The 57,154-nt window shown below is 73.4% G+C and carries 47 protein-coding genes; 25 read left to right on the forward strand and 22 right to left on the reverse strand.

Features of this window, described 5'->3' with window-relative positions; translation table 11 throughout:
* From ACFC1X_RS32555 to ptsP, 3 genes are all read left to right on the forward strand, one after another.
* A partial coding sequence (locus ACFC1X_RS32555) for a hypothetical protein (RefSeq protein ID WP_376360700.1) occupies window positions 1–225 on the forward strand: 225 nt, incomplete at its 5' end.
* Window positions 226–467: 242 nt separating this feature from the next.
* Complete coding sequence (locus tag ACFC1X_RS32560) at window positions 468–917, forward strand: PTS glucose transporter subunit IIA (protein WP_125495409.1); 450 nt, start codon at window positions 468–470, stop codon at window positions 915–917.
* Window positions 918–994: 77 nt separating this feature from the next.
* The gene (ptsP, locus tag ACFC1X_RS32565) at window positions 995–2,665 is read left to right on the forward strand and encodes a phosphoenolpyruvate--protein phosphotransferase (protein WP_376360916.1); all 1,671 of its coding nucleotides are present in this window, start codon (window positions 995–997) and stop codon (window positions 2,663–2,665) included.
* Window positions 2,666–2,734: 69 nt separating this feature from the next.
* On the opposite strand, the gene ACFC1X_RS32570 is transcribed toward ptsP, so the two are convergent.
* Together ACFC1X_RS32570 and ACFC1X_RS32575 are read right to left on the reverse strand one after the other, a co-directional pair.
* Window positions 2,735–3,625: a hypothetical protein gene (locus ACFC1X_RS32570; protein ID WP_376360704.1), complete on the reverse strand. Its 891-nt coding sequence runs from the start codon at window positions 3,623–3,625 to the stop codon at window positions 2,735–2,737.
* A gap of 122 nt (window positions 3,626–3,747) precedes the next feature.
* Complete coding sequence (locus ACFC1X_RS32575; RefSeq protein ID WP_376360707.1) at window positions 3,748–5,724, reverse strand: acetoacetate--CoA ligase; 1,977 nt, start codon at window positions 5,722–5,724, stop codon at window positions 3,748–3,750.
* Between the two features lie 212 nt (window positions 5,725–5,936).
* On the opposite strand from ACFC1X_RS32575, the gene ACFC1X_RS32580 reads away from it, so the two are divergent.
* Window positions 5,937–8,315, forward strand: a complete 2,379-nt coding sequence (locus tag ACFC1X_RS32580; RefSeq protein WP_376360710.1) for a glycoside hydrolase family 31 protein — start codon at window positions 5,937–5,939, stop codon at window positions 8,313–8,315.
* Here the strand turns inward: ACFC1X_RS32580 and ACFC1X_RS32585 are convergent.
* Both ACFC1X_RS32585 and ACFC1X_RS32590 read right to left on the reverse strand, forming a co-directional pair.
* The gene (locus ACFC1X_RS32585) at window positions 8,306–8,842 is read right to left on the reverse strand and encodes an NUDIX domain-containing protein (protein ID WP_376360713.1); all 537 of its coding nucleotides are present in this window, start codon (window positions 8,840–8,842) and stop codon (window positions 8,306–8,308) included. The two genes, ACFC1X_RS32580 and ACFC1X_RS32585, sit on opposite strands and share 10 nt — an antisense overlap.
* Window positions 8,843–8,890: 48 nt before the next feature.
* Complete coding sequence (locus ACFC1X_RS32590; RefSeq protein WP_376360715.1) at window positions 8,891–9,700, reverse strand: M15 family metallopeptidase; 810 nt, start codon at window positions 9,698–9,700, stop codon at window positions 8,891–8,893.
* Window positions 9,701–9,849: 149 nt separating this feature from the next.
* Between ACFC1X_RS32590 and ACFC1X_RS32595 the strand changes: the two genes are divergently transcribed.
* The 4 genes from ACFC1X_RS32595 to ACFC1X_RS32610 all read left to right on the forward strand — a co-directional run bounded on the left by ACFC1X_RS32595 (window position 9,850) and on the right by ACFC1X_RS32610 (window position 15,542).
* On the forward strand, window positions 9,850–11,475 hold the full coding sequence (locus ACFC1X_RS32595; protein WP_376360718.1) for an EAL domain-containing protein: 1,626 nt from the start codon (window positions 9,850–9,852) through the stop codon (window positions 11,473–11,475).
* 329 nt (window positions 11,476–11,804) lie between these two features.
* A complete protein-coding gene (locus ACFC1X_RS32600) occupies window positions 11,805–12,554 on the forward strand; it encodes an MIP/aquaporin family protein (RefSeq protein WP_376360721.1) in 750 nt (249 codons plus the stop codon).
* A gap of 51 nt (window positions 12,555–12,605) precedes the next feature.
* On the forward strand, window positions 12,606–14,141 hold the full coding sequence (glpK, locus tag ACFC1X_RS32605) for a glycerol kinase GlpK (protein ID WP_376360724.1): 1,536 nt from the start codon (window positions 12,606–12,608) through the stop codon (window positions 14,139–14,141).
* A 123-nt stretch (window positions 14,142–14,264) separates the two neighbouring features.
* Complete coding sequence (locus ACFC1X_RS32610) at window positions 14,265–15,542, forward strand: serine hydrolase domain-containing protein (RefSeq protein ID WP_376360727.1); 1,278 nt, start codon at window positions 14,265–14,267, stop codon at window positions 15,540–15,542.
* Window positions 15,543–15,552: 10 nt separating this feature from the next.
* Here ACFC1X_RS32610 and ACFC1X_RS32615 read toward each other — a convergent pair whose 3' ends face one another.
* From ACFC1X_RS32615 to ACFC1X_RS32630, 4 genes are read right to left on the reverse strand one after another with little or no spacing between them, the layout of a single operon-like run.
* Complete coding sequence (locus ACFC1X_RS32615) at window positions 15,553–16,158, reverse strand: ATP/GTP-binding protein (RefSeq protein ID WP_365635707.1); 606 nt, start codon at window positions 16,156–16,158, stop codon at window positions 15,553–15,555.
* A gap of 46 nt (window positions 16,159–16,204) precedes the next feature.
* Window positions 16,205–16,600 (reverse strand): DUF742 domain-containing protein, encoded by a 396-nt coding sequence (locus tag ACFC1X_RS32620; protein WP_161329009.1) that lies wholly within the window; start codon window positions 16,598–16,600, stop codon window positions 16,205–16,207.
* Window positions 16,601–16,610: 10 nt separating this feature from the next.
* Complete coding sequence (locus tag ACFC1X_RS32625) at window positions 16,611–17,045, reverse strand: roadblock/LC7 domain-containing protein (RefSeq protein WP_376360730.1); 435 nt, start codon at window positions 17,043–17,045, stop codon at window positions 16,611–16,613.
* Window positions 17,042–19,756 carry a nitrate- and nitrite sensing domain-containing protein gene (locus tag ACFC1X_RS32630; protein WP_376360733.1) on the reverse strand — a complete coding sequence of 905 codons (2,715 nt, stop codon included), beginning with the start codon at window positions 19,754–19,756 and terminating at the stop codon, window positions 17,042–17,044. Before ACFC1X_RS32630 ends, ACFC1X_RS32625 begins: the two co-directional genes overlap by 4 nt.
* Window positions 19,757–20,182: 426 nt before the next feature.
* Here ACFC1X_RS32630 and ACFC1X_RS32635 point away from each other — a divergent pair, with 426 nt between their 5' ends.
* Window positions 20,183–20,749: a hypothetical protein gene (locus ACFC1X_RS32635; RefSeq protein ID WP_376360919.1), complete on the forward strand. Its 567-nt coding sequence runs from the start codon at window positions 20,183–20,185 to the stop codon at window positions 20,747–20,749.
* Between the two features lie 109 nt (window positions 20,750–20,858).
* On the opposite strand, the gene ACFC1X_RS32640 is transcribed toward ACFC1X_RS32635, so the two are convergent.
* Window positions 20,859–22,064, reverse strand: a complete 1,206-nt coding sequence (locus ACFC1X_RS32640; protein ID WP_376360736.1) for an NAD(P)/FAD-dependent oxidoreductase — start codon at window positions 22,062–22,064, stop codon at window positions 20,859–20,861.
* Window positions 22,061–22,384 (reverse strand): bifunctional 3-phenylpropionate/cinnamic acid dioxygenase ferredoxin subunit, encoded by a 324-nt coding sequence (locus ACFC1X_RS32645; protein WP_376360739.1) that lies wholly within the window; start codon window positions 22,382–22,384, stop codon window positions 22,061–22,063. The genes ACFC1X_RS32640 and ACFC1X_RS32645 overlap by 4 nt, the downstream gene beginning before the upstream one ends.
* A 285-nt stretch (window positions 22,385–22,669) precedes the next feature.
* On the opposite strand from ACFC1X_RS32645, the gene ACFC1X_RS32650 reads away from it, so the two are divergent.
* The 5 genes from ACFC1X_RS32650 to ACFC1X_RS32670 all read left to right on the forward strand — a co-directional run bounded on the left by ACFC1X_RS32650 (window position 22,670) and on the right by ACFC1X_RS32670 (window position 29,514).
* Window positions 22,670–23,413 carry an IclR family transcriptional regulator gene (locus tag ACFC1X_RS32650; protein ID WP_122617453.1) on the forward strand — a complete coding sequence of 248 codons (744 nt, stop codon included), beginning with the start codon at window positions 22,670–22,672 and terminating at the stop codon, window positions 23,411–23,413.
* A 241-nt stretch (window positions 23,414–23,654) separates the two neighbouring features.
* Complete coding sequence (locus ACFC1X_RS32655) at window positions 23,655–24,740, forward strand: S-(hydroxymethyl)mycothiol dehydrogenase (protein WP_307010389.1); 1,086 nt, start codon at window positions 23,655–23,657, stop codon at window positions 24,738–24,740.
* Window positions 24,737–27,193, forward strand: coding sequence for an FAD-dependent oxidoreductase (locus ACFC1X_RS32660; RefSeq protein WP_376360742.1), 2,457 nt, complete (start codon window positions 24,737–24,739; stop codon window positions 27,191–27,193). Before ACFC1X_RS32655 ends, ACFC1X_RS32660 begins: the two co-directional genes overlap by 4 nt.
* 18 nt (window positions 27,194–27,211) lie before the next feature.
* A complete protein-coding gene (solA, locus tag ACFC1X_RS32665; protein WP_376360745.1) occupies window positions 27,212–28,381 on the forward strand; it encodes an N-methyl-L-tryptophan oxidase in 1,170 nt (389 codons plus the stop codon).
* Window positions 28,378–29,514: an aromatic ring-hydroxylating dioxygenase subunit alpha gene (locus tag ACFC1X_RS32670; protein ID WP_376360748.1), complete on the forward strand. Its 1,137-nt coding sequence runs from the start codon at window positions 28,378–28,380 to the stop codon at window positions 29,512–29,514. The genes solA and ACFC1X_RS32670 overlap by 4 nt, the downstream gene beginning before the upstream one ends.
* On the opposite strand, the gene ACFC1X_RS32675 is transcribed toward ACFC1X_RS32670, so the two are convergent.
* From ACFC1X_RS32675 to ACFC1X_RS32690, 4 genes are all read right to left on the reverse strand, one after another.
* A complete protein-coding gene (locus tag ACFC1X_RS32675) occupies window positions 29,511–34,175 on the reverse strand; it encodes a hypothetical protein (protein ID WP_376360751.1) in 4,665 nt (1,554 codons plus the stop codon). The genes ACFC1X_RS32670 and ACFC1X_RS32675 overlap by 4 nt on opposite strands.
* Before the next feature lie 58 nt (window positions 34,176–34,233).
* Entirely contained in the window at window positions 34,234–35,115 is an 882-nt protein-coding gene (locus ACFC1X_RS32680) for a hypothetical protein (protein WP_376360754.1), read from the reverse strand.
* A 103-nt stretch (window positions 35,116–35,218) separates the two neighbouring features.
* On the reverse strand, window positions 35,219–36,745 hold the full coding sequence (locus ACFC1X_RS32685; RefSeq protein WP_234958217.1) for a hypothetical protein: 1,527 nt from the start codon (window positions 36,743–36,745) through the stop codon (window positions 35,219–35,221).
* A gap of 148 nt (window positions 36,746–36,893) precedes the next feature.
* Window positions 36,894–37,592, reverse strand: coding sequence for a GntR family transcriptional regulator (locus ACFC1X_RS32690; protein WP_376360758.1), 699 nt, complete (start codon window positions 37,590–37,592; stop codon window positions 36,894–36,896).
* 119 nt (window positions 37,593–37,711) lie between these two features.
* Here ACFC1X_RS32690 and ACFC1X_RS32695 point away from each other — a divergent pair, with 119 nt between their 5' ends.
* From ACFC1X_RS32695 to ACFC1X_RS32715, 5 genes are read left to right on the forward strand one after another with little or no spacing between them, the layout of a single operon-like run.
* The gene (locus tag ACFC1X_RS32695; RefSeq protein WP_376360761.1) at window positions 37,712–39,031 is read left to right on the forward strand and encodes an MFS transporter; all 1,320 of its coding nucleotides are present in this window, start codon (window positions 37,712–37,714) and stop codon (window positions 39,029–39,031) included.
* Entirely contained in the window at window positions 39,028–39,861 is an 834-nt protein-coding gene (locus ACFC1X_RS32700) for a putative hydro-lyase (RefSeq protein ID WP_376360764.1), read from the forward strand. Before ACFC1X_RS32695 ends, ACFC1X_RS32700 begins: the two co-directional genes overlap by 4 nt.
* 45 nt (window positions 39,862–39,906) lie before the next feature.
* The gene (locus ACFC1X_RS32705; protein ID WP_376360767.1) at window positions 39,907–40,665 is read left to right on the forward strand and encodes a LamB/YcsF family protein; all 759 of its coding nucleotides are present in this window, start codon (window positions 39,907–39,909) and stop codon (window positions 40,663–40,665) included.
* Window positions 40,662–41,297 (forward strand): allophanate hydrolase subunit 1, encoded by a 636-nt coding sequence (locus ACFC1X_RS32710; RefSeq protein ID WP_376360770.1) that lies wholly within the window; start codon window positions 40,662–40,664, stop codon window positions 41,295–41,297. Before ACFC1X_RS32705 ends, ACFC1X_RS32710 begins: the two co-directional genes overlap by 4 nt.
* Window positions 41,294–42,163 (forward strand): biotin-dependent carboxyltransferase family protein, encoded by an 870-nt coding sequence (locus tag ACFC1X_RS32715; RefSeq protein ID WP_376360772.1) that lies wholly within the window; start codon window positions 41,294–41,296, stop codon window positions 42,161–42,163. Before ACFC1X_RS32710 ends, ACFC1X_RS32715 begins: the two co-directional genes overlap by 4 nt.
* Window positions 42,164–42,220: 57 nt before the next feature.
* Here the strand turns inward: ACFC1X_RS32715 and ACFC1X_RS32720 are convergent, their stop codons facing one another.
* From ACFC1X_RS32720 to ACFC1X_RS32740, 5 genes are all read right to left on the reverse strand, one after another.
* A complete protein-coding gene (locus ACFC1X_RS32720) occupies window positions 42,221–43,075 on the reverse strand; it encodes an SGNH/GDSL hydrolase family protein (RefSeq protein WP_376360775.1) in 855 nt (284 codons plus the stop codon).
* Window positions 43,072–44,229 carry a glycosyltransferase gene (locus tag ACFC1X_RS32725; protein WP_376360777.1) on the reverse strand — a complete coding sequence of 386 codons (1,158 nt, stop codon included), beginning with the start codon at window positions 44,227–44,229 and terminating at the stop codon, window positions 43,072–43,074. Before ACFC1X_RS32725 ends, ACFC1X_RS32720 begins: the two co-directional genes overlap by 4 nt.
* Window positions 44,226–45,353, reverse strand: coding sequence for a glycosyltransferase family 4 protein (locus ACFC1X_RS32730; protein ID WP_376360780.1), 1,128 nt, complete (start codon window positions 45,351–45,353; stop codon window positions 44,226–44,228). Before ACFC1X_RS32730 ends, ACFC1X_RS32725 begins: the two co-directional genes overlap by 4 nt.
* A gap of 198 nt (window positions 45,354–45,551) precedes the next feature.
* A complete protein-coding gene (locus ACFC1X_RS32735) occupies window positions 45,552–46,970 on the reverse strand; it encodes a HEAT repeat domain-containing protein (RefSeq protein ID WP_376360783.1) in 1,419 nt (472 codons plus the stop codon).
* A 332-nt stretch (window positions 46,971–47,302) separates the two neighbouring features.
* Window positions 47,303–47,695 (reverse strand): ankyrin repeat domain-containing protein, encoded by a 393-nt coding sequence (locus ACFC1X_RS32740; protein ID WP_234958228.1) that lies wholly within the window; start codon window positions 47,693–47,695, stop codon window positions 47,303–47,305.
* A gap of 271 nt (window positions 47,696–47,966) precedes the next feature.
* Here ACFC1X_RS32740 and ACFC1X_RS32745 point away from each other — a divergent pair, with 271 nt between their 5' ends.
* Window positions 47,967–48,161 (forward strand): hypothetical protein, encoded by a 195-nt coding sequence (locus tag ACFC1X_RS32745; RefSeq protein WP_003977410.1) that lies wholly within the window; start codon window positions 47,967–47,969, stop codon window positions 48,159–48,161.
* Window positions 48,162–48,213: 52 nt separating this feature from the next.
* On the forward strand, window positions 48,214–49,995 hold the full coding sequence (locus tag ACFC1X_RS32750; protein ID WP_376360788.1) for a hypothetical protein: 1,782 nt from the start codon (window positions 48,214–48,216) through the stop codon (window positions 49,993–49,995).
* A gap of 176 nt (window positions 49,996–50,171) precedes the next feature.
* Here the strand turns inward: ACFC1X_RS32750 and ACFC1X_RS32755 are convergent, their stop codons facing one another.
* Window positions 50,172–51,674 (reverse strand): PLP-dependent aminotransferase family protein, encoded by a 1,503-nt coding sequence (locus ACFC1X_RS32755; protein ID WP_376360791.1) that lies wholly within the window; start codon window positions 51,672–51,674, stop codon window positions 50,172–50,174.
* Between the two features lie 101 nt (window positions 51,675–51,775).
* On the opposite strand from ACFC1X_RS32755, the gene ACFC1X_RS32760 reads away from it, so the two are divergent.
* The 4 genes from ACFC1X_RS32760 (at window position 51,776) to ACFC1X_RS32775 (ending at window position 55,260) form a co-directional block, all read left to right on the forward strand.
* Entirely contained in the window at window positions 51,776–52,444 is a 669-nt protein-coding gene (locus ACFC1X_RS32760; protein ID WP_376360794.1) for a YitT family protein, read from the forward strand.
* Window positions 52,441–53,208: a glycerophosphodiester phosphodiesterase gene (locus tag ACFC1X_RS32765; protein ID WP_376360797.1), complete on the forward strand. Its 768-nt coding sequence runs from the start codon at window positions 52,441–52,443 to the stop codon at window positions 53,206–53,208. Before ACFC1X_RS32760 ends, ACFC1X_RS32765 begins: the two co-directional genes overlap by 4 nt.
* Before the next feature lie 53 nt (window positions 53,209–53,261).
* Window positions 53,262–54,608: an MFS transporter gene (locus ACFC1X_RS32770; RefSeq protein ID WP_376360799.1), complete on the forward strand. Its 1,347-nt coding sequence runs from the start codon at window positions 53,262–53,264 to the stop codon at window positions 54,606–54,608.
* A 277-nt stretch (window positions 54,609–54,885) separates the two neighbouring features.
* Entirely contained in the window at window positions 54,886–55,260 is a 375-nt protein-coding gene (locus tag ACFC1X_RS32775) for an RNA polymerase-binding protein RbpA (protein WP_003977404.1), read from the forward strand.
* A 118-nt stretch (window positions 55,261–55,378) separates the two neighbouring features.
* On the opposite strand, the gene fxsA is transcribed toward ACFC1X_RS32775, so the two are convergent.
* A complete protein-coding gene (gene fxsA, locus ACFC1X_RS32780; RefSeq protein WP_376360802.1) occupies window positions 55,379–55,951 on the reverse strand; it encodes an FxsA family membrane protein in 573 nt (190 codons plus the stop codon).
* A 46-nt stretch (window positions 55,952–55,997) separates the two neighbouring features.
* Complete coding sequence (locus tag ACFC1X_RS32785; protein ID WP_376360805.1) at window positions 55,998–56,846, reverse strand: polyprenol monophosphomannose synthase; 849 nt, start codon at window positions 56,844–56,846, stop codon at window positions 55,998–56,000.
* Between the last annotated feature and the right edge of the window lie 308 nt (window positions 56,847–57,154).

Consider the following 57,154-nt stretch of genomic DNA (forward strand, 5'->3'; position numbering starts at 1 on the left):
CCCGATCAGACGAAACCGATCAGGCCGGAGGTATCAACATATCTGGCGTTGACTTTTGGCACGCTGTTGAGTTCTCAAGGAACGGACGCTTCCTTCGTACTCACCCGAGATACTCTCTCGCGGCTTTCCTCCGGGCGCTTCCCTTCGGTGTTTCCAACACTATCAGGCTTTCCCGGTGCTTCTGACCACCGTCCTGCGAGCATGCAGAAGGCGATCCAGCGATAGGATCTGATGAGTTGGTTGCTGCCGGGCGAGGACGTGTTGCTTGGCATCGCTCAACCGCAGGCAGAGTCACAACTGTACACGGGGCCGCGGAACGGGTGCAAATCCATGGCGAGTGTGGTCTAGACCTCTATTCGGAACACTCGTGCGGAACCGGTACTTCCTATGACATACGCTGCTGCACAGTGTGCCGTCCGGGACAGGCAGTGACGGCTCGTACAGATCCCCGCCCTGGGAGGCTTCCCATGACCACCGTCTCGTCCCCGCTCGCAGGACGCGCCATCGGCCTGGCCGCTGTGCCGGATCCCGTCTTCTCCGGGGCCATGGTCGGCCCGGGCACCGCCATCGACCCCGTGCGCGAACCCTCCGAGGCGGTCGCCCCCGTCGACGGTGTCATCGTTTCCCTGCACCCGCACGCCTTCGTCGTCGTCGACGACAGCGGGCACGGTGTGCTGACCCACCTCGGCATCGACACGGTGCAGCTCAATGGCGAGGGGTTCGAGCTCCTGGTGAACAAGGGCGACACCGTGGTCCGCGGTCAGGGCGTGGTGCGCTGGGACCCGGCCGGGGTCGAGGCCGCGGGCAAGTCGCCGATCTGCCCGATCGTGGCCCTGGAGGCCACGGCCGAGGCGCTCGCCGAGCTGCGTGAGGACGGCGACGTGAAGGCCGGCGAGAGTCTCTTCCTCTGGAAGTGACGTCGACGCCGTCGTCCGACGGCCGGCAGGACAACCACCGCGGCGGCGGGACCCGCCGCATGATCGGGACGGGTGAGATGGAGACAACGCTGCGAGGCGTCGGGGTGAGCCACGGAGTGGCGATCGGCGAGGTTCGGCACATGGGAACGGCGGTCCTGGAGCCGCCGGCCAAGCAGATTCCGGCCGAGGACGCGGAGCGCGAGCAGGGGCGTGCCCGCAAGGCCGTGGAAGCTGTGGCCGCCGATCTGATGGCGCGCGGCAACCTGGCCGGGGGCGAGGCCCAGGCGGTTCTCGAGGCGCAGGCCATGATGGCCCAGGACCCGGAGCTGATGGCGGACGTGGAACGGCGGATCACCGTCGGCAGCACGGCCGAGCGGGCGGTCTACGACGCCTTCGCCGCATATCGCGCCCTGCTGGCCGGTGCCGGTGAGTACCTGGCCGGTCGTGTGGCCGACCTCGACGACGTGCGGAATCGTATCGTCGCCCGGCTGCTCGGGGTGCCGATGCCGGGTGTCCCGGACAGCGACGAGCCGTACGTCCTCATCGCGCGGGATCTCGCGCCGGCCGACACCGCGCTGCTGGACCCGACGCTGGTCCTCGGCTTCGTCACCGAGGAGGGCGGGCCGACCAGTCACAGCGCGATCCTCGCGCGGGCGCTCGGTGTGCCGGCCGTGGTCGCGCTTCCCGGGGCGGGCGAGATTCCCGAGGGCACGGTCGTGGCCGTCGACGGGAGCACCGGTGAGGTCTTCGTGAACCCCGACGCCGAGAAGAAGGCGCGGCTGGCGGCGGAGGCGGCCGAGCGCAAGGCGGCGCTGGCCGCCGCGACCGGCCCGGGTGCGACGTCGGACGGGCACAAGGTGCCGCTGCTCGCGAACATCGGTGGTCCCGCCGACGTACCGGCGGCGGTGGAGGCCGGGGCGGAGGGCGTCGGTCTGTTCCGTACCGAGTTCCTCTTCCTCGACGACAGCAAGAAGGCGCCGTCGGAGGAGAAGCAGGTCTCCGCCTACCGGCAGGTGCTGGAGGCGTTCCCCGAGGGCCGGGTCGTCGTGCGCGTGCTGGACGCCGGCGCGGACAAGCCGCTGGACTTCCTGACCCCGGGCGACGAACCGAACCCGGCGCTGGGTGTGCGGGGGCTGCGGACACTGCTGGACCACCCGGACGTGCTGCGGACGCAGCTGACGGCGCTGGCGAAGGCGGCGGAGGGTCTGCCGGTCTACCTCGAGGTCATGGCGCCGATGGTGGCGGACCGGGCGGACGCCAAGGCGTTCGCGGACGCCTGCCGCGAGGCCGGGCTGAGGGCGAAGTTCGGCGCGATGGTGGAGATCCCGTCGGCCGCGCTGCGTGCGCGCTCGGTCCTCCAGGAGGTCGAGTTCCTGTCGCTGGGGACGAACGACCTCGCGCAGTACACCTTCGCCGCCGACCGTCAGGTGGGTGCGGTGTCCCGGCTGCAGGACCCGTGGCAGCCGGCGCTGCTCGACTTGGTCGCGCTGTCCGCCGAGGCGGCGAAGGCCGAGGGCAAGAGCTGCGGCGTGTGCGGTGAGGCCGCGTCGGATCCGCTGCTGGCGTGTGTGCTGACGGGTCTGGGTGTCACCTCCCTGTCCATGGGTGCGGCGTCGCTGCCTTACGTGCGGGCGACGCTGGCGAAGTTCACGCTGGCGCAGTGCGAGCGGGCCGCCGCGGCCGCCCGGGCGGCGGAGAGCGCCGAGGAGGCGCGCAACGCGGCTCAGGCGGTGCTGTCCGGCGAGTAGGGCCGGGCGGGGCCGCGGCTGCCGCTGTGTGCGGGGCGTTCCACCTCCGGGTGGGGCGCCCCGCGGTCGTCAGTGGTGGTGTCCCGGGGGCAGGTGGTCGTCTCCTAGGTCGGGCGGAGCGCAGTAGTCGACGTTGGACTCCGGGGAGATGAGGTCGCCATTCTCGACGTCGGTGCAGTAGGCGTCGAAGACCTCGCCGGCGGTGAGGGGTTCGAGGCCGTATCCGCGCAGTCGCCAGCCGTGGATGCGGTCGGGGCCGCTCGCCGGGCTGATGCGCATGACGAGTCCGCCGGGGCTGTGGGTGGCCAGGCCGAGGGCGAGGACGCTGGTGAATTCGAGGGCCTCGGCCTCGTCGAGGTGCGGGGTGCCGTCGATCTCCTCGTCGGCGTGCAGCACGGAGACGAGGTCTTCCGGGGATCCCGAGACGCTGCACACCAGGTGCCGGTTGCCCGGTGGGGCCGTGCGCAGGACCTGGAGCAGGAGGCGCGAGGCTCGGGTGAAGGCGGCTCGGCCGAGGTCTTCGCCGCAGGTGGAGCAGGTGCCGAGGCGGGCGAGCAGGGTGGACGCGTACTCCCAGGTGGCCTGGCGGACGGCTTCGTCGACCAGGGCCGGCAGGAGGTCGGTGAGGGGCTGGCCCTCGTACGGGACGGTGGGTCCGTTGGTGGCGAGTTCGGCGGTGAACCGGGTCCGGCTGGCGGGGGCGTCGGGGTCGAGGCCCGCAGTGGTGCAGAAGTCGGCGTACTCCTCCGGGTCGAAGAGGGCGATCGTGGTGTGGGTGCCCTCTGCGGCGCGTGCCCTCAGGAGGGCTTCCACCTGGCGGAGATAGGCGGCGTGGTCGTGGAAGGTGAAGCTGCGGTAGCGCCGCATGGCGCGGAAGTCGTGTTCGTCGGTGAGCAGTCCGATGGTGCCCGCGATTTCGCGGCGCAGGACGCGTCGCATGGTCTGGTCGGTGTGCGCCATGTTTCCCCCTGTGCACGGTCGATCAATGCTCACTCACAGTAATCGGCGGCACTGACAACGGCGTCGGGCGGGCGCGGGTGAGCCGGCCGCCGTCGAGGGCGGCCGGCCGGTCGAGGGCCTGGTCAGGAGCGTTTGCGGGCCAGCTCCTCGTAGAAGTGGAGCAGGTCGAGGTTGTCGATGGAGCCGGGGTTGACGGCCTTGTCCAGGGGGGTGCCCTGGAGGAGGCGCTTGACCGGGACCTCGATGCGTTTGCCGGTCAGGGTGTGCGGGATGCCGGGCACCTCGATGACCTCGTCGGGGACGTGGCGCGGGGAGAGTTGTTCGCGGATGGTCCGTTTGATGCGGTCGAGCAGGGGATCGTCGAGGGTGGCTCCTGGGGCGAGGTGCACGAACAGGGGCATCCAGTAGCCGCCGTCCGGTTGTTCGATGCCGATGACGAGGGATTCCCTGATCTCGGGGAGTCGTTCGACGGCTTCGTAGATGTCGGCGGAGCCCATGCGGACGCCCTGCCGGTTGAGGGTGGAGTCGGAGCGGCCGTGGATGACGACGGAGCCGCGTGAGGTGAGGGTGATCCAGTCGCCGTGCCGCCAGACGCCGGGGTAGGTGTCGAAGTAGCTGTCGTGGTAGCGGCTGCCGTCGGGGTCGTTCCAGAAGCGGATCGGCATCGAGGGCATGGGGTTGGTGACGACCAGCTCGCCGACCTCGTCGGTGAGGGGGTTGCCCTGGGGGTCCCAGGCCTGGAGGTCGGTGCCCAAGCCGGGGGCCTGGAGTTCGCCGATGTACACGGGAAGGGTGGGGACGGCGCCCGCGAAGCAGGAGCACACGTCGGTGCCGCCGCTGACGGAGGCGATCCATAGGTCCGCGCCGCTCTCGGCGAACTCGTCGTGCAGCCAGCGGAAGCCGTCGGGCGGGAGCGGGGAGCCGGTGGTGGCGACGCACTGGATGCGGGAGAGGTCCAGGTCGCGGGCCGGGTGGACGTCGGCCTTGCGGCAGGCCATGACGTAGGCGGCGGAGGTGCCGAAGAGGGTGGCGCCGGTGCGTTCGGCGATGCGCCACTGGGCGTCCGTCGCCGGGAATCCGGGGCTGCCGTCGTAGAGGACGATCGTCGTCCCGGTGAGCAGGCCGGAGACGAGGAAGTTCCACATCATCCAGCCGGTCGACGTGTACCAGAAGAAGCGGTCCCCGGGGCCGAGGTCGCAGTGCAGGCCGAGCTGTTTGAGGTGTTCGACCAGGATGCCGCCCTGGGACTGGACGATGGCCTTGGGCAGGCCGGTGGTGCCGGAGGAGTACAGCACCCACAGGGGGTGGTCGAAGGGCACCTGTTCGTAGACGGGTTCCGTGTCCGCGGCCGTCAGGGTGCCCCAGTCGAGCGCGCCCTCGGGGGCTTCGGTGCCGAGGAGCGGGATGTGGACCACGGCGCGCAGGGTGGGCAGTTCGCGGCGGAGTTCGGCGACGGTGTCGCGGCGGTCGTGTTCCTTGCCGCCGTAGCGGTAGCCGTCGACGGTGAACAGGACGACGGGTTCGACCTGCTGGAAGCGGTCCAGGACGCTGCGGGCGCCGAAGTCGGGGGCGCAGGAGGTCCAGACGCCGCCGACGGCCGCGGTGGCGAGGAGGGCGACCACGGCCTGGGGGATGTTCGGGAGGTAGCCGCTGACGCGGTCCCCGGGGCGGACGCCGAGGGCCCGCAGTTCGGCGGCGAGCGAGCCGACCTGGCGGCGCAGCTCACCCCAGGTGACGGGGGTGGTTTCGTGGGTCTCGTCGACGTAAAGGAGGGCCGGTTCGTCCGCGCGGGTGGCCGCGGCGCGCAGGGCGTGCTCGGCGTAGTTGAGGCTGGCGCCGGGGAACCACTGGGCTCCGGGCATCGCGCGGTCGCCCAGTACGCGCGCGTAAGGGGTCGAGAAGCGTACGTCGAACCATTCCGTGACGGCTTTCCAGAAGGTTTCCGGCTCGTTCACGGACCAGCGGTGCAGTGCGGGGTAGCCGCCGTCGGCGGGGGCGTCGTGGTGCTCGGACGCCCAGGTCTGGAACCTGGTGATCCGCGCCTGGGCGACGCGCTGGGGGTCTGGCTGCCAGAGCGGCTGGGGGGTGACGGTCGACATGGGCGGCTCCCGGACTGTGCGCGTCGTGTGCGTCCTCCGCGCACGGGCTGGGGTGTGCGCGTGACGCGGCTGACACGGACGATGCCATGTGATCGACTTCCGCACCAGGGCGTGCCCCACATAGTCGGTGTCGTGAAGATGTGGTCCCGTCACGGGTGAACGGCAGTTGAACGACGCCCCTGGGCGCGCTCGTCGATGGCAGGGTGAGCAGCATGGACGGTCGTGACCTGGTGCGTTCGATGAAGACGTTCGGTTCGGCGGGGGCGGCGCAGGGGTTGCGTACCGTGCGGGCGGCGTGGCGCCGGAGGCGGGCCGATGCCGAGGGACTGCCGCCGCGGGGTCCGGAGCGCGCGCGGGTGCCGGGGCCGATGCGGGAGGTGGAGCCCGGGCCGGGGGGTGGGGTGATCCGGTTCGGCCGCTCGGAGCTGCGCATCCTCGTCGCCGTGAACGGGGCGGTCTTCTGGGGCTGGGACGGGGCCGGCCCGGAGCCGTCGTACGCGTTGGCGGGCCGCTGTCCCGAGCCGGATCCGCGGGCGGTGCTGGAGCCGGACAAGGACGGCGGCCGGCGGGTGGTCGCGGAGCGGGCCACGGTGGCCGTGTCCCGGCACGGTGCGGTCGAGGTGCGGACCCCGGGGGGTGTGGTGCTGCGGCGTGAGCTGCCGCCGCGCTGGTGGGAGCCGGCCGATGGCGGGCCGGCGCGCTGGACGCAGCGGTCGGAGGTGGCGGCGGACGCCCGGTTCTTCGGGCTCGGCGGGCGGGCCGCGGGGCCCCGGCTGCGAGAGGGCACGTACCGGCTGTGGAACACCGACTCGGGCCTGCCCTCCGTACCGGGCGCGGACCCGTTGTCCGTCACGATGCCGGTGCAGTTGGTGGTGGCCGACGCCGGGACGCATCTGGTCTTCCACGACAGCGCGTGGGACGGCACGGTGGACTTGCGGGAGGGCGAGGAGGGGGCGGGCTCCGGGCACGACCGGCCGGGGCGGAGTGTGCTGCGGATGGACGGCGGTCCGCTGCGGTGCTGGGTGATGGTGGGTACGCCCGCGCGCGTGCTGCTGGCCTGGGCGTCGCTTACCGGGGCGCCCGCGTTGCCGCCGTCGTGGGCGCTGGGTCACCATCACGCGCTGTGGGGCTCCGGCGACGAGGAGGAGGTACGGCGGGTCGTCACCGGCTATCAGGAGCGTGATCTGCCGCTCGACGCGGTGCACCTGGGCATCGGTCATGCGGACGCCCACCAGGTGTTCACCGTGGACGAGGAGCGGTTTCCCAAGCTGCCGGTCCTCGCCGAGGAGCTGCGGCGGGACGGGATCCGGCTGGTGTCGGTCGTCGAACCGGCGGTGCCCGCCGTGCCGGGCAACCCGGTGTACGACGGTGGGACGCGCGAGGACGTGTTCGTCCGGGAGGCCTCCGGGCCGGTCGTCCGGGGTGTGGCACGGGCGGGGGACGTGGTCTTTCCGGATTTCACGCACGCGCGGGTGCGCGAGTGGTGGGGCGAGCGCTACGAGGAGCGGCTGGGGCAGGGGTTCGCCGGTGTGTGGCACGACCTGAACGCGCCCACGTCGTTGGCCGCCTTCGGGGAGCCGACGCTGCCGCGCTCGGCCCGCCACTGGCTGGAGGGCAGGGGCGGTGACCACCGGGAGGCGCACAACGTCTACGGCCTGTGCATGGCTCGCGCCGCGTACGAGGGGCTGCGGGCCCTGGTGCCTGGTGAGCGGCCGTTCGTCGTCTCGCGCTCCGGGTGGGCCGGGCTTCAGCGGTACGGCGGCACTTGGTCGGGGGACGTGGCCACGGGCTGGCCGGGGCTGCGGTCGTCGTTGGCGTCGGTGTTGGGTCTCGGGTTGTGCGGGGTGCCGTATTCGGGGCCGGACGTGGGCGGGACCGACGGGAGTCCGTCGCCGGAGCTGTATCTGCGGTGGTTCCAGCTGGCGGCTCACCTGCCGTTGTTCCGCACCCACGGGGGGCCTCGGGCGGGGCGCAGGGAGCCGTGGGAGTTCGGGGCAGAGGTGCTGGAGCACGCGCGCGTGGCGCTCGCCGAGCGGCGTCGGCTGCTGCCGTACTTCGTGACGCTGGCGCATCTGGCCCGGCGTACGGGTGCGCCGTACGCGCGTCCGCTGTGGTGGTCGTCGCCGGAGGAGCGGGCTCTGCGGGACTGCGAGGACGCGTTCCTGCTGGGTGACTGTCTGCTGGTGGCGCCGGTGCTCGATCCGGGTGCGGACCGGCGTGCGGTGCAGCTGCCGCGGGGGCGGTGGTACGACGTGGTGACGGAGCGGGCGTACGAGGGGCCGGCGCAGGTGCTCGTGGAGGCTCCGTTGGCGCGGATCCCGGTGTTCGCGCGCGCGGGAGCGGTGGTTCCGGTGCGCGGGGAGGACGGGGCGCCGGAGTTGGAGGTGTGGGCGCCCGCGCGGGGGCGGACCGGCGGTGGGCTGGTCGTGCGGGACGCGGGCGACGGGTGGGTGGAACCGGAGATCGAGCGCTACGTGTCGCGCTGGGAGGGTGGGCGGGTGGTCGTGCGACGCGAGGGCGGGGACGGGGCGGGCGAGCCGTTCTGTCCGGTGCGTGTGCGGGGGCTGTCCGAGCGCCCGGCTCAGAGGTAGCGGCCCTCGAACCAGGACCGTACGGCCCTGGTGTGGAGCGGGAAGGCCAGCTCCTCCGCCCGGCGCAGGAGGTGCCAGCCCTCGGTCTCGTCGGTGGCGTGGGAGGCGGGGAGGCTTTCGACCGGACGCTCGGGGAGGGAGCCGAAGAGCAGCAGGTGGCCGTCGGGCGAGCTCATGGCGTCGGCGAGCCGTACGTCGTGGCTCGCCGCGTCGATGCCGGTCTCCTCCTTGAGTTCGCGGACGACGGCCTGCCGCCAGTCCTCCCGGTCGTCGATGTAGCCGCCGGGCAGGGCGACGCCCCCGCGCGCGGGCGCCACGGTGCGGGTGATGACCACCAGGGCGGTGCCCTGCGTGTCGTACACGGGCTGGAGGGCCACCGCGACCGGCAGTGGGTTGCGGTAGGCCACGGTGCCGCACGCGGGGCAGGTGCGGGGCCAGCCGGAGACGCCCTCTCCGTAGGGCGTACCGCAGCTCGAACAGTGGGAATTCGGCGCGGAGTTGGGAACGGAGGCTTGAGTTTCGGCCACGCGGCGGACTGTATCCGATCGCGGAGCGGGCGGCTCCGGCAGGCCGTTTCAGCCGCGGCCGGCGAGGGACCTGACGGAGACCGGGAAGTCGAAGTAGGTGTCCGGGTAGGGCTCGGGCTTGTACGTGAAGTGCCACCACTCCTCGGGGAGGTTTACCAGGCCGACGTCCTCCAAGGTGTGCTTGAGCAGGAGGCGGTTGGCGCGCTGGGTGCCCTGGATACGGGGATCGAGGGTGTGGGAGCGGGTGTCGAAGCAGTCGTATCCGGTGCCCATGTCGACGGAGTTGTCGGGGAAGCGTTCGTCCCGCGGTGCGAAGCACGGCACCAGGGGCTGTCCGGGCCGGTACGGCGGGGTGGGCCTCGCCGGGAGCCGTACGATCGTCAGGTCCATCGTCGAGCCCCGGCTGTGGCCGGACTTCTCCGCGATGTAGCCGTCGTCGAAGAGGCGGGTCTTGTCGACCTCCGGGTAGAACTCGGCCTTCATGTCCTGGTCGTCGAGGCCCTCGGCCCAGCGGACGAAGTGGTCGACGGCGCGCTGCGGCCGGTAGCAGTCGTACACCTTCAGGGAGTAGCCCTGGCGCAGCAGCCGGGTCTGCGCCTTGTGGAGGGCCTTGGCGGCGGGGCGGGTGAGGATGCACAAGGGTTGCCGGTAGCCGTCGATCGGTTCGCCGACGAAGTTGTGCGGGGTGACGTAGCGGATCTCCTCGATGATCGTCGGATCGACGCTTCTCAGGGCCACGAAGTTCTCCGGTGCCTTCGGTTCGGGCCGGGCCTGCGCGGTGGCGGGGACGGCCGTGACGGCGAGCAGGGCGGCGAAGGCGGTGGCCAGAGCGCGCAGCGCGGTCGAGAGTCGTGTCATGTTCCCTGCATCTATCAGGATCGACTCCCGTGAGGGAAGGGGGCGGCCCGGCGACTCACCGCGCGTGTGCGGTGCCAGTGAGCCGGAATCCCGCGTGAACGTCTCATGAACTGGGCCCGCGTGGGTGCCGGCGACGCGATCCTGCTCCCGTGCGCTCCTGGACGGATCCTCTCCGCTTCGCCTTCCAACCGGTGGTCAATCTGATGACCGGCGGGGTCGCGGCGCTGGAGATACTCGCCCGCCCGGAGAGCGGCGACATTCTGGCCGAGGCGCGCCGCGACCCCGAACTCGACGGCCGCCTGGCGGTGTCAGCGCTGCGCGCGGCGGTGCGCAAGGAGACGCTGCTGCCGCTGCACGTCAATGTGTTCGCGGGCACCCTCGCCGACCTGGGTGGGCTGCAGCCCCTGCACGACGCGGTGCGGGAGGCGGGCCGGATGCCGTGGGAGGTGACGCTGGACGTCTGTCCGCCGTACACGCACGTGCCGCGGCAGGCCCTGCTGGAGGCGTTGACCGTGCTGCGGGGGCAGGGGTTCCGGGTCTCCGCGGACGGGGTCGGCGACGGGGACGCGCCGCTGCGGCTGCTGACGGACATGGCGCCGGAACTGGTCAAGCTCGACGCGTCGCTGCTGGCCAGGCCGGCGGCCGTGCGGGCGATGCGGGTGCTGTGCGACGAGATGGGGGCGCTGCTGTCCGTCGAGGGGGTGGAGACGGAGAGGCAGTACGCCGTCGCGCGGGCGGCCGGGGCGCAATGGGCGCAGGGCGAGCTGTTCGCGCCGCCGGCCCGGCTGCCCGCGGCGGACGTGTACGTTCCGTCCGGCCCGCCCGGCGTCCTACCGGCGCCGCGGTCGGGGCCGTCGGTGCGGCAGTTCGTGCGGCCGGCCGCATTGCTGCCCGTGACGGCCTCGGCGGGTCAGGTGCGGGCCCTGCTCACCGGGTCGCCCGACGTGTCCGGGGTGCTGCTCGTGGACCGCGACGGCGTGCCGGTTCGGTCGGTGCACCGCTCCCGCTTCCTGCTGTCCATGTCGGCACGCTACGGGCACGCGCTGTACGCCGACCGCCCGGCCGCGAAGCTGGGTGACGCGCTGCGGACGGTGGGCGTCGACGCGACGGCCTGGGAGGTGCTGGACGTGGTGGCGGTCGGCGGCCGGGGCCGTACGTCGGACGACGTGGCCGTGGTGGACGCGTACGGGCGGTGCGTGGGCGTCGTACGGCTCGCGGACCTGGTGCGGGCGCTGGCCGAGAGCCGGGTGGAGGAGGCGGCCGGGCTCAACCCGCTGACCCGGCTGCCCGGTTCGGACGCCATCACGGACGAGGTGGACCGGCGGATCGCGGACGGGCGGGCGTTCGCGCTGAGCTGGCTCGACGTGGACCACTTCAAGCAGGTGAACGACGGGGCCGGGTTCGCCGCCGGCGACGAGTTGATCCGGTCGGTCGGGCAGGCGCTGCTCCGGTCGGCGAAGGGGACCACGCGCGTGGGGCACATCGGCGGAGACGACTTCCTGGTGCTCACCGACCCGGACGGGCTGGATCCGCTGATCGCCTCGGTGCTGGACGTCCCGTGGTCGGCCGGCGGGCGGCCCGTCACGCTCTCCCTCGCGACGGTCCTGTGCGCGCCGGGCAGCGTGCCGGACCACCGGCAGGCCGCGGCAGGACTGGCGCCGCTCAAGAAGGCCGCCAAGGCGTTGCGCGGCGCGAGTTGGGTGCTGGGCCGGGCGGGTGCGCCGGGGCACGAGGTCCGGCGCGGCTCGGACCGGTCGGCGGCGCCCGCGGGCTGAACGGACGCCCGCCGCGCCAGGGGGCGGGGGATGCCGTCGGCCACGCGCGCGTGGCGGCGCGTCGTCGGAACCGTTGCCGTCGGCCACCTTGACGCTCCCCGGACGCCGGTGAACACTTCCGGTGTCAGTCGACATCGCCGTACATCTCGGCGTATTCCGGCACTGCGTCGCGCGGGTTCCACGGTGCTCGGGGGCCCGCTCCCCCACGGGCGGTTCGGCTGCTACGGCACGCTCGTCACCCACGCCCCCGCGGCGGAACTCGCCATGGGAACGCACCCCGCACGTGAGGACCGGGGCCGACCGTCCCGGGCCAGGGCCTAGGAGCCGCCATGAGCAACGGAGACATCTTCGTCGGCGAGATCATCGGTACGGCGATCCTCATCCTCTTCGGCGCGGGTGTCTGCGCCGCCGTGACCCTCCGGTACAGCAAGGCGCGGGCGTCGGGGTGGGTGGTGATCGCGTTCGGCTGGGGGTTCGGTGTGCTGGCGGGCGCGTACACCGCGGCGCCCCTGTCCGGCGGGCATCTCAACCCCGCCGTCACCCTCGGGATAGCCGTCGACACCGGCGAGTGGGGCCAGGTCTGGGTCTACCTGCTCGGACAGTTCGTCGGGGCGATGCTCGGCGCCGTCCTGTGCTACCTCACCTACTTCGCCCAGTTCCAGGCCAACGTCCGCCAGACCGGTACCACCGAGGGCACCGCGGACGAGCCGGTGCCGACGCTCGGCATCTTCTCCACGATCCCGGAGATCCGGAACCCGGTCGCCAACCTGGTCACGGAGATCATCGCGACCGTCGGGCTCGTGCTGCCGATCCTGGCCTTCGGACTCACCGAGGGGCTCGGCGAGTCCGGGACGCTGGTGCTGATCGTCTCCCTGCTCGTGGTCGGGATCGGCCTCTCCCTCGGCGGGCCGACCGGTTACGCCATCAACCCCACGCGTGACCTCGGTCCGCGCATCGTGCACACCTTCCTGCCGATCCCCAACAAGGGCACCTCCGACTGGGGTTACGCCTGGGTTCCGGTGGCCGGGCCGCTGATCGGCGGGGTGCTCGCCGGGCTCATCTACAACATGGCCTTCTGAACGGCCCTCCGAACGGCCCTCCGTCCTCCGAATCCAGCCCAAGGGGCAGCCATGACGGACCACTCCACGAAGTACGTCGCCGCGATCGACCAGGGCACCACCTCCAGCCGCTGCATCGTGTTCGACCAGGACGGCGCGATCGTCGCCGTCGACCAGCGCGAACACCGCCAGATCTTCCCCAAGCCGGGCTGGGTGGAGCACGACGCCACCGAGATCTGGTCCAAGGTGCAGGCGGTGGTCGCCGGGGCGATCGCCAAGGCCGGGCTGCGGGCCGAACAGCTCAGCGCGCTGGGCATCACCAACCAGCGCGAGACGACCGTGCTGTGGGACCGGGCGACCGGCAAGCCGGTGCACAACGCCATCGTGTGGCAGGACACCCGTACCTCGGCGCTGTGCCGCCAGTTGGGCGGCACGGACGGGCAGGACCGTTTCCGCGAGTCGACCGGACTGCCGCTGGCCAGCTACTTCTCCGGGCCGAAGGCGGCCTGGCTGCTCGACAACGTGCCCGGCCTCAGGGCCCGCGCCGAGCGCGGGGAGATCGCCTTCGGCACCATCGACTCCTGGCTGATCTGGAACCTCACCGGGGGCACCGGGGGCGGGCGGCACGTCACCGACGTGACCAACGCCGGGCGCACCATGCTGATGGACCTCCGCACCCTCCAGTGGGACCCGGCCATCCTCTCGGCGATGAACATCCCCGAGGCCGTGCTCCCCGAGATCAGGTCGTCCGCCGAGGTGTACGGCACCGCCGTCGGCCAGCTCGCCGGCGTGCCCGTGGCCTCCGCGCTCGGCGACCAGCAGGCGGCCGTGTTCGGACAGGCCTGCTACGACGTGGGCACGGCGAAGAACACCTACGGCACGGGCAGCTTCCTGCTGCTCAATACCGGTGACCGGCCGGTGCCGTCGAAGAGCGGGCTGCTCACGACGATGGGCTACAAGATCGGCGACGAGGCGCCCGTCTACTGCCTGGAGGGTTCGATCGCCGTCACCGGCGCCCTGGTGCAGTGGTTCCGCGACCAGCTCGGCATCATCCGCGACGCGGACGAGATCGAGCCACTGGCGGCGAGCGTGGCGGACAACGGGGGCGCGTACATCGTGCCCGCGTTCTCCGGGCTGTTCGCGCCGTACTGGCGTTCCGACGCGCGCGGGGTGGTCACCGGCCTCACCCGGTACGTCACCAAGGCGCATCTCGCGCGGGCGGTGCTGGAGGCGACGAGCTGGCAGACGCGTGAGGTCGTGGACGCGATGTACCAGGACTCCGGGGTGCGCATCACGACCCTGAAGGTCGACGGGGGCATGACGAAGAACGGGCTGCTGATGCAGCACCAGGCGGACGTGCTGGGGGTACCGGTGATCCGGCCCCGGGTCTCCGAGACGACCTGCCTCGGCGCCGCGTACGCGGCCGGGCTGGCCACCGGAGTGTGGAACAGTCTCGACGAACTCCGGACGCACTGGCAGCGGGACGCCGAGTGGGCACCCGCGATGGAGTCTTCGGTGCGCGACCGCGAGTACCGCAACTGGCGCAGGGCGGTGGAGAAGAGCTTCGGCTGGCTGGAGGAGGAGGGCGGTCCGGGTCCGGCCGACTGAGGGTCGAGCCGGGGGTGTTTCGGGGTTCTCTCTGATGTTCGCGACATTCCGCTCGGATTGGATGGGGATCACGGAGCGCGATGACCGTCGCGTCCGAGCATCAGAGGCATCAGGGGGAAGCCGATGACTGATCGAGTGCGCCCGTCGGGGCGGCAGGGTGGTACGGCGAAACGGGGCGGAGCGGGACTCCGGACGGTCGTGGTGGCGTCGGTGTGCGCGCTGGTGGCCACCGGCACCGTCGCGGCGGTACCGGCCGCGGCCAACGGCCCGGACGACCAGGGGGACGGCTTACGCGGCCGGCACGCCGCGACTCGAGCGGCGTTGGACGCGATCGTCGCGGAAGGCACACCGGGTGCGCTCGCCTCGGTACGGGAAGGCCGTCACCGGTGGTCCGGCGACGCGGGCGTGGCGCACCTGGGGACGGGTGAACAGCGCCGTTCCGCCGACCACTTCCGGATCGGCAGCCTCACCAAGACCTTCACCGCCACGGTGCTGCTGCAACTGGACGCGGAAGGCGTCCTCTCGCTCGACGACACCGTCGAGGACTGGCTGCCGGGTCTCGTGCGGGGCCAGGGCAACGACGGCCGGAAGGTCACCCTGCGCCACCTGCTCAACCACACCAGCGGCATCTTCAACTACAACCGCGACGAAGGCTTCCTCGCCAAGTTCACCGGCGAGTCCTTCCTCGTCCACCGCTACGACGGCGCCACCCCCGAAGAGCTGGTGGGGATCGGCCTGTCCCACCCGCCGCTGTTCACTCCCGGCACCGGCTGGGCGTACTCCGACACCAACTACGTCCTGGCCGGCCTGGTCATCGAGAAGGCCACGGGTGACGACTACGCCGACCAGGTCGAGCGGCGGATCATCGGACCGCTGAGGCTCCGCTCCACCGTCGTGCCCGGCTCCTCCCCCGCCCTGCCGCGCCCGCACCGCAGGCACTACTCCAAGCTCTACGACGACGCCCCGAACGCCCCCGTGCACGACGTCACGGAGTTCAATCCCTCCGTCGCCGGTGCCGCCGGCGAGATCATCTCCACCACCCGCGACGTCAACCGGTTCTTCGGCGCACTGCTCCGCGGCGAACTGCTGCCCCGGCAGCAGATGAAGGAGATGTTCGACGCGGTGCCCGTCGTCGAGGAGGAAGGGGAGGGGGAGGCGGCGACGACGCGGCGGACGTACGACGCCACCGAGGGCACCGCCGTCTACGGGCTGGGGATCCGGGGCGACACACTCTCCTGCGGCGTGACCGTGTGGGGCCACGGCGGCCAGGTCCCCGGCTCCCTGTCGCGGGTGGCGGCCACCCGCGACGGCCGCCACGTGCTGGCCCTCAACAGAAACGGTGACTGGGGCAGCCAGGCCGCCGAGGACGCGGTGCTGGAGGCGGAGTTCTGTGACCGGTGACCGGCGCCGGTCAGGTCGTGACGACCCGGCGGCGGTCGGCCGCCTGGGCCATCGCGTGCTGGACCACGCCGACGAGGACCTCCTTGACCGACTCCCGGTCACGCGCGTCGCACATCACCACGGGCACGTCGGCGTCCAGGTCGAGGGCCTGGCGGACGGTCTCGGAGGGATAGCGGGCCGAGCCCTCGAAGCAGTTGACGCCGACCAGGAACGGGATGGAGCGCCGTTCGAAGTAGTCGACGGCGGCGAAGCAGTCCTCCAGACGGCGGGTGTCGGCCAGGACGACCGCCCCCAGCGCCCCCTCGGACAGCTCGTCCCACATGAACCAGAACCGCTCCTGGCCGGGCGTGCCGAACAGATAGAGCACCAGGTCCTCGCGCAGCGTGATGCGTCCGAAGTCCATGGCCACCGTGGTGGTGTGCTTCTCCTCCACACCGCTCAGATCGTCGACGGGCCGCCCGGCCTCGGTGAGCAGTTCCTCGGTGCGCAGCGGCCGGATCTCGCTGACCGCGCCGACGAGGGTGGTCTTGCCCACGCCGAAGCCGCCGGCCACCAGGATCTTGAGCGTGACGGGCTCGACCGGCGGCTTGCCGCGCTGGGAACGCCCGAAGATCATCGGTCTCTACTCCTTAACGTGCCGCTCGACGAGCCGACGGGAGGGTTCACAGTGCCCTCAGTCCATTGATCACGTCGCGCAGAATGTTCTCGTCCGGCAGTTCGGCCGGGGGTACGGGCCGGTTGACGTGGACGAGGTCGACGTCCACGAGGTCGCCGACCAGGACCCGTACGACCCCGATCGGCAGGTCGAGTTCGGCGGCGAGTTCGGCGACCGACTGCGGGGTCTCCCGGCACAGTCCGACGATGTCCACGTGCTCCGGCGAGAGGGTGACGTCCGCCTCGGGGTCGTCCGCGTGGGGTTCCGTGACGACCACCGCGATCAGGTCGAGGCGGTGCTGGGCCGCGCTGGTGGTGCGACCGCGCGTCATGGCGTACGGACGGACGACGGGGCCGGCCTCGTCGTCGAACCAGTGGTTTCTTCCCTGACCGTCTGCGCTCATGTCATCCCACTTACCCGCCCGAGGGCACATCGGTGCGTGGAGCGGTAGCCAGGTGTGCGCCGACCCGCTTGACGAGGAGGGTCATCTCGTAGGCGACCTGGCCGACGTCCGAGTCGGCGTCCGAGAGTACGGCGAGGCAGCTGCCGTCGCCGGCGGCGGTGACGAACAGGAAGGCGTCGTCGAGTTCGACGACCGTCTGCCGGACGCTGCCCGCCTCGAAGTGGCGGCCCACGCCCTTGGCGAGGCTGTGAAAGCCCGACGCCACGGCGGCCAGGTGCTCGCTGTCCTCCCTGGTCAGGTCCTTGGACGCACCCGTCGCCAGGCCGTCGCCGGACAGGACGACTGCCTTGCGGATGCTCGCGACCCGGTCCACCAGGTCGTCGAGGAGCCAGTTCAGCTCCCCGGACGTGGTCGCGCTGTGGCCGGTCGCCTTCGGTGCGGTCATCGACCGTCCCCCTCTGTCGTTCCTCGTGGTGCTGTTGGTGCCGTGCCGCCGGGGACGTCGTCACCCGCGGCGTTCTCCTCGCGCCCGCGCCGCCAGCCGCGCTGGAGTGAGGCCATCCGGCTGCGGACCTCGTCGGCGTCACGGTCGGCGGGGTCGGAGCGGTCCTCGGCGGACGGTTCGGGACCCTGCCGGAGCTGGGGTGCGAGGTTGGCCTGCCGTACGCGCCGGGGCAGCGCACCGGACTCCGCGGCGTCGGCGTCCCGGCCGTCGGCCCGGCCGCCCCCGGAGGCTCCGCCGCCGTCATGGCCCGCGGGGTGTCCGCGTCGCCGTCGGGAGGGCAGCGCGGGCGGTTCGTCCGCTCCTGCCCGCGGTGCGGCCGGGATGCGCGTACCGTCGGCGTCCGCGTCCGCCGGGGGCTGATCGTCCGCGCTGCCCCGCGGGTCCCGTGCGGGGACCGGGCGGCCGTGCGAACTGACCAGCTTGGGGGTGCGGCGGCGGGGCAGCGGGAGGGGTGCGTCCGCGTCGGCCAGGTCCTCGTCCTGGCCCGACCGGTCGTCGTCGGCCGCGGCGAGCGAGCGGCGCGGGCGGAACAGGCCGCCGCGTTCACCGTCCTCGTCGTCGAGCCCGCCCGGCAGGCGGTCGAGGGCGTCCAGGTCGACGGGCGCCTCCAGTTCCACCGGTCCGTCCAGCAGCGCGGCCGGCCGCTCCGGCAGCCGCGCGGGCACGTGCGACAGGGCCGAGCGACGGCTCTCCTCCCGCCCCTTCTCCTTGACGTGCTGGGGACGGTCGAGGCGGAAGCCGACGCCGTTGGTGTCCGGAGCGTCGTCCGAGAGCAGCGCGTCGGGCACGAAGACGACCGCGGTGGTGCCGCCGTACGGGGAGGGCTGCAGGGAGACCCGGACGTTCTGCCGCTGGGCGAGCCGGCTGACGACGAACAGGCCGAGCCGGTCGGTGTCGGACAGCTCGAACTCGGGGGTCTCGGCGAGCCGGAGGTTGGCGTCCAGGAGGGCGTCGGCCGCCATCCCGAGGCCGCGGTCGTGGATCTCCAGGGTGAAGCCGTTGGCGACGCGCTCGCCCAGGACCTGGACGGCGGTGTGCGGTGGCGAGAACACCGTGGCGTTCTCCAGGAGTTCGGCCACCAGGTGGGTCAGGTCGGCGACCGCAGGTCCGGTGACGGCCACCCGCGGCAGTCTGCGGACCTCGATGCGCTCGTAGTCCTCGACCTCGGCGACGGCGGCCCGCACCACGTCCATGAGCTGGACGGGCTTGCGCCACTGCCGGGACGGGGCGGCGCCGGAGAGGATGACCAGGCCCTCGGCGTGCCGGCGCATACGGGTGGTCAGGTGGTCGAGGCGGAACAGGTCGGCGAGTTCCTCGGTGTCCTCGGTCCTGCGCTCCATGGTGTCCAGCAGCGTGAGCTGCTTGTGCAGCAGCACCTGGCTGCGGCGCGCGAGGTTGACGAAGACCTCGGAGACACCGGCGCGGAGTTCGGCCTGCTTGACGGCGGCTTCCACGGCGGCCCGCTGCAGCGTGTTGAGGGCCTGGCCGACCTCGCCGATCTCGTTCCTGTCGTACTCCAGGCGCGGCACCTCGGTCTCCACGTCGACCTCCTCGCCCGCGGAGAGGCGGCGCATGACGCTGGGCAGCCGGACGCCGGACGCCTCGTGGGCCTCCAGTCTCAGCTGCTTGAGGTCACGGATCAGGGAGCGGCCGACGCGTACCGAGAGGAAGAGGGAGTAGAGCAGGGCGATCAGGCCGAGCGCGCCGGCGATGACCACCTTGGCGATGACGTTCGTAGCGACCGGGTCGACCCGGTCCTGGTAGCGGTCGGCCGCGTGGTCGTCGAGGGCGCCGAGTTCCTCCAGGACGCTGCCCGCGGCGGTGTCCCAGCTCTTGGCGGTGACGCCGCGGGGCGTCCCGGCCCCGGCGGAGAGGGCGGCCTCCTCGGCGGTCCGCAGCGGGGCGGAGGAGGCGTTCTTCCAGAAACGCTCGTAGCGGCCGCGTTCGGCGGACGGCAGCAGCGGCAGGTTGATGCCGTACATCAGGGTGCGCTGCGCCACGAGGTCGGAGACGTCCCGGATCTCGGCGCGGGTGAGCCGGCCGGTGACCAGGGCGGAGCCCAGGAGGGCGTCCTCGCGGGAGAGCAGTTCGCGGGCGCGGGAGAGGTTGACCAGCGCACGGTACTGCTTGTCCAGACCGACGTTGTCGACGACGTTCAGACTGGCGAGCAGGTCGTGGCAGGGGTCGACCAGGCGGTTGTAGAGGCCGAGCGCCTGCGCGCGGTCGACGGTGCCGTCCTCGACGCTGCGGCGCAGCGAGCCGATGCCGTCGAAGGCGTCCAGTACGGCGGTGAGCCGCTCCTCCTCGGCCTGTCCCAGGTCGTCGCGGACGCCGGCGTCGGCGGCGTTGCGGCGGATCTCGGCGACGGCGTCGTCCGTGGCGGTGCGGCTGCGCTGGAGGGCGGCGAACCCGTCGGAGGCGCGCGGGTCGGCGAGGTGGACGAGGGTCTGGCGGCGTTCCTGCTGGAGGACGCGGACGGTGTCCTCGATCGGGTAGCCGATCTCCTCGACGACGGTGGAGACGCTGAACAGCCGTTCCGCCTCGCGTCCCGTGAGTACCGTGGCGAACGCCCAGATCGCGGTCAGGGACACCAGCGGCACGAGAAGCAGCGCCACGATCTTCCGGCGGATCGACTTCCCGCGAAAGCGCATGGCCTCCCCCAGCTCGACCCCCTCCGGCAGGGGGTACACATGTGCGTCAACAAACGGCGCGAGCCTACTACTGACGCACACGTAACTCGAAGGCCCGTCCGGCGGACGAACCTCCGCGCCAGGGGACGGTGATGGTCAGTTGTCCGGTCATTGCGGGAGATTGCCTCCCGGGATCGGGGTGTGCGGGGAGGGTTCGGTTCCGGCTCGACCGGGCGGATTGGCCGAAATTCTTCGACTGCGCGGGCCTTTCGGGAACCTTGAGGGCCCGTCGTTCGTCGTTCACTACGGGAAATGGAGGCGGAATCGGCCACAGGAGCCGCATCCCGCCTCTGGGCGGCGTAAAGCAGCGCAAGCCGGGCAGCCAGAGGGGAGCCGTGTCGTGGGACACGGTCGAGCTGTCTGCTGGCGGTGGGGAGTGACATGTCGATGGGCACGGCGGAGCGGCGCGGGGCGCCCGAGGACGGCGGTGCGGCCCGGGTGACCGCCCGATCGGTCCCCGGGGCGCCGGATCGCGACATTCCGGCAGCCGGTACGGGCAGACCGGCGCGTGACCGGCCGGAGGGACCGGGGAGGCGGGCGGCGCGCGAGCAGCCGTCCGGTTACCGGCCGTTGTGGAGGGAGGAGCCCGCGCGGCGGCGTCGGCTGCCGGATCCGGTGCGCACGGCGGCCGTGCGCGCGGTGATCGTCGTCGCGGTGACGCTGATACTGGCGATGGTGGCCTTCCTGTGCACGATGGCGGAGTCGTGGCTGGCGTTCCCGATGGTGATCGGCAGCGTGGCGGGCACGGTGGTGGCCACGTGGGGCGTGCTGGACGTGTGGGTGACGCGGCAGGTCTGGAACCAGCGGCACGGCGTGGTGTCGGAGCCGAGCAGCACCGCGCGGGCCATGCGGCGCGAGCGTCGCCGGGCCCGGCGGCAGGCGCGGTCCGCCGAGCGGAGCCAGGAGCGGATACGCAGGCGGGGCGGTGGCGCGGGCCGTCTGTCACACCCTTGAGCGACTGCGCGGCCCTGAGCCGGAGGCCCACTCCGGGCACCGTGGGCGGGCCGCGACGCACGGCACGCCGGACGGGTGGCTCCGCCGACGTCCCTCGCCGGGTCACGCCTCACCGCGCGCCCGGGCTCGCCCCACCTGCGGTCACCGGTATCCCCGCCTCTTCGGCGGCGAGTTCGCGGCGGGCCCGCAGGAAGGGGCGGGGCCGGTCCACGGCGACCACGGCGGTCGTACGCCCGTCCCGTTCGTAGCGGGCCAGGAATCCGCCCTCGTCAGGCGCGCCGTCGGCGATCCCGCCCTCGGCGATGCGCACGGTGTCGCCGTCCCGGCGCCGGCCGGCGAACTGGAGGCGGGAGCCGTACTGGTCGGACCAGAAGTACGGCACCGACCTCGCGCTCTCCACCGTGCGTCCGGCGAGGAGGTTGCGCACCGCGGCCCGGGGCTGCTGGGTGGCGGAGGTCCAGTGCTCCGTACGGGTGCCGCCGACGCGGGCCACGTCGCCGACGGCGACCACCTGCGGCAGGGCGGTCACGCAGCCGTCGTCGCACAGGACGCCGTCGTTCAGCAGCAGCGGCGAGCCCGCCAGCCAGGCGGTGTTGGGGGTGGCACCGATGCCGACGATCACCACGTCCGCGGGCAGCGCGCGTCCGTCGGTGAGGTCGACCCCGGTGACGGCCGCCGTGCCGCGCAGTGCGGCCACGGACGCGCCGGTGACCAGCCCGACCCCGGCACGGCCGTGCAGGGTGGCGCAGACGGCGGCCAGTTCCGCGCCGAGTTGCGGCACGAGCGGCATCGCGGCGGCCTCGACGACGGTGACGGCGTGACCGAGGGCGGCGCACGAGGACGCGGTCTCCGCGCCGACGAAGCCGCCGCCGACCACGACCACCCGGCACGGACCGCGGGTGAGGCGCGCGCGCAGGGCGCGGGCGTCGTCCAGGGTGCGCAGGGTGTGGACCCCGGCGAGGCCGCCGCCGGTCAGGCGCCGTGCCGAGGCGCCGGTGGCAACGACGACGCCGTCCGTGGACACGGTGCGGCCGTCGTCGAGCAGCACGGTCCGCCCACGGGCGTCCAGGCCGCGGGCGCGGACACCGAGCAGCCAGTCGGCGTCCAGTTCAGCGGTCTCCTCGGCGTCGGTGAGCGCCAGGTGCTCCTCGTCGGCCCGCCCGGTGAGGAACTCCTTGGACAGGGGCGGCCGGTCGTAGGGCGGGTGGGGTTCGTCGCCGACCACCACAAGGCGTCCGTCGAACCCCTGGGCCCGCAGTTCCCGGGCGGCGTACAGGCCGGACAGGGAGGCGCCGACCACGGTCACGGTCCTCATGCGGCGCTGCCCTCCTCCGCGGCGAGGTGGACGTGGACGAAGCCGTCCTCGACGCTGACCCGGTGGGTGCGCACCGCCCGGCGGGCCGGGAGGCAGGTCGGCAGGCCCGTGCGCAGGTCGAACGAGGCGGCGTGCAGCGGGCATTCGACCAGGCAGCCCTCCAGCCAGCCCTCGGAGAGAGAGGCGTCCTGGTGGCTGCAGGTGTCATCGATGGCGTAGAGATCGCCGTCGTCGGTGTGGAAGACGGCGATCGGCGGATTCGTCTCGACGCGGGCGGACTCGCCCTTGGGGAGGTCTTCGAGACGGCAGACGGCAATCATGGGCTCCCCTCTCGGTCCGGAACGCGTGGTTCGGCGGGGTGCGGAGCGCGTACCCTTCCGGGATCCGGACGCTTCGGTAACATGATGTTTCACATGGCGCACTGGAGAGCGCTATGCGCAACAGAATCCGGGCGGGCGCCCGTGGCGTCAAGGGCTTCCCGCAGATGCGGCCCGATCGGGCCGCCAGGTGGTGAGAGTTGAGCCATGACCCGCACACAGCAGCAGCCCGACCCTGGTGAGGACCGCGTGGAGAACAAGCAGTCAGGCAGGGGCGCGGTGAGCGGCGTGCAGTCGGTGGACCGCGCCGTGACCGTGCTGGAGATCCTCGCCCGGCTCGGGGAGGCGGGTGTCACCGAGATCGCCGACGAGCTGGACGTGCACAAGTCCACGGCGTTCCGGCTGCTCGGCGTGTTGGAGAACCGCGGTCTGGTCGCGCAGGAGAAGGAGCGCGGCAAGTACTACCTGGGCGCCGGCGTGCTGCGCCTGGCGGGGGCCGCGGCCGTGCGGCTGGACATCTCGCAGGAGGGCGTGCCCGTCTGCCGCGAGCTGGCCGACGAACTCGGCGAGACCTCGAACATCGCGGTGCTGGACGACGACGCGGCGGTCAACGTGATGCAGGCCCGCGGCACCGCCTCCGTCACCGCGCAGAACTGGCTCGGCCGGCGCACCCCGCTGCACGCCACCGCCAGCGGAAAGGTGCTGCTCGCCCATCTGCCGACCACCTTGCGCGAGGGGCTGCTGGCCCGCCCGCTGCACCGGTTCACCGAGCACACCGTCACCGGCGCGGCGGTGCTGCGCGGCGAGTTGGAGACGGTGACCGCGCAGGGTTACGCGATCACGCAGGAGGAGCTGGAGATCGGGCTCGCGGCGGTGGCGGCACCGGTGCGCTCGCACGACGGCAAGGTGATCGCCTCGATCAGCGTCTCGGGCCCGGTGTACCGGCTGACGCCGGAGCGGCTGCCGGACCTGGCCAAGCGCGCGCTGGCGGCGGGGGTCGAGCTGTCCCGCCGCATGGGCTACGGCGGCTGAGCCCTCCCACCCGGCGGGGCAGCCCCGCTGACGTCCCGTCCGACGGCGCGGGACCCGAACTCCCTTCCGGGGCCCGGGTCCCGCGCCGTCCCGTGTCCGGTGTGCTGCGCACTCCGCGCCCGCCGCCCGCTCCTTTTGCCAAGGGTTCACCCGTACCTCTTGACGACCCCTCGACAGCGTTCCCACTATGTTTCTCATCGCGCAACCCATCGTGCAATGCGCAACAGCAGAGGAGCTTCTCGTGTCACACGAGGTCCGTGCCGTAGTCGCTGTGAAGAGGGGCGCACCCGTCGAGGTGCAGACGATCGTCGTCCCGGATCCGGGGCCCGGCGAGGTTCTGGTCGCGGTGCAGGCCTGCGGGGTCTGTCACACGGATCTGCACTACCGCGAGGGCGCGATCACCGACGACTTCCCGTTCCTGCTGGGCCATGAGGCGGCCGGCACCGTCGAGGCGGTCGGCGAGGGCGTCACCGACCTCGCGCCGGGCGACTACGTGGTGCTGGCGTGGCGGGCGCCCTGCGGTGGCTGCCGGTCCTGCCGCCGCGGCCGCCCCTGGTACTGCTTCGACTCCCGCAACGCCGCCCGCCCGATGACCCTGCTCGACGGCACCCCGCTGACCACCGCCCTCGGCATCGGCGCCTTCGCCGAGAAGACGCTGGTCGCCGCGGGCCAGGCGGTGAAGGTCGACCCGGCCGCGCGGCCCGAGGCGGCCGGTCTCGTCGGCTGCGGGGTGATGGCCGGATATGGCGCCGCCGTCAACACCGGCGGCGTGGGCCGCGGCGACTCGGTCGCCGTGATCGGCTGCGGCGGCGTGGGCGACGCGGCGATCGCCGGTGCCGCCCTGAACGGCGCCATGAAGATCATCGCGGTCGACGTGGACGGCCGGAAACTGGACCGGGCGGAACGGTTCGGCGCGACGCACACCGTCGACTCCCGCGGCACGGACCCGGTCGAGGCGGTCCGCGCCCTCACCGACGGCCACGGCGTGGACATCGCGATCGACGCCGTGGGCCACCCGGAGACGTTCCGCCAGGCCTTCTACATGCGTGACCACGCCGGAGTGCTGGTCCAGGTCGGCGTGCCCACACCGGAGACGACGGTCGAACTGCCGCTCATCGACGTGTTCTCGCGCGGCGGTGCGATCAAGTCGTCCTGGTACGGCGACTGTCTGCCGAGCCGCGACTTCCCGTTCCTGATCGACCAGTACCTGTACGGGCTGCTCGACCTGGGCGCCTTCGTGTCGGAGACGACGACGCTGGACCGGGTGGAGGAGGCGTTCGGCAGGATGCGCCGCGGCGAGGTGCTGCGCTCGGTGGTGGTCCTGTGAGCGCCCGCGACCCGCGGACCCCGCCCCGCGTGGTGGTCATCGGCGCGGGCGTCGTCGGCTGCTCCCTCGCGGACGAACTGACCGCGCGTGGCTGGACGGACGTCACCGTCCTCGAACAGGGCCCGCTGCCCGCGCCCGGCGGCTCCACCTCGCACGCGCCCGGCCTCGTCTTCCGGACCAGTCCGTCGCGCACCCTGACGGCGTTCGCGCGGTACACCGTCGAGAAGTTCACGTCCCTCACCTGGGACGGCGCCCCGTGCTTCCAGCGGGTCGGCGGCCTGGAGCTGGCGACCACGCCGGAGCGCCTCGCCGACCTGCACCGCAGGGCCGGATACGCCGCCTCCTGGGGCGTGACCGGCGAGATCGTCGACGCCGCCCGCTGCAGGGAACTCTGGCCGCTCCTCGACGAGTCGGTGGTCCTCGGCGGCTTCCACACGCCGGGGGACGGGCTGGCCCGCGCCGTGCCCGCCTGCCGCGCCCAGCTGGACCGCGCCACCGCGCGGGGGGCCCGTTTCCTGGACCGGCACACGGTCACCGGCATCGAGCGGCAGGACGGCCGGGTCACGGGCGTCGTCACCGACCGCGGCACCTTCCCCGCCGACCACGTCGTCTCCGCCGCCGGATTCTGGGGACCGGTCGTCGGCCGCATGGCCGGCGTCGACGTGCCCCTGCAGCCGCTGGCCCACCAGTACGCGAGGACGGGTCCGCTGCCCGAGCTGAGCGGCGCCACCGAGGAGGCATCGAAGCCGATCCTCCGCTTCCAGGACCGCGACCTGTACTTCCGTGAGCACGGCGACCGCCTCGGCGTCGGCTCCTACGCCCACCGACCGCTGCCCGTCGACCCGTTCGCCGTGCCCGGCTACGACGCGTCACGCGCCCGGCACATGGACATGCCGTCGTCGTACCCCTTCACCCCGGAGGACTGGGCGCCGAGCTGGGAGGACTGCCGCCGGCTGATGCCCGCCCTGCGCGACTCGGACGTCGAGTCGGGCTTCAACGGCGTCTTCTCCTTCACCCCGGACGGCATGCCGGTCCTCGGCGAGTCCCGTGACCTGCGCGGCTTCTGGCTCGCGGAGGCGGTGTGGGTCACCCACTCGGCCGGTGTCGCCCAGGCCGTCGCCGAGTGGATGGTGGTCGGACGGCCGTCGCTCGACGTCCACGAGTGCGACCTCACGCGCTTCGAGGAGGCGCAGCGGTCACCGGCGTACATCCGCGACCGGGGCGCGCAGCAGTTCAGCGAGGTGTACGACGTGATCCACCCGCTCCAGCCGATGGAGCGGCCGCGTCCGCTCAGGGTCAGCCCGTTCCACGCACGGCAGCGGGAACTCGGCGCGTACTTCCTGGAGGGCGGCGGCTGGGAACGCCCGCACTGGTACGAGGCCAACGCCGGGCTCGCCGCGGACCCGCCCCTGCCCGACCGCGATGCCTGGTCGGCCCGGCACTGGTCGCCGATCGCGGCGGCGGAGGCCCGGGTGACCCGGGAGCGGGTCGCCCTGTACGACATGACGCCGTTGCGCCGCCTGGAGGTCACCGGACCGGGCGCCCTCGCCTTCCTGGACCGCATGACCAGCAACAACCTCCGCAAGAAGCCCGGCGCGGTCACCTACACCCTCCTCCTCGACGAATCCGGAGGCATCCGCTCCGACCTCACCGTCGCCCGCCTCGCCCCCGACCGCTTCCAGGTCGGCGCCAACTCCCCCGCCGACCTCGACCACCTGCTGCGCCACGCGCCCGCTGGGGAGGTGCACATCAGGGACATCACCTCCGGCACCTGCTGCGTCGGCGTCTGGGGCCCGCTCGCCCGCGACCTCGTCCAGCCGCTGACGCCGGACGACTTCTCGCACGAGGCGTTCGGCTACTTCCGCGCCCGGGAGACGTACGTCGGCCATGTCCCGGTGACCGTGATGCGCCTGAGCTACGTCGGTGAACTGGGCTGGGAGCTGTACACCACCGCCGACCTGGGCCTGCGGCTCTGGGACACGCTGTGGGAGGCCGGCCGGGACCTCGGCGTGATCGCCGCCGGACGCTCGGCCTTCAACTCCCTTCGCCTGGAGAAGGGATACCGGGCCTGGGGCACGGACATGACCGACGAGGACAACCCGTACGAGGCCGGTGTCGGCTTCGCGGTCCGCATGGACAAGGCGGACTTCGTCGGCAGGGCCGCGCTGGCCCGCGCGGGCGAGCCCGGCCGGCGCCTGACGCCGCTGCTCCTCGACGACCCGGCGGCCGTGGTCCTCGGCAAGGAGCCGGTCCACGTGGACGGCGCGCCCGCCGGGTACGTGACCAGCGCCTCGTACGGCTACACACTCGGCCGCTGTGTCGCCTACGCCTGGCTCCCCGCCGGCCTGGCCGTCGGCACCGGTGTGCACGTGGAGTACTTCGGCGAGAAGGTGCCCGCCACGGTCGCCGAGGAGCCGCTGTTCGACCCGAGGATGACCCGTATCCGCCGCTAGGACGCCAGGAGGCCCTTCTTGTCCCCCACCTACGACGTGATCGTCATCGGCCTCGGCGGCATGGGGAGCGCCGCCGCCCACCACCTGTCCGCGCGGGGCGCCCGCGTGCTGGGCCTGGAGCGGTTCGGCCCCGTGCACAACCGGGGCTCCAGCCACGGCGGTTCCCGGATCACCCGACAGTCGTACTTCGAGGACCCGGCGTACGTTCCCCTGCTGCTGCGCGCCTACGAGCTGTACGCCGACCTGGAGCGGGCCACCGGCCGGGACATCGCCCTCCTGTGCGGGGGCGTGATGGTGGGCCGGCCCGACTCCTGGACCGTGTCCGGCTCCCTGCGGTCGGCCCGCGAGTGGGACCTGCCGCACGAGATGCTGGACGCGCGGGAGATCCGCCGCCGGTTTCCGACGCTCGCCCCGCGGGACGACGAGGTCGCCCTGTACGAGGCCAAGGCCGGTCTGCTGCGTCCCGAGAACACGGTCGCCGCCCATCTCCAGCTCGCCACCCGGCAGGGCGCCGACCTGCACTTCGAGGAATCGGTGACGCGCTGGGAGCCGTACCGGGACGGCGTCCGCGTGCACACCGGCGAGAACACCTACACCGCCGCCCAGTTGGTGATCTGCCCGGGCGCCTGGGCGCCGCGGCTGCTCGCCGACCTCGGGGTGCCGTTCACGGTGGAGCGGCAGGTCATGTACTGGTTCCAGCCCCGGAACGGCATCGGCCCCTTCCTCCCGGCCAACCAGCCGATCTACGTCTGGGAGGACCCGGCCGGCGTCCAGGTGTACGGCTTCCCCGCGATCGACGGTCCGGACCACGGCGCCAAGGTCGCCTTCTTCCGCAAGGGGCAGGTCACCACCCCGGAAGCCATCGACCGGACCGTGCACGACCACGAGGTCCGGGCCATGGCGGACCACATGTCCGACCGTCTCCCCGACCTGCCCGGCACCTTCCTCAAGGCCGCCACCTGCATGTACACCACCACCGCGGACGAGCACTTCGTCATCGCCCGCCATCCCTCGCATCCCGGTTCGGTCACTGTGGCCTGCGGATTCTCCGGGCACGGCTTCAAGTTCGTGCCCGTCGTCGGCGAGATCCTCGCCGACCTGGCCCTGACCGGCGACACCGCGCACCCCATCGGTCTCTTCGACCCCGCTCGCCTCACCGCCGCGCCCGCCCGAGGAGCCAGCACGTGACGACGACCCCCCTGTCCCCCAGCCTCATCGCGACCCTGCCGGGCCGCTACTACACCGACCCGGAGATCTTCCGTCAGGAACAGCGGCAGGTCTTCGAGTCGCTGTGGTTCTGCGCGGTTCGCGGCGCCGACCTGGAACGGCCGGGCGCCTTCCGTACGGTGCAGGTCGGCGGCGAGAGCGTCGTCGTCACCCGCACCCGCACGGGCGCACTGCGCGCCTTCCTCAACATCTGCCGCCACCGCGGTGCCCGGCTGTGCCTGGAGGAGTCGGGCGAGGTGCGGCGCAGCCTGCAGTGCCCGTACCACGCCTGGACGTACGACCTCGACGGACGGCTGGTCGCCGCGCCCGGCCTCACGAAGATGCCGGACGTCGACCGCGCCGCGTACGGCCTGGCCGAGGTCGCCCTGCGCGAATGGCTCGGCTACGCCTGGGTGTGCCTGGCCGACGAGCCGCCCTCCTTCGAGGAGACGGTGCGCGGTGCCGTCGTCGAACGGCTCGGCGACCCGGCGGCGATCGAGCGCTACGGAACGGAGCGGCTGGCCCTCGGCCGACGCGTCCGGTACGACGTGCGGGCCAACTGGAAGCTGATCGTCGAGAACTTCATGGAGTGCTACCACTGCGCCACCATCCACCCCGAACTCACCGACGTGCTGCCCGAGTTCGCCGACGGCTACGCGGCCCAGTACTACGTGGGCCACGGCGCCGAGTTCGGCGAGGAGGTCAAGGGGTTCACGGTCGACGGCGGCGAGGGTTTCGACCGGCTGCCCGAGGTGGCGGAGAGCCAGGACCGCCGCTACTACGCCGTCACCGTCCGGCCGACGGTCTTCGTCAACCTCGTACCGGACCACGTGATCCTGCACCGCATGTTCCCGCTCGCCGAGGACCGCACGGTCGTCGAGTGCGACTGGCTGTACGCCCCCGACGTGGTGGCGTCGGGCGCGGACCTGTCACGGTCGGTGGAGCTGTTCCACCGGGTCAACACGCAGGACTTCGAGGCGTGCGAGCGAACCCAGCCCGCGATGTCGTCCCGCGCCTACCGCGGCGGTGGCGTGCTGGTGCCGACCGAGCACCACATCGGGCTCTTCCACGAGTGGCTGCTGGAGCGGCTCGGCGGGCCGACACGGAACGGCTAGGAGGGTGACTGGGCCGGGCGTTTGAACATGCGGGTGGCCGTGATCTCGCTGTGCACCGGCTCGCCCTCCCCCTCGGCGGCCGGGGCCGGCTGGGGCAGGCCGGGCCGCAGGTGCTCCTCGACGCTGATGTACTTCAGGCCGGCCCTGAGGTCGGCGTCGTTGCGCAACCGGATGACCAGCGGGAACTCGGCGAGCGCGGTCGTGTCGAACAGGCCGGTGGTGTACAGCAGCTGGACGCCGAGCGCGTCGGACACGGCCCGCTGGAGCTCCAGCAGGTAGGTGGCGTTGGCGCGCCCGATGGGGTTGTCGAGGAACAGGGTCCCGGCGTGGCGGTGCCGGTCGCGGCCCCGGTCGTTGCTGCGCAGCGCGGCCATCGTGCAGTACAGGGCGATGGCCGCGGTGAGCAGCTGGCCGCCGGAGAAGACGTCGCCCATCTGGCCGACGGGGACGCGCTCGGCGCGCAGTACGGCGTCGGGCTTGAGGATCTCGACGGCGACGCCCTTGGGTGCCAGGGCGGCGGCGACGCCCCGCAGCAGCAGGGACATGCCGTCGCGGCGCAGGTCGGAGTTCTTCTTCACGGCGGCGCGGGTGGCGTCGTCGACCACCTCGCCGAGCCGCTCGGTGAGGGTGGCCTGGTCGGGTTCCTCGAAGCGGATGCGCAGGAACTCCTGCCCGGACCACTCCCCCAGCCCTTCCGGCAGCCGGGAGAGGCGCTGGGCGGAGCGGAGGGTGGCGAGGGCCGACTCGACCAGGCCGCGCAGCCGGTCCACGATCGAGTCGCGGTTGCGCTCCAACTGCGCCAGCTCGTCGGTGAGGACGCGGAGCCGGGGCGCGAAGGCGTCCGCCCACTTGGCCGCGTGCTCGGGCAGCGTCGCGGCGGGCAGCTCGCGGATCTGCTGCCGCGCGGGGGTGCGGACCTGCTCGTAGCGGGTGGAGTTGGCGTGCCGGACCAGGACGTCGCTCGCCTCGCGGACCCCGGCCTCGGCGGCGGACAGGTCGGCGGCGCAGCCGCGCAGCGAACGGCGGGCCTCACCGGCCGACTGGCGGGCCTCCTCCAGACCCGCCGGATAGGGCTCGGGTTCTTCCTGCTCCTCGTCGGCCGCGTGCTCGCGCAGCAGGTCGCGGAGCATGGCGGCGATCTCGTCGAAGCCGCCGGCGGCGTCCTCGGCGGCGCGGTGCGTGTCGAGCAGTCCGGCGTGGGCGTCGCGGGCCTGGGTGAGCGCCTCGGTGTGGGAGGCGAGTTCGGCGGTGGCCGTGCGCAGCAGGGTCTGGGCGTGGTCGGCGTCGCGCGGGAGGAGTTCCTCGGGCAGCTCGGTGTGGGCGTCGCCCTCCTCGGGCGCGTGCCGTTCGGCCTCGCCGCGCAGCCGGCCGAGCTGTTCGCTCGCGCTCGACATGCGGGTCTCCAGGAGCTGCACCAGCTCCTCGGCGCGGGCGGCGGCGGCCTGCCGGGACGGCCCGTCGGAGCCGTCGGGCGACTCCAGGAGCTGCCCGGCCCGGGTGCGGACCTTGTTGCTGAGCCGGTCCAGGTCCCCGCGCGCGGCGCTCTCGTCGCTCTCGGCACGGGCCTGTTCGGCGCGCAGGTCGGCACCCACGCCGACCTTCTCGTACACCTGGGACGCGGCGCGGTAGGCCTCGCGCAGGTCCGGCAGGGACGCCTTCGGCGCGTCCGTGCCGGTCCCGGGCGTGTCCGGTCCGTCCTCGGGTACGTCGTCGGGGGCGCCGGCGATCTCGGAGCGCTCGGCGCGCAGCGCGCGGGCGGTGCGCCGGGCGTCGTCGGCGGCGCGCTGGGCGGCGCGGCGGTCCTCGTCGGCCGCGCGGGCCCGGTCCAGGCAGGCCTGGGCGCGGGCCTCGGCCTCGGCGCCCTCGTCGGCCAGTTCCCGCAGGCGGACCTGCCAGCCCGCCCGTTCGCGCAGCCGGAAGGCGAGCCCGGCGAGGGCGTCGGCGGCGCGGCGGGCCTTCTGCGCGGCCTCCTGCCGTTCGTCCCGCAGGTGCACGGCCTCGGCGGCGGCCTCGTCCGCCTCGGTCCGCGCGGTGCGCGCCTCGGTCAGTTCGGCCTCGGCCTCGTCGGCGAAGGCACGGGCCTCCTCGGCGGTCCGGGCGAGTTCGGTGAGGCGTCCGGCGGGGCAGCCGGTGCGCCAGGAGGCGAGCCGGGCGGCCAGCTCGCGGTCCTTGCCGAGCCGGGCGGCGAGGGTGCGGATCTCCTCGTCCCGCCGGGTCGCCCGCGCGCGCAGCGCGTGCCGCTCCTCGTCGGCCGCGTGCTCGTCGTGCATCGCGGGGTTCGGCGGTACGAGGAAGACGTCCCCGGCGTCGGAGTCGGGGGCCGGGGTGGGGGCGAGCAGGGCGGCGGCGGTGCCGACGGCGACAGCGGAGCGCGGGAGCAGGGCCGCGTCGCCAAGGACGTCGCGCGCGCGGGTGTGCGAGTCGGGGTCGGTGATGATGACGCCGTCGACCAGCTCGGGCCGGGCGGCCAGCACGCGCGCGTGGTCGGCGGGGTCGACGGCCTGCGCGAGGTAGCGCCAGCCGGGCAGGGCGGGGATGCCGTGCTCGCCCAGGAACTCCACGGTGGCCAGCACGTCGGGGCCGGGCGGCAGCAGTCCGCCGTCGCCGAGCGCGCCGAGGATGCGGGAGTCGTCGGCGGCGGCGGTGCGCAGGTCGAACAGCTGGCGTTCGGCGGAGGAGACGGTGTCGTCGAGCAGTTCGCGCAGTTCGTCGGCGAAGCGGTCGAGTTCCTGGGGCGTCAGGGCGCCGTCGGCCCGCGCGGGTGCGGGGTCGTGGTCCGCGTCGTGGCGGGGCTGCGGGATGCCGGGGCGGGTGCCGGGGGCGAGGCCGAGCAGTTCCGCGAGGCGTTCCTCGACGGCCAGTGCCTCGGCCGTGCGGCGCTCGGCCTCGTGGGCGCGTTCGGCCGCGGTGGCGGCGTCGGCCGCGCGGGCGGCCGTCAGTTCGGCGCGGCTCTCGGCGGACGACGTCTCGCGCGCGTGCTCGGTGGCCCGGCGTGCCGACTCACGGGCGGTGTCCCAGGCCGCGACGGTGCTCTTCTCGGCGTCGCTGGCGGCGAGGGCCGCGCGGGCGGGGTCGGCGTCGGGCGCGCTGTCGTCGAGCCAGCCGGCCCGGACCGCTTCGGTGGTCTCCTGCTCGACCTCGGTGAGGCGCTGGCGCAGGTGCCCGACCTCGCTGCGGGCGCGCTGCGCCTCGGTGGCGGCGGTGGTGGAGTCGCGGTGCGCCGCGTCGCTGACCTCCTGGAGGGCGGCGGACCGCTCCTCCTCCTCGTTGGCGTGGCCCTCGGCCCGGCCGGCCGCCGCGTGCAGGGCGCGGACGAGGTCGACGGCGGCCTTGGCACGGGCGGCGAGCGCGGGGGCCGCGTCCCGCTCGGCCTCCTGGATGGCGGCGGACACGCGGGCGACGCGGTCGGCGGCGGCGCGGTGGCGCAGTACGGCCTCGGCGGCCTGCCAGGCGGAGTGCAGGGTGCGCGCGTCGGCGAGTTCGCGCTTCTGGGCGGCGGCGGACTTCTCGGCCCCGGTCAGGGCGAGCGAGGCGTGCCGGTAGGCGAGTTCGGCGGCGATGAGGGCGCTGCGGTCGCGGGCCGACTCGGCGTGGGTGACGGCGCGGGCGGCGGCGGTGACCCGCTGGGCGAGGTCCGAGGCCCTGACCCGCTCCTGGGCGCCGCGCGCGGTGAGCCGCCGGGCGAGGGTCCTGGTCCGGCGTTCGGCCGCGGTGTGGATGTCGCGCGCACGGGTGCGGACCTCGGCGGCCTCGACGATCCGGCCGAGCAGCTCGACGGACCCGGCGGTGAAGTCGCGTTCGGCGATCAGCTCGGCGCGCCGGCCCAGCTTGTTGCCGAAGCCGCTCACCAGGTCGGCGAGTCCGTCGGTGTCACGGGTGTCGGTGACCGCGCGCAGCAGCAGGTCGGTGAAGTCGGCGTCCTTCTTGACGGCGAAGAGGCCGGCGGCCTCGCCCTCGTCGGCGTTCATCTCGCGCTGGTAGCGGAAGAGTTCGGGGTCGAGGCCGAGGTCGCCGAGGTGCTCGATCCAGCGGTCGTGGATCTCCTCCCAGTGCACCTCCAGGTGCGGGTACGCCTTGGCGGCCTCGGTGAGCGCGTCGCGGAAGCCCTTCATGGTGCGCCGCCTGCCCTGGGCGCCGGAGACGCCCTCCACGGGCGGGCGTACGGCGGTGGCCTCGGCGACGGGCAGGTTGTCCAGGGTCAGTCCGGGCCCGGGCCGGAAGGAGTACCAGGCCTCGGCGAACTTGCGGGGGTCGTTGGAGACCTGGCGGCCGCGCCACTCGCTGGCCTTGCCGACGACGACGCACTCGCCGCTCTGCACGTGCTGCCACTCCAGCGCGACGTGTCCGCAGTCGTCGGCGAGCAGGAACTTGCGCAGGACGCCCGAGCTGGCGCCGCCCAGGGTGTTGCGGTGGCCCGGCAGCATCACCGAGAAGATCAGCTTGAGCAGGACGGACTTGCCGCCGCCGTTCTCCAGGAACAGCACCCCCGCGGGGGCGGGCCGGCGCGGCGGGCCGACCGGCTCCTCCTCGAAGAACTCCGCCTGCGTGGGCGCGGGGTCGGGCACGGGCTCGCCCACACCGCGCAGGTCAAGCACGGTGTCGGCGTAGCGCGCACCGGCGGGTCCGATGGAGTAGAGGCGGACCCGGGACAGCTCGTACATGGCGGACTCTCGTAAGTCTTCGGGAAGTCGGGGAGGTGGGGCGGCGGTGCGCGCGGGGTCAGGGCGAGTGGAACGGCAGCCCGGCGTCGGCCACCAGCTCCAGGTCTTCCGTCTCCTCGGCGGGCAGCAGCGTCGCCGTGCCGTCGGTGACCGGGACGACGCCCAGGTCCAGCAGCTCGGCCATGGCGGCGCTGCCCGCCATGTCGCGCACCTGGAGCTGGTACCGCGCGGTCGTGCGGTAGGTGCCGCCGCTGTCGTCGCCGGTGCGCTGGAGGAAGCCGGACTCGGTGAGGAAGGCGGCGGCCTTGCCGACGATGCCGGTGGTGGAGCCGGGGAGCCTGCGGGCGTCCTTGGTGGCGCCGGTGGAGCTGCGTCTGGCCCAGATCCGCCAGGCGGCCTCCAGGCCGGGGGCGTCGGTGGCCGGGTCGGTGTTCTCGCCCTGCTCGTCGGCGCGCTCCTCCAGCCGGCGGCAGGCCTGGCGGACGAAGGCGTCCACGCCGTTGACCGTGACGCGGCCGATGTAGCCGTCGTCGGCGAGGTCCTCGGGGCGCGGGTAGGCCATGGCGGCGACGGCGAGGTGGGCGAGGCCGTGCAGGAAGCGGTCGCCGGAGTCGGTGGCGGCGCGGCGCGCGTAGTCGCCCATGCGGACGGCGAACACCGAGTCCTCGGCGGCGGTGACGGCCATCCCCGCGCGCGGGGAGACTTCCAGCACGATCAGTCCGAGGCCGGCCGCGACGGCGTCGGCGAGGCGCGCGAAGGGCGGGTCCTCGCGGTACCGGCGCAGCAGGTCGGCGTACTCCTGGTCGCGGGCGGGCAGCAGCTTGGGCTGGAGGCCGAAGGAGACGAGCCGCGCCGCGTCGGCGGCGTCGGCGGGCGTGACGGCCGCGGTGGCCGGCGCGGCACCCGCCTCCGGTTCGCTCCGGTCGACGTGCTCGGTCACGGTCGGTACTCCTTGCTGTGCTGGCGCTCGTGGCTGGGCGGTGGCTCGTGCTGTTCGGATCGCCGGGGCGTGCGGCGGTGGCGGGTGTGGCGGTGGGAGGCCGTCATGCCGCCTCCGTCCGTGCGGCGGCCATGCCCGCCGCGTCCAGCAGCGCGGTGCCGACGATGAGGTCGGCGCCGCCGAACTCGTGGTCGTCCAGCTCGGTGCCGTCGTCCACGGCGAACAGCAGCTTCGGCTCGCCCTGCCGGTAGGCGGTGCCGACCGGCGGGCTGGCCGCGTGCACGGCCAGCAGGGCGACGAGGTAGGGCAGTTCGGGGTCCTGGGCGCGGGCGTCGGCCAGCAGTCCCGACAGCCGGCGCGGGGCGTCGTGCGGGAGGTCGAGCAGCTCCATGGCGGCCGCGAGCTGCTCCTCGCTGAAGCGGCTGTCGTCCGGGGTGGCGATCAGGTCGGGTTCCGGCATCTCGGCGCCCAGGTGCTCCCGCTCCACCGGCGGGGTCAGGAGTATGTCGACGAGGTCGCCGACCCGGACGGAGACGGGCGTGCGCAGTCCGGTGCCGCGGGCGAAGAAGGCGTCGGTGACGCGCAGCGCCCGCTCCAGGGGCAACGGCAGGACGGGGGCGACCAGATGGCCGTAGAGATCGAGGCCGGAGGTGGTCAGGGGCGTGGCGAAGGCCTGCCGGTCCTGTTCGGCGCGGAAGAGGGGGCCGGCCTCCAGGAGGCGGGACTGGAGCTGGGTGTGGCGGCGGATGCAGTCCTTGACGATGTCGACCAGCTCGGCCGCGCGGCGCTTGTGCTCCTGGTCCTCGGACTCGTCGCGGGCCTTGCGGATGTTGGTGAGGATCGCGTTCTCGTGCCGGTAACGGTCGGCGACGTGGTCCAGGGCCTCGGCGATCATGTCGGGGACGGCGCTCAGCCAGTCCACCGCGCGCACGTTGCGCCGGGTGGCGTCCAGGGCGCGGCGCAGGGTCTCGGAGTACTGCACGGTCCGGTACCGGGCCTGTTCGGCGGCGAGCTGGGCGTCGGCGAGGCGGCCCCGGCTGATCAGCACCTCCAGCTTGACCTCGGCGGCGATCTGGGCGCTGGTGACGTCGGTGTCCAGGGCGCCGACCAGGACGTTGACCGCCTCGTCCGTGGTGCGCAGGTAGACGGTGCCGCCGGGGCCGGGGACCTCTTCCAGGAGCTTGAAGTCGTAGTCCCGGCGGACGTAGGTACCGTCCGGTCCGAAGGTGCCGTAGACCGCGCGGAAGCCGCGGTCGACGCTGCCGACGTTGATCAGGTTCTCCAGGACCCAGCGGGCCACCCGCTCGTGCTCGGCGGCGGGACGGCGCGGGGCCTGGGCGGCGACGCGCGGGATCAGCCTGGCCACTATCTGGTCGTGGTCGGCGCCGGTGTCGAAGTCCATGTTCAGCGTGACGAGGTCGATGGCGGCGAGGGCGACCTCGGCCATGCCGTACACCGAGTACTCGCCCGCGAGGTTGGCCTTGCGGGCGTCCAGGTCGTGCAGCGGCGCCGTGCAGGCGAGCGCGCGCAGCCGCCGCGCCAGTCCCTCGTCGGCGGCCGGGCCCGGGGCAGGGCGCGGCCCCGCGCTGAGCTGGGGCGGAACGCTGTCCGTCGGTGCAGGCGAAGTCACGGTGCACAGACTAGGTCCTCGGTCTGACATCGACCCAAACGAGGCAGATGCGCCCCGACACGGCAGGCCGCCGGCCGCGGGGACCGGGGGCGTGGCCGGGCCGGCGGGGACCAGGGCCGTGGCCGGCGCGGCGGGGCGAGCACGGGATCTAGGGGGTGTCGTCCCCGACCCGCCGCAGGTAGACCTCCACGACGCGCTTGAGCGAGTTGTCGAGGTAGACCGCGAGCAGGCGCTCCGCCGTCTCCCGCTCGCCGTTCTCCAGGGCCGCCAGAAGCTCCGCGTTCCGTGCGATGTACGGCTCGTGCAGGCGCCGCGGGTCGTCCACGACGTGGAAGGCGAGGCGGAGTTCGGCGAAGACGCTGCGCATCAGCTCGTCGGTGCGTTCGCTGCCGGCGAGGGCGACCAGTTCCCGGTGGAAGTGGATGTTGGCGGTACCGACGGCTTTCCAGTCACCTTCGCGGGCCGACCGGCGCCCGTCCTCGACGGCCTCGGCGAGCCCTTCGAGGGCGTAGGGGGGCCTGCCGAGGCCGCGTACGACGGCGCACTCGACGAGGGAGCGGGTGCGGTAGATGTCCTCGACGTCCTCGACGGTCAGGACCCGGACGAAGACGCCCCGGTTCAGCTCGTGGACGAGCAGGCGTTCGTGGGTGAGCAGGCGGAACGACTCGCGCAGGGTGTTGCGGGAGACGCCGAGCGCGCCGCCGATGCTGTCCTCGGACAGGCGGGTGCCGGGCGGGAAGTAGCCCTCGGCGATCCGGCTCCTGAGGATGTCCGAGACCCGCTCGGCGGTGCTGGTCCGGCCCAGGAGGGCGCGGTCGTCTGCCAGTCCCGTCAACTGCTCTGCCATGCCCGGAATTCAATCGCAGATACCAGAACGAAACAACAGGGGTATTGAGGGATCGTTGAACAATCCCCTACGGTGCCAGGAAGTGCACGCACCCTCCGTCCTCCCCCTGCGAGGTGCCCATGAGCACAACCCCTCCCCCACGGGCCCTGTCCACCGAGGCGCGTCCCGGCACGGATGAACACAGCACTGAAGACGGCGCTTTCGGCTGGCTGCGCGCCCTCGGCCCGCGGGGCCGTCGCGCCTTCGGCGGCGCGTTCGGCGGGTACGCCCTCGACTCCTACGACTACTTCACACTGCCGCTCACCATGGTGGCGCTGGCCGCGTACTTCAATCTGGACAGCGGCCAGACCGGCCTGCTCACGACGGTCACCCTGGTCGTCTCGGCGATCGGCGGCGCCCTCGCGGGCGTCCTGGCCGACCGCGTCGGCCGGGTCAAGGCGCTGCTGCTCACCGTGATCACCTACGCCGTGTTCACGGTGGCGTGCGGTTTCGCCCCCAACTACGAGACGCTGCTGGTCTTCCGCGCCCTCCAGGGGCTCGGCTTCGGCGGCGAGTGGGCGGTCGGCGCGATCCTGGTGGCCGAGTACGCGAGTGCCAAGCACCGGGGCCGTACCCTCGGCGCGATCCAGAGCTCCTGGGCCGTGGGCTGGGCGCTCGCGGTGGTCGTGTACACGCTGGTGTTCTCACTGGTCGGCGACGATCTGGCCTGGCGGGTCATGTTCTGGACGGGCGCGCTGCCGGCGCTGCTCGTGGTCTGGGTCAGGCGCAGCGTCCACGACGCGCCGAAGGCCACCGAGATCCGGGAGCAGGGCGCGAGCAAGGGCTCCTTCGCGGCGATCTTCAAGCCCGGTACGGCCGGCGCGCCCGGCCTGCTGCGCGTCACGCTCTTCGCCAGCCTGCTCTCCACCGGCGTCCAGGGCGGCTACTACACCCTCGCCACCTGGGTGCCGACCTATCTGAAGGACGAACGCGACCTGTCGGTCGTCGGCACGGGCGGCTATCTGACCTTCCTCATCTCGGGCGCCTTCATCGGCTACCTCACCGGCGGCTACCTGACCGACGTGCTGGGCCGCAAACGCAACATCTGGCTGTTCGCCCTGCTGTCGGCGGTCTGCATCCTGGCGTACGCCAACATCCCCGACGGCGCCAACACCCTGCTCCTGGTGCTCGGTTTCCCGCTCGGCTTCTGCATGTCGGCCATCTTCAGCGGCTTCGGCTCGTACCTGAGTGAGCTGTACCCGACGGCGGTACGGGGCGCGGGCCAGGGCTTCACGTACAACACCGGACGCGCCGTGGGCGCCGTCTTCCCGACCACGGTCGGCTTCCTGGCCGACAGCTGGGGCGTGGGCGGCGCGCTGGTCTTCGGTGCCATCGGCTACGGCATCGCGGCGCTGGCTCTGCTGTGGCTGCCGGAGACGCGCGGAAAGGAACTGGCGTGAAGCACTCACAGCACGTGGCCGAGGACCGGCCGCTGGCCCTCGTCGAGCGGCACGCGCACGCGTGGAGCCCGAAGACCGCCCGCTCCCTCTTCCGGGAGGGGCTGGCCGGCCCGACGGCCGGGGTCGCGGCGGGCCACACCCAGGCCAACCTGATCTCGGTGCCCGCCGACTGGGCGTACGACATGCTGCTGTTCTGCACCCGCAACCCGCAGCCCTGTCCGGTGCTCGACGTCACCGACGCCGGGTCCTGGACCACGGTGCTCGCCGACGGCGCGGACCTGCGCACCGATCTGCCGCGCTACCGGGTGTGGCGGGACGGCGAGCTGGTGGCGGAGCCGACGGACGTGCGGGCGCACTGGCGGGACGATCTGGTGACATTCCTGATCGGGTGCAGCTTCACCTTCGAGTGGGCGCTGGCCTCGGCCGGCGTCCCGATCCGGCACGTCGAGCAGGGCCGCAACGTCCCGATGTACGTCACCACGCGTCAGTGCCGTCCGGCGGGGCGGCTGCACGGCCCGATGGTGGTGTCGATGCGGCCCGTGCCGCCCGCGCACCTGTCGGCGGCGATCCACGAGACCAGCCTGCTCCCGGCGGTGCACGGCAGCCCGGTGCACTGCGGCGACCCGTCGGCGCTCGGCATCGAGGACCTGGGCCGGCCCGACTTCGGCGACGCGGTGGACGCCGAGCCGGACGACATCCCGGTGTTCTGGGCCTGCGGGGTGACCCCTCAGGCGGCCGTCATGGCCTCGCGGCCGCCCTTCGCCGTGACCCACGCGCCGGGGCAGATGTTCCTCACCGACGCGCGCGACGAGCAGTACCGCGTCGCCTGACCCCGGACGCCCCTGCGGGCGCCCGAGAGCGGAGACACTGGAGACATGACCTCGATCGACCTCAACGCCGACCTCGGCGAGGGCTTCGGCCGCTGGCGGCTCACCGACGACGAGGGCCTGCTCTCCGTCGTCACCAGCGCCAACGTCGCGTGCGGCTTCCACGCCGGTGACCCGGCCACCATGCGGCGGGTGTGCGAGCTGGCGGCCGAGCGGGGCGTGACGGTCGGCGCCCAGGTCTCCTACCGGGACCTGGCCGGATTCGGACGGCGCGCCATGGACGTGCCGCCCGCCGAGCTGGCGACGGAGGTGGCCTACCAGATCGGCGCCCTGGAGGTCTTCGCCCGCGCGGCGGGCACGCGCGTGGCGTACGTCAAACCGCACGGTGCCCTCTACAACCGGGTGGTCCGGGACGAGGAGCAGGCCGCGGCGGTCGTCGACGGCGTGCTCCTGGCGGGCGGCGCGCTGCCCGTCCTCGGGCTGCCCGGCTCGCGTGTCCTGGAGCGGGCCGCGGGGGCGGGACTGCCTGCCGTGCCGGAGGCGTTCGCGGACCGGGCGTACACCGACCAGGCCACGCTGGTGCCGCGCGGGCAGGAGGGCGCGGTGGTCACCGAACCCGAGTCCGTCGTGGCCCGCTCCGTGGAGCTGGCCCGCTCCGGCACGGTCACCGCCCGGTCGGGAGCGGTGGTCGAGGTCCACGCCCGCTCCCTGTGCGTGCACGGCGACACGCCGGGCGCGGTGGACCTGGCCCGCCGGGTGCGGGAGCGCCTGGAGGCGTCGGGCGTCCGGGTGGAGGCCTTCGCATGAACGTCCTGCCGGTCGGCGACGACGCCCTGCTGGTCGAGGTCTCCTCGGGCGAGGAGGCGGAGGCGCTGCGGGTGGAGCTGCTGCGGCGCCGCGCGGAGGGCGCGCTCGCCGCGCGGGAGATCGTCCCGGCGGCACGCACCGTCCTGCTCGACGGCGTCGCCGACCGGGCCCGGCTCGCGGCCGAACTGACCGCCGCCGAGGTTCCGCCCGCTCCCCCGCGCGCGGGGGACGTCGTCGAGATCCCGGTCCGCTACGACGGCCCGGACCTGGCCGACGTGGGCGCGCACTGGGGGGTGACGCCGCAGGAGGTGGCGCGCATCCACGCGGGCACCGAGTTCCGGGTCGCCTTCTGCGGGTTCGCGCCCGGCTTCGGCTATCTGACCGGCCTTCCCGCGCGGTACGACGTGCCGCGCCGGGACACCCCGCGCACGGCCGTCCCGGCCGGTTCGGTGGCGCTGGCCGGTCCTTACACGGGCGTGTACCCGCGCTCGTCGCCGGGCGGCTGGCAGTTGATCGGCACCACGGACGCCGTCCTGTGGGACCACACGCGCGTGCCCGCGGCGCTGCTGTCGCCCGGCACACGCGTCCGGTTCGTTCCCGAAGGACCCCACGGACGGCAGGGCGACTCATGACGGACCGCGCGCTCGCCGTCGTCCGGGCCGGGGCCCTGACCACCGTGCAGGACCGGGGCCGCCCCGGTCACGCGCACCTCGGCGTCCCGCGTTCCGGGGCGCTCGACGCGCCCGCCGCCGCGCTGGTCAACCGGCTGGTCGGCAACCCGCCCGACGCGGCCGTCCTGGAGACCACCCTCACCGGCTGCGCCCTGCGCCCCCGGTGCGCGGTGACCGTGGCGGTCGGTGGCGCGCCCTGCCCGGTGACGGTGGACGGCAGGCCGGTGTCCTGGGGCGCGCCGGTGGGTGTGCCGGCGGGCGCGCTGCTCGACGTGGGGTCGGCCGGCTCAGGCGTCCGCTCCTATGTGGCCGTCTCCGGTGGCGTCCTCGTCGAGCAGGTGCTCGGCAGCCGCTCCACCGACCTGCTGTCCGGCCTGGGTCCGCCGCCTCTCTCCGACGGCATGGTGCTCGCCCTGGGTCGGCCGCGCGGGCGGCACGCGTGTGTGGACGTCGCCCCGCAGCCGGCGCCCCCGGCGGAGCTGATCCTGCGGGTGACGCCGGGCCCGCGCGCGGACTGGTTCACGCCGGAGGCGGTACGGACGTTCACCTCGCGCGCGTACCGGGTGTCGGCCGCGAGCAACCGCATCGGACTGCGCGTGGAGGGACCCTCGCTGGAGCGTGCCCGCGCGGGCGAACTGCCCAGCGAGGGCATGGTGCTGGGCGCGGTCCAGGTGCCGCCGGACGGCCGGCCCGTGGTGTTCCTGGCCGACCATCCGACGACCGGCGGCTATCCGGTGATCGGCGTCGTCCGCTCCCGGGACCTCCCGGCGGCGGCCCAGGCAGTGCCGGGGACGCCGGTGCGGTTCGTGGCGGTACGCGGGAGCTGACGCGGAGGTGGAGGTGCGCCCGGCACTGGACGTCCCCTTCGCCTCCAGCGGCGGCTCTCAGGCCGCCTCCGCCTCCCGTCCACCGTTCGACGAGAGCCCCGCGAGGGCGGCGGTGACCGCCGCGGACGTGCGCAGGTCGAGCCGGGCGCTCGTCCCGCGCGCGTGGTGGCGCAGTTCGCCGGCGGCCAGGGTCAGGAGTTGGGGCAGCAGGTCGGTGCAGCGCCGGGCCACCCAGCCGGTGCCGGCGGTGGCCAGCCACCAGAGACTCGCCGCCCGGGTGGGGGCGGCGAACTCGTTGTCGGGCGAGGGCGCGGGACCGGTGGCGACGCCGCGCTCGGCGAGCAGTGCGTGGAAGCGCAGGGCCAGTTGGCGGTGGCCCCGCTCGCCGGGATGCAGCCGGTCCGCGCTCCACATCGAGCGGTCCGTCGTCCAGCCGCCCTCGCACGCGTGCAGGTGCACCGCCCCGTACCGGTCGGACAGGGCGTGCACCACGGCGTTGACCGCCCGCTGCCGCCGGGCCAGTGGACGGGCGAGCGCGTCCGGCAGCCCGAGCATCGCCCCGGGGTCCGGCAGACACGCCGTGAGCAGCAGCGCGCCGCGCGCGGTGCAGGCGGCGTACACCGTGTCGAGGCGGGCGGCGACCGCCCCGAGGTCGAAGGTGCGGCGCAGGGTGTCGTTGACGCCGACGACGACGGACACGAGGTCGGGGCGCAGGGCGAGGCCGGCCGGCAGCTGCCGCTCGGCCACGTCACCGGTCTGCGCGCCGCTGCGGGCGAGGTTGGTGAAGAGGACGGGCTGCTCGGCGAGTCCGGTGGCGAGCAGCGCGGCCCAGCCCCGCCAGCCGTGCCCCACGGGGTCGCCCACGCCCTCGGTCAGCGAGTCGCCGAGGGCCACGAAGCGGAGGCGTCTCATGACACGGTCTCCGGCAGCGCGGGGCGCGTGGGGACGGCCGCGTCGTGCGCGGCGAGGAACGCCTCGACCGCCGTGTCCCAGCCGAAGCACTCGGCACGCGCGCGTGCCTTCTCGCGGCGGTCCGCCTCCCGGCGTCCGAGCAGCGACTCCACGGCGTCCGCGAAGGCCTCCCCGTGGTCGGCGGCGACGGCCCCGGCGGAGCCGATCACCTCGGGCAGCGCCGACGACGCGCTCGCGACCACGGGTGTGCCGCAGGCCATCGCCTCCAGCGCGGCGAGCCCGAAGGTCTCGGCCGGTCCGGGGGCCAGGCACACGTCGGCGGACGCCTGGAGCGCGCCCAGCAGTCCGGGGTCGGCGACGTGACCGAGGAAGGTCACCGGCAGCCCGCGCTCCCGCGCCCGCTGTTCGAGCCGCGCCCGCAGCGGTCCGTCACCGGCCACCACCAGCACCGCCCGGGCGCCGCGCCGCCGGAGCGTGTCGAGGGCGTCCAGAGCTGTGCCGGGCCGCTTCTCGACGGAGAGCCGGGAGCACGTCGCCAGCAGGACCTCGTCCCCGCGCGCGAAACGGGCCCGCAGACCCGGGTCGCGCAGCGAGGGGTGCCGCCCGGCCAGGTCGACGCCGAGTGGGGCCCGTACGACGTTGCGGGCGCCGACCCGGACGAACTCCCGCTCGGCGAACTCGGTGGTGCACACCACGCGCGCGTAGGTGTGCGCCGTACGGATGTTGAGCGCGTCGGCGGCGCGCCGGGCGGCCGGCTCGGGCAGGCCCCACGTGCGCAGCACGCCGTCGGTGGTCTCGTGGGAGACCATCACGGCGGGGACCCTGGCGCGCCGGGCCCACCGGCCGGTCCAGCGCAGCGTGGTGCGGTCGGACACCTCCAGGCGGTCGGGCGCCAGATCCGCCAGGAGCGCGCTCACGCGCCGCCTGTCGGTCAGGACGCGGTAGCCGCCGGTGCCGGGCAGGAGCGGCCCGGGGAGGGTGATCACCCGGCCCTGCTCGGTCTCCCGGTCGTCGGCGTGCTCGCCCGGGACGACGAGGACGGGGTCGTGTCCGGCCGCCCGGTATCCCCGGCCCAGCTCGCGCAGCGCGGTGCGCAGGCCGCCCGAGGCGGGTGCGACGAAGTTGGCGAGCCGGACGATCCGCAGCGCGTTCATGCCGCCAGCACCGCCTTCCGCGAGGCCAGCACGTCCCTGTAGTGCCCGATCAGGCGGTCGCCGACCGCCGCCCACGTGCGCCCCTCGACCTTCGCCCGGCCGGCCGCCCCGTACGCGGCCCGCAGTACGGGGTCCGCGGACAGCGACCACACCGCGTCCCGTACGGCGGCGGCGTCGCGCGGCGGCACCAGCAGCCCGGTGCTGCCGTGGGCCACCAGATCGAGCGGGCCGCCGGCCGCGGGGGCGACGACGGGCACGCCGCTGGCCATGGCCTCCTGGACGGTCTGGCAGAACGTCTCGAAGGGCCCGGTGTGCACGAAGACGTCCAGGGAGGCGAAGACCCGGGCCAGCTCCTCGCCGGTGCGGCGGCCGAGGAAGACGGCGCCGGGCAGCGCCTGTTCCAGGCCCGGCCGGCTGGGCCCGTCCCCGACGACCACCACGCGCACGCCCTCCAGTGCGCAGACGCCGGACAGCAGCTCCACCTGCTTCTCGGGGGCGAGGCGGCCGACGTAGCCGACGATCAGCTCGCCGGTCGGGGCGAGCCCGCGGCGCAGCTCCTCGTCGCGCCGGTCGGGCCGGAAGCGGACGGTGTCCACTCCGCGCGGCCACAGGCCGACCCGGGGCACGCCGTGCGCCCGGAGGTCGCGCAGGGCCGCGCTGGAGGGGGCGAGGGTGAGGTCGGCGGCGGCGTGCACGGAGCGGATGCGGCGCCAGGCGGCCGCCTCGCCCGCCCCCATGTAGGTGCGGGCGTAGCCGGCGAGGTCGGTCTGGTAGACGGCCACGGCGGGCACGCCGAGGCGGGCGGCGGCGGTCATGCCCCGGACGCCGAGGACGAAGGGGCTGGCCAGGTGGACGACGTCCGCGCGGTGTTCGGCGATGGCGGCGGCCACGCGCCGGCTGGGCAAGGCGACGCGGACCTGGGGGTAGCCGGGGAGGGGGAGGGAGGGGACGCGGACGAGCGGGCACGGAGCGGAGGCGTCCGCCGCGTGGCCGGCGGCGGTGGCCGGTGCGACGACGACGCAGTCGTGACCGCGGTCGACGAGGTGCCGGGCGGTCTGCAGCGCGCAGTGGGCGACGCCGTTCACATCGGGGGGAAAGGATTCGGTCACGATGACGACACGCATACCGGTGTTGTCGCCGGACTGGACGTGCTCGCGTCAACGTCGATCTTTCCGGCCGGGAAACGTCCCATGAGCGTTGCCCGTGCGACCGGGCGGGTCGGGGGACGGCCATGTCCGGCGGGCCCGCGCGCCATCCGTCGTTCACGCGGGGACGGTGGCGCCGGACCGTGCGCGGTCCGGCGCCACCGTCCTCGGGGCGTCTCACACGGCGGGCGCGTCCGGTCCGAAGCGGCTGCGTACGGCCGTCTGGACCTCGTCCTCCTCGGCCGGATCGGCGGCCAGCCTGCGCAGCCGTTCGACGACCCGGTTGTCGCCGGTCTCGGCGTGGCGGGCGGCGACCTCGCGGGTGGTCTCCTCGCAGTCCCACAGGCACTCGATGGCGAAGCCCGCGGCGAACGACGGGTCGGTGGCGGCCAGCGCACGGGCGGCCCGGCCACGCAGATGGGAGGAGGCGGTCTCGCGGTAGATGTGGCGCAGCACGGGGGCGGCACAGGCGATGCCGAGGCGCCCGGTGCCGTCGACGAGGGTCCACAGGGTCGGCGCGTCGGGGCCTTCGCCGCGTACGGCCTCCCGCAGGGCGGCGAGGACGAGGTCGCGGTCCTGGGCCGCGCCCCGGCAGGCGAGCACCCGTCCGGCGGCGGCGCCGAGGGCGTCGGGGCGGTGCACCCAGCCGCGGGCCCGGTCGACGGCGGCGAGGCTGCGCATGCGCTCGTAGGCGGCGACGGCGGCCTCCACGACCGGGGTCGGGCCGGTGGTCGCGGCCCCCTCGATCAGGTCGAGCACGTCGGGATCATTGGCGTCGGCGAGATAGTGCAGGGCGGTGCCGCGGGCGCCCTCGGTGCCGGACCGGGCGGCCTCGACGATCTCGGGCCGGTCCTCGGGTCCCGCGACGGCGGTGAGGCAGCGGGCGGCCGGCACGTGGAGCACGGCGCCGCGCTCGATGCCCTGCTCGGCCCACTCGAACACGGCCCGCACGCTCCAGCCCGGACGCGGGCCGGTGGGATTCATCTGCCGCTGCCAGCGGTCGAAGCTGCCCGTCTCGTGGGCGGCACGCACACGCGTGGCGATCGATTCGCGGGGATCGTCGGCCCACAGCCGCCAGGGCCGTGGTTCGAAGGCGTCCCGCACGGCGACGGCCAGCTCGGCCTCGCCCTCGGGATCGCGCGGGAAACGCGCCAGCACGGGCGCGGCGAGGGCGCGCAGCCCGGCGTCGTCGTCGCGCAGCGCCAGCTCGTCCAGGGCCCACGCCCAGTTGACGCCGTGGGCGGCGTACCGGCGCAGCAGTTCGAGCGCGTCCAGCCTGCCGTAGGACGCGAGGTGCCCGAGGACGGCGAGGGCCAGCCCGGTACGCGACTCGTCGGCGTCCAGGACGTCCTCGGGGTCGAAGAGGTGGGCCTCGATCGCGTCCAGCTCGCCATGGAGGTCGAGGTAGAGGCGGGCGTAGTAGAGGGAGCGGTTCTCGACCTGCCAGTCGTGGCGGGGGTCGTGGAGAACGCAATGGTTCAGAGCCGCCAGCGCTTCGGGGCGCGGGGCGGTGAGCGCGTGCAGCGTGCCGTCGCCGCGACCCCGCTGAAGCAGGCCGAGCAGCGTACCGCTGGGCGCTATGACCGGATCGAACATGGGAAACAGCCTCACATCAAGCGTCGACGCAACCGGGAAACACGCGTTACCTGGCCGTGCGCCAACACGTCGGAGCGCCCGCCGTCTCTTGCTTGCTGAAGACCATGTTCCTGCCTCTCGTCGGTGGCCCTTGCGAGCCGTGTCACGGCCCGCGCGGTGCGGCAACACCTGCCCAGCCATCACGTCCGTGAACCACGTCGTCATGATGGCCCGGCGGTCACATCTGCCGCGACCGAAATTTCGGCGGCCCTGTACCGCCTCCCCCGTTTTCAGTGTTCTACCTGGTCAGAACGGGCGGATCGAATCCGCGGAGGATCCGGACCGCCGTCCGGTCACTGGGCGCCGAACAGCTCCAGCAGGTCCGTCCGGGCGAACATCCGCGCCGTGTCGACGGCCGACGGGGTGCCCGCGGCCGGGTCCGCGCCGGCCTCCAGAAGCGCCTTCGTCACTTCCGTCTCACCCTTGAAGGCGGCTCCGGCGAGCGGGGTCTGACCCCGGTCGTTGACGCGGTCGGCGTCGGCGCCGCGGCCCAGCAGCGCGCGTACCGCGTCGGCGTGGCCGTGATAGGCGGCGAGCATGACGAGGGAGTCACCGCGGTCGTTGGTGAGATCGGCCGGAACGCCGGCGTCCACATACGCCACCAGCTCTTCGGCCCGCCCCTGCCGGGCCAGATCGAAGATCTTGGTCGCCAGCTCCACGACCTCGGGGTCGGGGGCTTCACTCATCGGCCGGACCGCCTCTCAATACGAACGTTGGGGACTGCGGGTGCTGCGTGGGTACTGCCCGGGTACTGCCACGTACGGCGGCGAGCGGTGCTGCCGTACGAGTGAATCGCCAGGGTACTGGCTCGCGAAGCACTCATCCGGCCCAACAAACACGCCGCCAATCAGGGTATTTCTGCCGAATTTCCCCCATTTGCACCTTTTATCGTATGGATACATGCTGTGAGCCTGGAAGTACTCATGGTGACTGTCCCCGTGAACCAGGAGAACTCACATGATCCTCTCGATCTCAGGCGTGGTCCTGCTCGGCATCGTCGTCTTCATCTTCTTCCGCAAGGACGGCCTCAAGGCCTCGCACGCGCTGGTCGCGGTCCTGTTCGGGTTCTATCTCGCGAGTACGGCCATCGCGCCGAGCATCAAGGCGGGCGGCGAGAGCCTGGCGGGCCTCCTAGGCGGAATCAAGTTCTGACGGCCCTCTCCCCCACCCCACACCCCCACGTACGCACTTCCAGGAGGCAGCAGTGGCCCGGCGGCCCCTCCCCCGCATTCTGAGCAACGGCGGCGCACAGCTCGCCCGGAGCCGGGTGCTGGCCCGGACGGCGGCCGACAGCGCCACCGACGTCCTCCAGCCGCTGATCACGATCGGCCGCGGTCTGCGCAGGCTGGCCGCCGCCGGGCGGAGCAGATGGACCGAGACCCCCAAGGACCGGCGCGGTGCGCTGCTGTTCCTGGTGGCCTCGGTGGTCCTGGTCGTGGCACTCGTGCCGTACGGCCCGCTGCTCGCCGTCATCGCCCTGATGGCGGCGGCAGCCTGGCAGGGCAGGGACCGCACCCCGGCGACGCCGGAAGGCCCCGACGACTCCCAGACCCAGCGCCTCCAGTCCCTCTACGAGGCCCTGGTCCCGTATTTCTCGCTCGCCGAGGACCCCGACCCCCTGTACGCCCATGGCGGCGCCTGGGAGAAGGCGTTCCCGGCCTACGAGTTCGACGACGGCGGCCGCTTCACCCACCTGGTGATCCGCTACCCCGCCTACTTCACCGACGGGGAGACCGGCTCCCGGACCCGCATCGAGCACCTGCTCACCGCGAAGTCCGGCCGGGGCCGGGAGTACCACTTCACGTGGGACGAGGAGGCCAACCACCTCACCGTCGACGTGCTCGCGGCGCTCCCCACCGACATCGCCGCCCAGCGTTTCGTCACCGCGCCCGGCGAGACCGTCCTCGGCTTCACCGACCCGACCCGGGTCCAGCGCACCCTCCCGCTCACCCACGGCGAGGAGCGGCGCGACGTACCGCCGGTCGTCTGGCGCACCGGCATCCGCTCGACCGAACCCCACCTGCTGGTCCTGGGTCAGCCCGGCACCGGCACCTCCACCCTGCTGCGCTCGGTCGCCCTCCAGGCGCTGCACCACGGCGACATCCTGATCGTCGACGGCGGCGGCACCGGTGAGTACGCCTGCCTGGTCGGCCGGGACGGCGTCCTGGCCGTCGAGTCCGGCCTCACCGGGGCGCTGACCAGCCTGGAGTGGGCCGCCGCCGAGACCGAGCGCCGGCTGATCTCCGTCAACCGGGCCCGTCAGGAGGGGCAGCCCGCGCCGGACGACACCCGGCGGCCCCTGTGGGTCTTCCTGGACCGTCCGAGCGCCTTCACGCACCTCGCCACGGCCGAAGGCCGCAGGGACCCGCAGTCCCTGCTCCAGGTACCCCTGCGGCACGGCCGCGCCGCGCACGTGACGGTGGTCGTCGCCGACCAGCTGGACGCCCTGGAGGGCCTCAGTGACGGCGTACGGCAGCACACACGCGCGCGTGTGGTGCTCGGCCCGGCCACGGCGGACGAACTGACGGCCGCGCTGGGCGCTCCCCCGCACACCACGCCCGTCGACCAGGTTCCCCCCGGTCGCGGGTACGCCCGCCTCGGCGCGGGAGCGGTGCACCGCCTCCAGGTCCCGGCCACCCCCGACCCCTACGACGACGCCACGAGCGACACCCAACGGCAGGCGGTGCTCGACCTGCTCCCCCCGCGCACGACCCCGGCGGACGGGGAGCAGGCGCCGGTCCCCGCGGAGGCGGAGGCGGCGGAGGCGACGGCGGAGGCCAAGGCGGTGTCGATGGAGAAGAAGGACCCTTCGGCACCGACCGGGACCGAGCCGGAGGAGGCCCCGACGGAGCCCGAACCCACGCCGGTCGCGACGGAGACGCCCGAGGCACCGGGCGGGCCGGAGGCAATGGCTGAGCCCGCGACGGCGGAGCCGGTCCCCGCGGAGCCGGTCCCCGTCAAGGCCGTCGCGGCGGAGAGCTCCTGAGAAGGTGACCGCGGCCGGGGCGGAGCGACCCACCGCTCCCCCGCCGCCGCGCGGAGCCCGGCCCCCCCCCCCCCCCGCGCCCACCCACCCCACCCCCGTGGCCGGGGGCGGGCCGCGCGACCCACCGCTCCGCCCCGGCCGCGCGTCCACCGACCGCCACGCCCCGCCGAACCCAGCTACGCCACGAACGTCCGCGGTGCCTCGCCGCCACTCCCCGCTCCGCCGCTCTCCACCAGGCGGGCCGCCGCGGCCAGCCGGGCCGCCGCCTCCTCGGCCACCGCGCCGCCGACGGTGAAGGGCAGCCGGACGTACCCCTCGAAGGCGCCGTCGACCCCGAAGCGCGGACCGGACGGGACCCGTACCCCCACCCGCTCCCCCGCCTCCGCGAGCCGGGAGCCGGAGAGGCCGCCCGTCCGCACCCACAGGGTGAGCCCGCCCCTGGGCACCTCGAACTCCCAGTCGGGCAGCTCCCGCCGTACCGCCGCCACCAGCTCGTCCCGGTTCTGCCTGGCCTGCTCGCGGCGCACCGCCACGGCCTGTTCCCAGCCGCCGGTGCTGAACAGCCAGTTCACGGCCAGCTGCTCCAGTACGGGCGTGCCCAGGTCGGCGTACGCCCGCGCGGCGACCAGGCTGCGGATGACGTCCGGCGCGGCGCGGACCCAGCCGATGCGCATCCCGGCCCAGAAGGCCTTGCTCGCGGAACCGACCGTGACGACCGTGGACCCGGCCGGGTCGAAGGCGCACACGGGCCGCGGCATCTCCACGTCGTCGTCCAGCCACAGCTCGCTCATCGTCTCGTCGGCCACGAGCACCGTGCCCGCCGACCGGGCCGCGTCCACGAGGCGGCGTCGCTGGTCCTCCTCGGCGAGCGCGCCGGTGGGGTTGTGGAAGTCGGCGACGACGTAGGCGACGCGCGGAGCGGCCTCGCGCAGTACCTGGCGCCAGCGGTCGACGTCCCAGCCGGTCAGCCCCTCGGCCATCGCGACGGGGACGAGCCGGGCGCCGGCCTCCCGCATCAGCTGGAGGATGTTCGCGTAGGAGGGCGACTCCACGGCGATCCGCTCTCCGCGCCCCCCGAAGAGGTGGCAGATGGCGTCGATCGCGCCCATCGCCCCCGTGGTCACCATGATCTGCTCGGGCATGGTCGGGATCCCGCGCGCGGTGTACCTCTCGGCGATCATCGCGCGCAGCGTCGGCAGTCCCGCCGGATAGTCGCCGTGGGTGTGCGCGTAGGGCGGCAGCTCCTCCAGGGCGCCCTGCACGGCCCGGGTGAGCCAGGGCTCCGGCGCGGGGAGCGCCGCGCAGCCCAGGTCGATCATCGAACCGAGCGCCTCGGGCGGCAGCGGTTCGAGACCGCGCGCCGGCAGCGGGTTCCCGGCCGGTACGGCGGTCCAGCTGCCCGCGCCGCGCCGGGACTCCAGGAAGCCCTCCGCGCGCAGCGCCTCGTAGGCGGCGGCGACGGTGGTACGGCTGACCGTCAGGGCAAGGGCCAGTTCGCGTTCGGCGGGCAGCCGGGCGGCGACCGGGACGCGGCCTTCGAGGACCAGCAGCCGGATGCCGTCGGCGAGCGCGCGGTAGGCGGGCGGGCGGCGGGTGCCGGGCCCGGCGGGGCGGTCCTGCTGGGAGCCGAGCAGCCGGGCGAGCTGACCGGCCCCCACGGCCGAGGTCCACTGCGCCATGGAAATCAGTCCACCTTTCCGGAATTGGCCATGGTTGCGTCTCCTTCTCAAGCCACAGGGTGTCATGCAGCAGGCCACTACCACCACACAGGGGGCAGATTTTGTCCAGGCAGGCCGAGGTCCGGCACAGGCACCTCACACGGCGGCTGACCCAGCTCTACGGCGGACTCGCGCTGTACGGCGCGAGTTCGGCGCTGCTGGTCCGGTCGGGACTCGGCCTGGAGCCGTGGAACGTCCTGCACCAGGGACTGGCGGAACGCACCGGCCTGTCCATGGGCGTGGTGCTGACCGTCCTGGGCGCCGCCGTGCTGCTCCTGTGGATCCCGTTGCGCCAGCGGCCGGGCCTCGGCACGGTCTCCAACGTGCTGGTGATCGGCGCGGCGATGGACGCGACGCTGTCCGTCCTGCCGGACGCCCAGGGGCTGCCGCTGCGGATCGCCGCCATGGTGACGGGGATCGTCCTGAACGGGGCGGCGACCGGGCTGTACATCGCCGCGCGGTTCGGCCCCGGCCCGCGCGACGGCCTGATGACCGGCCTGAACCGGCGCACGGGCCTCTCGGTACGCCTGGTGCGCACGGCCGTCGAGATCACCGTCGTGGTCACGGGCTTCGCCCTCGGCGGCACGGTCGGTCTCGGCACCCTGCTGTACGCGGTGTCGATCGGCCCGCTCGCCCAGGTGTTCCTGCGCGTCTTCGCCGTGCTCCCGGCACCTTCCGGCAGCACGGTGGTTGCCGCCGGTGAACCCCGGCGCGCGATACTGCGTCGGTGACCACCCCGATACGCCACCCCTACCTCGACCACCCCGGCCCGATCGCCTTCGCCCACCGGGGCGGGTCGGCGGACGGTCTGGAGAACACGCTGCGGCAGTTCCGGCGGGCGGTCGAGGCGGGCTACCGGTACATCGAGACCGACGTCCACGCCACGCGCGACGGGAGGCTCGTCGCCTTCCACGACGCGACCCTGGACCGGGTGACCGACGGGGCCGGGCGGATCGCCGACCTTCCGTGGGAGCGGGTGCGCCACGCGCGCGTGGCGGGCGAGGAGCCGGTGCCGCTCTTCGAGGAACTCCTCGAGACGTTCCCCGAGGTGCGCTGGAACATCGACGTGAAGGCGGAGCCCGCGCTGGTGCCCCTCCTGGAGCTGATCGGGCGGACGAACGCCTGGGACCGGGTCTGTGTCGGCTCGTTCTCGGAGGCACGCGTGGTGCGCGCCCAGCGCCTGGCAGGACCGCGCCTGGCCACCTCGTACGGCATCCGCGGCATCCTGGGCCTCCGGCTGCGCTCGTGGGGTGTTCCGGTCGCCCCACGCCGTTCGCCGGTGGCCGCGCAGGTTCCCGAGGTCCAGTCGGGCATCCGGGTCGTGGACCGCCGCTTCCTGCGCGCCGCCCACGCGCGCGGCCTCCAGGTGCACGTCTGGACGGTGAACGACCCGGACCGCATGCACCGGCTCCTGGACCTGGGAGTGGATGGCATCATGACCGATCACATCGACACACTGCGCAAGGTCATGGAGGACCGCGGCGTCTGGGCCTGAGTCCCGGCCGGTCGCCCGGGGCGCTGCGCGCGCACGGGGAAGCGAGGGCACGGGTGGGCACCGACACCCTGCGGACGGACGCGGCCGACGGGGCCGCCGGCCGGCGGCGCGAACAGCGCGGCTGGTACTTCTACGACTGGGCGTGCTCGGTCTACTCGACGAGCGTGCTCACCGTGTTCCTGGGGCCCTACCTGACGTCGGTCGCCGAGTCGGCGGCGGACGGGGACGGGTACGTCCATCCGCTGGGGATACCGGTGCGCGCCGGGTCCTTCTTCGCGTACTCGGTGTCCCTGTCGGTGATCGTGGCGGTCCTGGTGATGCCCCTGGTGGGGGCCGCGGCCGACCGCTCGGGCCGCAAGAAGCCGCTGCTGGCCGCGGCCGCGTACACCGGCGCCGCGGCCACGGCGGGGATGTTCTTCCTGGACGGCGACCGCTATCTGCTGGGCGGCGTGCTCCTGGTCGTCGCCAACGCCGCGCAGTCCGTGGCGATGATGCTCTACAACTCCTACCTGCCGCAGATCGCACCGCCCGAGGAACGCGACGCCGTCTCCTCGCGCGGGTGGGCCTTCGGATACGCGGCCGGGGCCATGGTCCTGATCGCGAACCTGATCCTCTACACCGCCCACGACTCCTTCGGACTGAGCGAGAGCGCCGCGGTCCGCATCTGCCTGGCGTCGGCCGGACTGTGGTGGGGCGCCTTCGCGCTCATCCCGCTACGACGGCTGCGCGACCGCCGCACTCCCGCGCGTGAGGCCGCGGGAACCGGCTGGAAGCAGCTCGCGGCGACGATCCGCGACATGCGCCGCCACCCGCTGACCCTGGCCTTCCTGCTGGCGTACCTCGTCTACAACGACGGCATCCAGACGGTGATCACCCAGGCGTCGGTCTACGGCTCCGAGGAGCTGGACCTCGGGCAGTCCACCCTCATCGTGGCGGTCCTGCTGGTCCAGGTGCTCGCGGTGGTGGGCGCGCTGGCCCTGGGGCGGCTGGCCAGGACGTACGGGGCCAAGCGGACGATCCTCGGGTCACTGGTGGCCTGGACGGTGACCCTCGCCGCCGGGTACTTCCTGCCGGCCGGGGAGCCCGTGTGGTTCTTCGTGCTGGCCGCCGGGATCGGGCTGGTCCTGGGCGGCAGCCAGGCGCTGTCCCGCTCCCTCTTCTCCCACCTGGTGCCGCCCGGCAAGGAGGCCGAGTACTTCTCGGCGTACGAGCTGAGCGACCGCGGGATGAGCTGGCTCGGGCCGCTGCTCTTCGGGCTCACCTACCAGCTGACCGGGAGCTACCGGGACGCCATCATCTCGCTGGTGGCGTTCTTCGTGCTCGGTTTCGTGCTGCTCGCACGGGTGCCGGTGCGGCGTGCGATCGGCGACGCGGGCAACCCGGTACCCGAAAGGATTTAGCACTCGGCGCGAAAGGGCTGTAGTGTACGCGTTTGGCCTGCCAGGCGGACCGTTACTGCGCGTCAAAGGTGCCGAAACGCAATGTCACATCTGTTAGCAGAGGTGACAAACCGGACGTCGGCGGGTACTGCACTGGTTGCAAGGCTGCGGCTGCGACGGCGACGCAGGGCCCGGATCGGGAGTCGGGACGGGAATCTTTACCGCCGCCCGGACGTTGACCGGATGACGACGACAGCGACACCTGTCCTGTGGGCGACAAGCCCGGGAGGCACGATTCATGAGTGAGCGAGCTCTTCGCGGCACGCGCCTCGTGGTGACCAGCTACGAGACGGACCGCGGCATCGACCTGGCCCCGCGCCAGGCCGTGGAGTACGCATGCGAGAAGGGGCACCGCTTCGAGATGCCCTTCTCGGTCGAGGCGGAGATCCCGCCGGAGTGGGAGTGCAAGGTCTGCGGGGCCCAGGCACTCCTGGTGGACGGCGACGGCCCTGAGGAGAAGAAGGCCAAGCCCGCGCGTACGCACTGGGACATGCTGATGGAGCGGCGCACCCGCGAGGAGCTCGAAGAGGTCCTCGAGGAGCGGCTGGCCGTGCTGCGCTCCGGCGCGATGAACATCGCGGTCCATCCGCGAGACAGCCGCAAGAGTGCGTAACGGGAAACCGTAGGCGACAACACCGAACACCGCGGGTGCCGTACGTGAGCTTCACGTGCGGCACCCGCGGTTTTGGTGTGTCCGGGGGGCCGGGTGATCCGGCGCGCCCCCGGAGGGCTCAGTGGGTCAGCGGCGGGCGGGGGCCCTGCGGCGCGTCGTCCGGATCGTCCCGGATGACCTCGCCCTGGACCACCTTGCCGTCCGGGCGGTGCATCCGGGCCTGGCGGAAGGCGTCGCCCAGGGTGCCCGGGCCGGCCTCGCGGATCCTGCGCTCCACCGTGCGCTGCGCGGAGCGGCTGACGGCCTTCTGCACCGGGGGCAGCAGCATGAGCAGGCCGAGCGCGTCCGAGATCAGGCCGGGCAGGATCAGGAGCAGCCCGCCCAGCATCATCAGGCCGTTGCCCTCGCTGTTCGGACGGGCCTCGGGCGGGACGCCGGACTGCTGCTGCTGCAGCGTCTCGGTGAGGTTCCTGAAGGCCCGGCGGCCCGCCGCCTTGATGACCACGGAGCCGAGGACGATGCCCGCGACCAGCAGCAGGAAGACCACGAAGCCGCTGGACGCACCGGCCACCACGGTCAGCAGCCAGATCTCCAGGACGAGCCAGGCGGCGATGCCCAGCGGCAGGAAGGTGCGCAGCCGGGAGCGCGGAGGCCGGCCGGGGGACCTGGGGGTCTGAGCGCCAGTCGTCATACCCCCAGTGTGCCTGGCCCCGGCTCAGCGCGGCGTAAGGGGATGATCAGGCGTTCCGGTCGGACGCCTGTGTCGACTTGTCGCCCCGCACGGCCGGCGTATCGGGCTGTTTGTCGCGCCCCAGGACCTTGCCGACCCTCTCCCCCACGCCCCACGTGGTGACCCGCCAGAGCGCCTCCACGAGGATGTCCCGGCTCATCTTGGAGTCACCGTGCTCACGCTCGACGAAGGTGATCGGCACCTCGACGACGTGGTATCCGGCCTTGATCGCCCGGCGGGCCAGGTCGACCTGGAAGCAGTAGCCCTGGGAGGCGACCTCCTCCAGTCCGAGCCCCTCCAGGGTCTCGGAGCGGAAGGCGCGGTAGCCGCCGGTGATGTCGCGCAGCGGCAGGTCGAGCGCGATCCGCGAGTACATGCTGCCGCCGCGGGAGATGATCTCGCGCGACCTGGGCCAGTTCACCACCCGGCCGCCGGGCACCCAGCGGGAGCCGAGCACCAGGTCGGCGCCCTTGAGGGCGGTCAGCAGCCGGGGCAGTTCCTCGGGCTGGTGGGAGCCGTCGGCGTCCATCTCGACCAGCACGCCGTAGCCGTGCTCCAGTCCCCAGCGGAAGCCCGCGAGGTAGGCGGCGCCCAGGCCCTCCTTGCCCTTGCGGTGCAGGACCTGGACGTGATCGTCCTCCGCCGCCAGCTCGTCGGCGAGCTTGCCGGTGCCGTCGGGGCTGTTGTCGTCGGCCACGAGCACGTGTGCCTCGGGGACCGCCTCGCGCACGCGCGCGACGATCGCCTTGATGTTCTCCGCCTCGTTGTAGGTCGGGATGATCACCAGGACCGTGCCCAGGGGACCGAACCGCCTCCCCTGCCCCGCCGCCGCGGGCGTCCCGTCGCCGTCGTTCACCACTGCCCCTTCGTGTCCGTACGCAGAGCACCACCTTAATCGCCGCCGCCTGCGGTGACGTGACAGGACGTGCGTACGGTGGTGTCGATTTCCCAAGACCGGGGTAGGGATGGCCGTTTAGGACCGTTTGCGCGGCGGATGGGGGCCCGGCGCCCTTCGGGCCGACCTGGGGCCCGCTGGCTGCGGGTCGACCGAAAGCCGTTGTCTACTGAGCGCCCGGGCCCCACCCGGGGTCACACCTCCCGACCGGCCGGAAGTTCCCTCGTCGTGGCGCTGGCGCTGAGCCTGGCTGCCAGTGGCGGTGCACC

Origin of the sequence: Streptomyces sp. NPDC056128 (assembly GCF_042263835.1) — a bacterium.
In the GTDB taxonomy this organism is placed as follows: domain Bacteria; phylum Actinomycetota; class Actinomycetes; order Streptomycetales; family Streptomycetaceae; genus Streptomyces.

Coding starts and splice junctions, on each gene's coding strand:
- ACFC1X_RS32560 (WP_125495409.1), top strand. CDS start 468: ATGACCACCGTCTCGTCCCCGCTCGCAGGACGCGCCATCGGCCTGGCC.
- ptsP (WP_376360916.1), top strand. CDS start 995: ATGGAGACAACGCTGCGAGGCGTCGGGGTGAGCCACGGAGTGGCGATC.
- ACFC1X_RS32570 (WP_376360704.1), bottom strand. CDS start 3,625: ATGGCGCACACCGACCAGACCATGCGACGCGTCCTGCGCCGCGAAATC.
- ACFC1X_RS32575 (WP_376360707.1), bottom strand. CDS start 5,724: ATGTCGACCGTCACCCCCCAGCCGCTCTGGCAGCCAGACCCCCAGCGC.
- ACFC1X_RS32580 (WP_376360710.1), top strand. CDS start 5,937: ATGGACGGTCGTGACCTGGTGCGTTCGATGAAGACGTTCGGTTCGGCG.
- ACFC1X_RS32590 (WP_376360715.1), bottom strand. CDS start 9,700: ATGACACGACTCTCGACCGCGCTGCGCGCTCTGGCCACCGCCTTCGCC.
- ACFC1X_RS32600 (WP_376360721.1), top strand. CDS start 11,805: ATGAGCAACGGAGACATCTTCGTCGGCGAGATCATCGGTACGGCGATC.
- glpK (WP_376360724.1), top strand. CDS start 12,606: ATGACGGACCACTCCACGAAGTACGTCGCCGCGATCGACCAGGGCACC.
- ACFC1X_RS32610 (WP_376360727.1), top strand. CDS start 14,265: ATGACTGATCGAGTGCGCCCGTCGGGGCGGCAGGGTGGTACGGCGAAA.
- ACFC1X_RS32615 (WP_365635707.1), bottom strand. CDS start 16,158: ATGATCTTCGGGCGTTCCCAGCGCGGCAAGCCGCCGGTCGAGCCCGTC.
- ACFC1X_RS32620 (WP_161329009.1), bottom strand. CDS start 16,600: ATGAGCGCAGACGGTCAGGGAAGAAACCACTGGTTCGACGACGAGGCC.
- ACFC1X_RS32625 (WP_376360730.1), bottom strand. CDS start 17,045: ATGACCGCACCGAAGGCGACCGGCCACAGCGCGACCACGTCCGGGGAG.
- ACFC1X_RS32630 (WP_376360733.1), bottom strand. CDS start 19,756: ATGCGCTTTCGCGGGAAGTCGATCCGCCGGAAGATCGTGGCGCTGCTT.
- ACFC1X_RS32635 (WP_376360919.1), top strand. CDS start 20,183: ATGGGCACGGCGGAGCGGCGCGGGGCGCCCGAGGACGGCGGTGCGGCC.
- ACFC1X_RS32640 (WP_376360736.1), bottom strand. CDS start 22,064: ATGAGGACCGTGACCGTGGTCGGCGCCTCCCTGTCCGGCCTGTACGCC.
- ACFC1X_RS32645 (WP_376360739.1), bottom strand. CDS start 22,384: ATGATTGCCGTCTGCCGTCTCGAAGACCTCCCCAAGGGCGAGTCCGCC.
- ACFC1X_RS32675 (WP_376360751.1), bottom strand. CDS start 34,175: ATGTACGAGCTGTCCCGGGTCCGCCTCTACTCCATCGGACCCGCCGGT.
- ACFC1X_RS32690 (WP_376360758.1), bottom strand. CDS start 37,592: ATGGCAGAGCAGTTGACGGGACTGGCAGACGACCGCGCCCTCCTGGGC.
- ACFC1X_RS32695 (WP_376360761.1), top strand. CDS start 37,712: ATGAGCACAACCCCTCCCCCACGGGCCCTGTCCACCGAGGCGCGTCCC.
- ACFC1X_RS32705 (WP_376360767.1), top strand. CDS start 39,907: ATGACCTCGATCGACCTCAACGCCGACCTCGGCGAGGGCTTCGGCCGC.
- ACFC1X_RS32710 (WP_376360770.1), top strand. CDS start 40,662: ATGAACGTCCTGCCGGTCGGCGACGACGCCCTGCTGGTCGAGGTCTCC.
- ACFC1X_RS32715 (WP_376360772.1), top strand. CDS start 41,294: ATGACGGACCGCGCGCTCGCCGTCGTCCGGGCCGGGGCCCTGACCACC.
- ACFC1X_RS32720 (WP_376360775.1), bottom strand. CDS start 43,075: ATGAGACGCCTCCGCTTCGTGGCCCTCGGCGACTCGCTGACCGAGGGC.
- ACFC1X_RS32725 (WP_376360777.1), bottom strand. CDS start 44,229: ATGAACGCGCTGCGGATCGTCCGGCTCGCCAACTTCGTCGCACCCGCC.
- ACFC1X_RS32730 (WP_376360780.1), bottom strand. CDS start 45,353: ATGCGTGTCGTCATCGTGACCGAATCCTTTCCCCCCGATGTGAACGGC.
- ACFC1X_RS32735 (WP_376360783.1), bottom strand. CDS start 46,970: ATGTTCGATCCGGTCATAGCGCCCAGCGGTACGCTGCTCGGCCTGCTT.
- ACFC1X_RS32740 (WP_234958228.1), bottom strand. CDS start 47,695: ATGAGTGAAGCCCCCGACCCCGAGGTCGTGGAGCTGGCGACCAAGATC.
- ACFC1X_RS32745 (WP_003977410.1), top strand. CDS start 47,967: ATGATCCTCTCGATCTCAGGCGTGGTCCTGCTCGGCATCGTCGTCTTC.
- ACFC1X_RS32755 (WP_376360791.1), bottom strand. CDS start 51,674: ATGGCGCAGTGGACCTCGGCCGTGGGGGCCGGTCAGCTCGCCCGGCTG.
- ACFC1X_RS32775 (WP_003977404.1), top strand. CDS start 54,886: ATGAGTGAGCGAGCTCTTCGCGGCACGCGCCTCGTGGTGACCAGCTAC.
- fxsA (WP_376360802.1), bottom strand. CDS start 55,951: ATGACGACTGGCGCTCAGACCCCCAGGTCCCCCGGCCGGCCTCCGCGC.